This window comes from Streptomyces sp. NPDC005878 (assembly GCF_040629815.1).
Classification (GTDB): Bacteria; Actinomycetota; Actinomycetes; order Streptomycetales; family Streptomycetaceae; genus Streptomyces.
Window position 1 is genome coordinate 399,786 of record NZ_JBEXWK010000003.1, and the last position, 57,671, is coordinate 457,456.

At 72.1% G+C, this 57,671-nt stretch carries 48 protein-coding genes (2 of these 48 cut by a window edge); 29 read left to right on the top strand and 19 right to left on the bottom strand.

From position 1 onward, the window contains the following. A protein-coding gene (locus ABZ404_RS08035) for an AAA family ATPase (protein WP_358835185.1) crosses the window boundary here: on the top strand, window positions 1-176 show its final stretch. It extends 2,932 nt beyond the left edge of the window; the window shows 176 of its 3,108 coding nt (coding positions 2,933-3,108); its start codon lies off the left edge, out of view; it ends in the stop codon at window positions 174-176. 27 nt (window positions 177-203) lie between these two features. On the opposite strand, the gene ABZ404_RS08040 is transcribed toward ABZ404_RS08035, so the two are convergent. Continuing rightward, a complete protein-coding gene (locus ABZ404_RS08040; protein ID WP_358835186.1) occupies window positions 204-1,361 on the bottom strand; it encodes a PQQ-dependent sugar dehydrogenase in 1,158 nt (385 codons plus the stop codon). Window positions 1,362-1,453: 92 nt separating this feature from the next. Beyond that, the gene (locus tag ABZ404_RS08045; protein ID WP_358835187.1) at window positions 1,454-2,452 is read right to left on the bottom strand and encodes an aldo/keto reductase; all 999 of its coding nucleotides are present in this window, start codon (window positions 2,450-2,452) and stop codon (window positions 1,454-1,456) included. A gap of 84 nt (window positions 2,453-2,536) precedes the next feature. Between ABZ404_RS08045 and ABZ404_RS08050 the strand changes: the two genes are divergently transcribed. The 7 genes from ABZ404_RS08050 to ABZ404_RS08080 all read left to right on the top strand — a co-directional run bounded on the left by ABZ404_RS08050 (window position 2,537) and on the right by ABZ404_RS08080 (window position 13,046). Continuing rightward, complete coding sequence (locus ABZ404_RS08050) at window positions 2,537-3,475, top strand: 2-hydroxyacid dehydrogenase (protein WP_358835188.1); 939 nt, start codon at window positions 2,537-2,539, stop codon at window positions 3,473-3,475. A gap of 464 nt (window positions 3,476-3,939) precedes the next feature. Next, window positions 3,940-6,789, top strand: a complete 2,850-nt coding sequence (locus ABZ404_RS08055) for an EAL domain-containing protein (protein WP_358990254.1) — start codon at window positions 3,940-3,942, stop codon at window positions 6,787-6,789. Between the two features lie 230 nt (window positions 6,790-7,019). Continuing rightward, complete coding sequence (locus tag ABZ404_RS08060) at window positions 7,020-8,879, top strand: acetolactate synthase large subunit (RefSeq protein ID WP_358836663.1); 1,860 nt, start codon at window positions 7,020-7,022, stop codon at window positions 8,877-8,879. Window positions 8,880-8,902: 23 nt separating this feature from the next. Further along, window positions 8,903-9,430: an acetolactate synthase small subunit gene (gene ilvN / locus ABZ404_RS08065; protein ID WP_358836664.1), complete on the top strand. Its 528-nt coding sequence runs from the start codon at window positions 8,903-8,905 to the stop codon at window positions 9,428-9,430. Window positions 9,431-9,530: 100 nt separating this feature from the next. Then, window positions 9,531-10,532, top strand: a complete 1,002-nt coding sequence (gene ilvC / locus ABZ404_RS08070; protein WP_358836665.1) for a ketol-acid reductoisomerase — start codon at window positions 9,531-9,533, stop codon at window positions 10,530-10,532. Between the two features lie 227 nt (window positions 10,533-10,759). Then, window positions 10,760-12,349, top strand: coding sequence for a phosphoglycerate dehydrogenase (gene serA, locus ABZ404_RS08075; protein ID WP_358836666.1), 1,590 nt, complete (start codon window positions 10,760-10,762; stop codon window positions 12,347-12,349). 100 nt (window positions 12,350-12,449) lie between these two features. Continuing rightward, window positions 12,450-13,046, top strand: a complete 597-nt coding sequence (locus tag ABZ404_RS08080) for a TetR/AcrR family transcriptional regulator (protein ID WP_358836667.1) — start codon at window positions 12,450-12,452, stop codon at window positions 13,044-13,046. Here ABZ404_RS08080 and ABZ404_RS08085 read toward each other — a convergent pair. Next, on the bottom strand, window positions 13,035-14,204 hold the full coding sequence (locus ABZ404_RS08085; RefSeq protein WP_358990276.1) for a helix-turn-helix domain-containing protein: 1,170 nt from the start codon (window positions 14,202-14,204) through the stop codon (window positions 13,035-13,037). The genes ABZ404_RS08080 and ABZ404_RS08085 overlap by 12 nt on opposite strands. A gap of 184 nt (window positions 14,205-14,388) precedes the next feature. On the opposite strand from ABZ404_RS08085, the gene ABZ404_RS08090 reads away from it, so the two are divergent. Together ABZ404_RS08090 and pruA are read left to right on the top strand one after the other, a co-directional pair. After that, complete coding sequence (locus ABZ404_RS08090; protein WP_358836535.1) at window positions 14,389-15,315, top strand: proline dehydrogenase family protein; 927 nt, start codon at window positions 14,389-14,391, stop codon at window positions 15,313-15,315. Between the two features lie 34 nt (window positions 15,316-15,349). After that, window positions 15,350-16,981: an L-glutamate gamma-semialdehyde dehydrogenase gene (pruA, locus tag ABZ404_RS08095; RefSeq protein WP_358836536.1), complete on the top strand. Its 1,632-nt coding sequence runs from the start codon at window positions 15,350-15,352 to the stop codon at window positions 16,979-16,981. Between the two features lie 109 nt (window positions 16,982-17,090). On the opposite strand, the gene ABZ404_RS08100 is transcribed toward pruA, so the two are convergent. Next, window positions 17,091-17,795 carry a nitroreductase family protein gene (locus tag ABZ404_RS08100; RefSeq protein ID WP_358836537.1) on the bottom strand — a complete coding sequence of 235 codons (705 nt, stop codon included), beginning with the start codon at window positions 17,793-17,795 and terminating at the stop codon, window positions 17,091-17,093. 66 nt (window positions 17,796-17,861) lie between these two features. Between ABZ404_RS08100 and ABZ404_RS08105 the strand changes: the two genes are divergently transcribed. Next, window positions 17,862-18,404, top strand: coding sequence for a GNAT family N-acetyltransferase (locus ABZ404_RS08105; protein WP_358836538.1), 543 nt, complete (start codon window positions 17,862-17,864; stop codon window positions 18,402-18,404). Window positions 18,405-18,446: 42 nt separating this feature from the next. On the opposite strand, the gene ABZ404_RS08110 is transcribed toward ABZ404_RS08105, so the two are convergent. After that, window positions 18,447-19,295 carry an NAD(P)-dependent oxidoreductase gene (locus tag ABZ404_RS08110; protein WP_358836539.1) on the bottom strand — a complete coding sequence of 283 codons (849 nt, stop codon included), beginning with the start codon at window positions 19,293-19,295 and terminating at the stop codon, window positions 18,447-18,449. 124 nt (window positions 19,296-19,419) lie between these two features. Between ABZ404_RS08110 and ABZ404_RS08115 the strand changes: the two genes are divergently transcribed. Beyond that, complete coding sequence (locus ABZ404_RS08115) at window positions 19,420-20,253, top strand: helix-turn-helix transcriptional regulator (RefSeq protein WP_358836540.1); 834 nt, start codon at window positions 19,420-19,422, stop codon at window positions 20,251-20,253. A gap of 25 nt (window positions 20,254-20,278) precedes the next feature. Here ABZ404_RS08115 and ABZ404_RS08120 read toward each other — a convergent pair whose 3' ends face one another. Both ABZ404_RS08120 and ABZ404_RS08125 read right to left on the bottom strand, forming a co-directional pair. Then, window positions 20,279-21,028 (bottom strand): hypothetical protein, encoded by a 750-nt coding sequence (locus ABZ404_RS08120; protein ID WP_358836541.1) that lies wholly within the window; start codon window positions 21,026-21,028, stop codon window positions 20,279-20,281. After that, window positions 21,025-21,375, bottom strand: coding sequence for a PadR family transcriptional regulator (locus tag ABZ404_RS08125; RefSeq protein WP_358836542.1), 351 nt, complete (start codon window positions 21,373-21,375; stop codon window positions 21,025-21,027). The genes ABZ404_RS08120 and ABZ404_RS08125 overlap by 4 nt, the downstream gene beginning before the upstream one ends. 285 nt (window positions 21,376-21,660) lie before the next feature. Between ABZ404_RS08125 and ABZ404_RS08130 the strand changes: the two genes are divergently transcribed. Further along, window positions 21,661-21,792 (top strand): hypothetical protein, encoded by a 132-nt coding sequence (locus ABZ404_RS08130; protein WP_358836543.1) that lies wholly within the window; start codon window positions 21,661-21,663, stop codon window positions 21,790-21,792. Window positions 21,793-21,819: 27 nt separating this feature from the next. Here the strand turns inward: ABZ404_RS08130 and ABZ404_RS08135 are convergent, their stop codons facing one another. Next, entirely contained in the window at window positions 21,820-23,388 is a 1,569-nt protein-coding gene (locus ABZ404_RS08135; RefSeq protein ID WP_358990256.1) for a metallophosphoesterase family protein, read from the bottom strand. 211 nt (window positions 23,389-23,599) lie between these two features. Here ABZ404_RS08135 and ABZ404_RS08140 point away from each other — a divergent pair, with 211 nt between their 5' ends. Together ABZ404_RS08140 and ABZ404_RS08145 are read left to right on the top strand one after the other, a co-directional pair. Beyond that, window positions 23,600-24,640 carry a 3-isopropylmalate dehydrogenase gene (locus ABZ404_RS08140; protein WP_358837706.1) on the top strand — a complete coding sequence of 347 codons (1,041 nt, stop codon included), beginning with the start codon at window positions 23,600-23,602 and terminating at the stop codon, window positions 24,638-24,640. Between the two features lie 240 nt (window positions 24,641-24,880). Next, on the top strand, window positions 24,881-25,966 hold the full coding sequence (locus ABZ404_RS08145) for a branched-chain amino acid aminotransferase (protein WP_358837707.1): 1,086 nt from the start codon (window positions 24,881-24,883) through the stop codon (window positions 25,964-25,966). Window positions 25,967-26,552: 586 nt separating this feature from the next. On the opposite strand, the gene ABZ404_RS08150 is transcribed toward ABZ404_RS08145, so the two are convergent. Further along, on the bottom strand, window positions 26,553-27,980 hold the full coding sequence (locus ABZ404_RS08150) for a cytosine permease (protein ID WP_358835527.1): 1,428 nt from the start codon (window positions 27,978-27,980) through the stop codon (window positions 26,553-26,555). Between the two features lie 170 nt (window positions 27,981-28,150). Between ABZ404_RS08150 and ureA the strand changes: the two genes are divergently transcribed. The 7 genes from ureA (at window position 28,151) to ABZ404_RS08185 (ending at window position 37,081) form a co-directional block, all read left to right on the top strand. Beyond that, window positions 28,151-28,852 carry an urease subunit gamma gene (gene ureA, locus ABZ404_RS08155; RefSeq protein WP_358835526.1) on the top strand — a complete coding sequence of 234 codons (702 nt, stop codon included), beginning with the start codon at window positions 28,151-28,153 and terminating at the stop codon, window positions 28,850-28,852. Beyond that, entirely contained in the window at window positions 28,849-30,582 is a 1,734-nt protein-coding gene (locus ABZ404_RS08160) for an urease subunit alpha (RefSeq protein WP_358835525.1), read from the top strand. Before ureA ends, ABZ404_RS08160 begins: the two co-directional genes overlap by 4 nt. A gap of 10 nt (window positions 30,583-30,592) precedes the next feature. Continuing rightward, the gene (locus tag ABZ404_RS08165) at window positions 30,593-31,627 is read left to right on the top strand and encodes an agmatine deiminase family protein (protein WP_358835524.1); all 1,035 of its coding nucleotides are present in this window, start codon (window positions 30,593-30,595) and stop codon (window positions 31,625-31,627) included. Between the two features lie 25 nt (window positions 31,628-31,652). Continuing rightward, window positions 31,653-32,276: a TetR/AcrR family transcriptional regulator gene (locus ABZ404_RS08170; RefSeq protein WP_358835523.1), complete on the top strand. Its 624-nt coding sequence runs from the start codon at window positions 31,653-31,655 to the stop codon at window positions 32,274-32,276. Window positions 32,277-32,356: 80 nt separating this feature from the next. After that, entirely contained in the window at window positions 32,357-33,682 is a 1,326-nt protein-coding gene (locus ABZ404_RS08175) for an MFS transporter (protein WP_358835522.1), read from the top strand. Between the two features lie 283 nt (window positions 33,683-33,965). Further along, complete coding sequence (gene cimA, locus ABZ404_RS08180) at window positions 33,966-35,615, top strand: citramalate synthase (RefSeq protein ID WP_358835521.1); 1,650 nt, start codon at window positions 33,966-33,968, stop codon at window positions 35,613-35,615. Window positions 35,616-35,707: 92 nt separating this feature from the next. Beyond that, window positions 35,708-37,081: a hypothetical protein gene (locus tag ABZ404_RS08185; protein WP_358835520.1), complete on the top strand. Its 1,374-nt coding sequence runs from the start codon at window positions 35,708-35,710 to the stop codon at window positions 37,079-37,081. A gap of 8 nt (window positions 37,082-37,089) precedes the next feature. On the opposite strand, the gene ABZ404_RS08190 is transcribed toward ABZ404_RS08185, so the two are convergent. Next, window positions 37,090-37,698, bottom strand: coding sequence for a YceI family protein (locus ABZ404_RS08190; RefSeq protein WP_358835519.1), 609 nt, complete (start codon window positions 37,696-37,698; stop codon window positions 37,090-37,092). A gap of 150 nt (window positions 37,699-37,848) precedes the next feature. After that, entirely contained in the window at window positions 37,849-39,192 is a 1,344-nt protein-coding gene (locus ABZ404_RS08195; protein ID WP_358835518.1) for a tetratricopeptide repeat protein, read from the bottom strand. 112 nt (window positions 39,193-39,304) lie between these two features. Between ABZ404_RS08195 and ABZ404_RS08200 the strand changes: the two genes are divergently transcribed. The 4 genes from ABZ404_RS08200 (at window position 39,305) to ABZ404_RS08215 (ending at window position 45,061) form a co-directional block, all read left to right on the top strand. Beyond that, a complete protein-coding gene (locus tag ABZ404_RS08200) occupies window positions 39,305-40,657 on the top strand; it encodes a M64 family metallopeptidase (protein ID WP_358835517.1) in 1,353 nt (450 codons plus the stop codon). A 98-nt stretch (window positions 40,658-40,755) separates the two neighbouring features. After that, complete coding sequence (locus ABZ404_RS08205) at window positions 40,756-43,104, top strand: polysaccharide lyase 8 family protein (RefSeq protein ID WP_358990260.1); 2,349 nt, start codon at window positions 40,756-40,758, stop codon at window positions 43,102-43,104. A 154-nt stretch (window positions 43,105-43,258) separates the two neighbouring features. Then, entirely contained in the window at window positions 43,259-44,842 is a 1,584-nt protein-coding gene (locus tag ABZ404_RS08210; protein ID WP_358837540.1) for an acyl-CoA carboxylase subunit beta, read from the top strand. Window positions 44,843-44,854: 12 nt separating this feature from the next. Further along, window positions 44,855-45,061 carry an acyl-CoA carboxylase subunit epsilon gene (locus ABZ404_RS08215; RefSeq protein ID WP_358990263.1) on the top strand — a complete coding sequence of 69 codons (207 nt, stop codon included), beginning with the start codon at window positions 44,855-44,857 and terminating at the stop codon, window positions 45,059-45,061. Between the two features lie 275 nt (window positions 45,062-45,336). Here ABZ404_RS08215 and ABZ404_RS08220 read toward each other — a convergent pair whose 3' ends face one another. The 8 genes from ABZ404_RS08220 to ABZ404_RS08255 all read right to left on the bottom strand — a co-directional run bounded on the left by ABZ404_RS08220 (window position 45,337) and on the right by ABZ404_RS08255 (window position 55,890). Continuing rightward, the gene (locus ABZ404_RS08220) at window positions 45,337-45,918 is read right to left on the bottom strand and encodes an ATP/GTP-binding protein (protein ID WP_069978110.1); all 582 of its coding nucleotides are present in this window, start codon (window positions 45,916-45,918) and stop codon (window positions 45,337-45,339) included. Then, on the bottom strand, window positions 45,899-46,471 hold the full coding sequence (locus tag ABZ404_RS08225; protein WP_358837022.1) for a DUF742 domain-containing protein: 573 nt from the start codon (window positions 46,469-46,471) through the stop codon (window positions 45,899-45,901). The genes ABZ404_RS08220 and ABZ404_RS08225 overlap by 20 nt, the downstream gene beginning before the upstream one ends. Before the next feature lie 115 nt (window positions 46,472-46,586). Next, entirely contained in the window at window positions 46,587-47,000 is a 414-nt protein-coding gene (locus ABZ404_RS08230; protein WP_026057603.1) for a roadblock/LC7 domain-containing protein, read from the bottom strand. A gap of 10 nt (window positions 47,001-47,010) precedes the next feature. Next, window positions 47,011-50,352: a nitrate- and nitrite sensing domain-containing protein gene (locus tag ABZ404_RS08235; RefSeq protein ID WP_358837021.1), complete on the bottom strand. Its 3,342-nt coding sequence runs from the start codon at window positions 50,350-50,352 to the stop codon at window positions 47,011-47,013. A 340-nt stretch (window positions 50,353-50,692) separates the two neighbouring features. Further along, window positions 50,693-51,274 carry an ATP/GTP-binding protein gene (locus ABZ404_RS08240; protein WP_358837020.1) on the bottom strand — a complete coding sequence of 194 codons (582 nt, stop codon included), beginning with the start codon at window positions 51,272-51,274 and terminating at the stop codon, window positions 50,693-50,695. After that, window positions 51,255-51,662 carry a DUF742 domain-containing protein gene (locus ABZ404_RS08245; RefSeq protein WP_067164662.1) on the bottom strand — a complete coding sequence of 136 codons (408 nt, stop codon included), beginning with the start codon at window positions 51,660-51,662 and terminating at the stop codon, window positions 51,255-51,257. The genes ABZ404_RS08240 and ABZ404_RS08245 overlap by 20 nt, the downstream gene beginning before the upstream one ends. A gap of 109 nt (window positions 51,663-51,771) precedes the next feature. Further along, on the bottom strand, window positions 51,772-52,185 hold the full coding sequence (locus ABZ404_RS08250; protein WP_067164664.1) for a roadblock/LC7 domain-containing protein: 414 nt from the start codon (window positions 52,183-52,185) through the stop codon (window positions 51,772-51,774). A gap of 9 nt (window positions 52,186-52,194) precedes the next feature. Next, on the bottom strand, window positions 52,195-55,890 hold the full coding sequence (locus tag ABZ404_RS08255) for a nitrate- and nitrite sensing domain-containing protein (RefSeq protein ID WP_358990267.1): 3,696 nt from the start codon (window positions 55,888-55,890) through the stop codon (window positions 52,195-52,197). A gap of 582 nt (window positions 55,891-56,472) precedes the next feature. Between ABZ404_RS08255 and ABZ404_RS08260 the strand changes: the two genes are divergently transcribed. The 3 genes from ABZ404_RS08260 to gltX all read left to right on the top strand — a co-directional run. Then, complete coding sequence (locus tag ABZ404_RS08260; protein WP_358836812.1) at window positions 56,473-56,658, top strand: hypothetical protein; 186 nt, start codon at window positions 56,473-56,475, stop codon at window positions 56,656-56,658. Between the two features lie 148 nt (window positions 56,659-56,806). Next, window positions 56,807-57,598 (top strand): fumarylacetoacetate hydrolase family protein, encoded by a 792-nt coding sequence (locus tag ABZ404_RS08265; protein ID WP_358836813.1) that lies wholly within the window; start codon window positions 56,807-56,809, stop codon window positions 57,596-57,598. Then, on the top strand, window positions 57,591-57,671 hold the 5' end (the start) of the coding sequence (gene gltX, locus ABZ404_RS08270) for a glutamate--tRNA ligase (protein ID WP_358836814.1). It continues 1,398 nt past the right edge of the window; only the first 81 of its 1,479 coding nucleotides appear in the window; its start codon is at window positions 57,591-57,593; its stop codon lies off the right edge, out of view. Before ABZ404_RS08265 ends, gltX begins: the two co-directional genes overlap by 8 nt.

Consider the following 57,671-nt stretch of genomic DNA (forward strand, 5'->3'; position numbering starts at 1 on the left):
TGCGCCTGGTCGCCGCCGGGCACAGCAACCGCCAGATCGCCGAGGAGCTGTACATCTCGCCCAAGACGGCGAGCGTGCACGTCTCCAACATCCTGGCCAAGCTGGGCGTCTCGGGCCGGGGCGAGGCCGCGGCGCTGGCGCACCGGCTCAACCTCTTCACCCGCAGCGCCGCCTGAGCGGGGGCCGCGGCCCCCGCCCCGGCGTCACGTCACCTCCAGCTCCAGGATCCTGTCGTCACCCGGCTTCGGGGTGCCCCGGCCGTCGGTCTGGCTGGTCACCAGGAGCAGGGTGTGCGGCCCCGTCGCCACCACCGTGCGCAGCCGTCCGTACGTGGACGTCAGGAACGCCTGGGGCGCGGCCAGCGGCCTGGTGCCGTCCAGCGGGACGCGCCACAGCCGCTCGCCGCGCAGGGACGCCACCCAGACGCACCCCGCCGCGTACGCCACCCCGCTCGGGGAGGCGTCCGCGGTCCTCCACTGCTCCACCGGGTCCACGAACCCCGGCCTGCCCCCCTTGCCCTCGACCACCGGCCAGCCGTCGTTCTCGCCAGGCCCGATCAGATTGAGCTCGTCCCAGGTGTCCTGGCCGAACTCCGAGGCCCACAGCCGGTTCGCGCCGTCCCAGGCGAGGCCCTGCACATTGCGGTGGCCGTACGAATACACCACCGAGTCGGCCTCCGGGTTGCCGTGCACCGGCTGCCCGTCGGGCGTCATCCGCAGGATCTTGCCGCCCAGCGACTTCTTGTCCTGCGCCAGGCCGCGCTCGCCCGTCTCGCCCGTGCCCACGTACAGCATCTTGTCCGGGCCGAAGGCGATCCGGCCGCCGTTGTGGATGGTGCCCTTGGGGATGCCCCGCAGGATGGTGTCGGGCGCGCCCAGCTGCTCGCCCGCCGGGCGCTTCTCGTCGTAGATCATGCGGGCGACGCGGTTGTCGGACGCGGTGGTGAAGTACGCGTACACCTGGTGGTCCGAGGCGAACGCGGGGGAGAGGGCGAGGCCGAGCAGACCGCCCTCGCCGCCGGGCTGTACGCCCGGCACACTGCCGACCGCGGTCTGTCTGCCGTCCGGGCCGACCCGGCCGACCGTGCCGCCGTCGCGCGAGGCGACCAGCAGGCCGCCGTCGGGCAGCGGGGCCACGCCCCAGGGCGACTTCAGGCCCTGGGCCACGGTTCTGACGACCTTGACCGACCCCTTCGCGGGCGGGAGGCCGGCGGTGGACGCCGAGGGGGAGGTCCTGGGGGAGGCCGGGGCGGGCGAGGCGTGGGTGCCGCCGTCGGGCCGCGGCGCGGTCCCGGACGAGCACCCGGCCGCGAGCACCAGCACGACGGCGGCCAACAGGGCGGTCACAGCAGGACGTTGCACGGTTCGCTTCCTTTCGAGCGGCTGCGGCCCCTACCGTACTCAGAGCCCGCCCCCCGAACCCCCGCCCGCGCCCCGGTTCCGGGACCCGCTCCTCAGTCCCAGGAGCCGCGTGCCGGCGGCAGCCGTTCGATCTCCGCCTCGTCCCGGGCCGTCAGCACCAGCTCCGCCGCGGCGGCGTTCTCGCGGGCCCACTCCTCGCGCTTGGTGCCCGGCACCGGGATCACGTGCGGGCCCTGCCCCAGCAGCCAGGCCAGGGCGACCTGCGCCGGGGTCACCCCCTCCCCGTGGCGGGCGGCGACCCGGCGCAGCCCCGCCACCACGGGCTGGTTGGCCGCCATCATCTCGGCGGTGAAGCGGGGATGCCGGGCCCGGACGTCGTCCGGCTCGAAGCCCTGGCCCGGGGTGAGGGTGCCGGAGAGGAAGCCGCTGCCGAGCGGCATCGCGGCCAGGAAGCCCACGCCCCGCGCCGCGCACCACGGCAGCAGCGCGTCCAGCGCCTCGCGCGCCCACACCGACAGCTCGGCCTGGACGGCGCTGACCGGGAACACCTGCTGTACCCGCTCCAGTTGGCGAATCGTCCCTTCATGGGGGGCGCCCGCCCTCCGTGCGACCGGAGCGCCCGTGGCGCACACCCCCAGCGCCCGGACCTTGCCCGCCGACACCAGCTCCGCCATCGCGCCCCAGGTCTCCTCGACCGGCACCTCGGGGTCCGCCCGGTGCAGCTGGTAGAGGTCGATGACGTCCGTCTGGAGCCGCCGCAGCGAGGCGTCGCAGGCCCGCTTCACATAGCCGGGCCGGCCGTTGGCCACCACATGCGCGTCACCGCCCACCAGCAGCCCGCACTTGGTCGCGACGAAGGCGTCGCCCCGGCGCTCCTTCAGCGCCCGGCCCACCAGCAGCTCGTTGGTGAACGGCCCGTACATGTCCGCGGTGTCGAGCAGCGAGGTCCCGGCGTCCAGGGCCGCGTGCACCGCGCGCAGCGAGCGCTCCCCGCTCCGCTGCGACGCGGTGTATCCCCAGCTCATCGGCATGCAGCCGAGGCCGATCGCGCCCACCTCCAGGGCCGCCGCACCGATAGTCCTGCGCTCCAACTCCCCGTACCCCTCACGTACCGCCCTGGGTGTGCCCCCCAAACTAACCTCTGGCCCCCGCCGGTCCTGACATAGCCTCCGGGCATGACTGCTGACGTGTGGCTCCCCCTCCCGGCCGACGAGATCCCGGGCCTTCCCGACGGCCTCTCCTACCGCTTCTGGGACGGCGGCGCGGACTACCCCGCCGACCCCGCCGACTGCGCCTTCTACGTGGTCCCGTACATGAAGGGCGCGCCCGTCGCCGTGCGGCCGCTCGCCGCGATGACCGGCGTACGGGTCGTCCAGACGCTGTCGGCGGGCATCGACCACGTGCAGCCCGGACTCGGCGCGCTGGCCCCGGGCGTGCGCCTGTGCAACGCGCGCGGTGTGCACGAGGCGTCCACCGCCGAGCTCACCCTGGCGCTGATCCTGGCCTCGCTGCGGGGGATTGCCTCGTTCGTCGTGGGGCAGGAGAAGGAGGAGTGGCGGTCCGGGTTCTATCCGGCCCTCGCCGACAAGACCGTCCTGATCGTGGGGTACGGATCGATCGGCGCGGCCATCGAGGACCGGCTCGCGCCTTTTGAGTGCGCCCGGGTGGCGCGCGTGGCGCGCTCCTGGCGCACGACTGCGCGCGGCCCCGTGCATCCCCTCACCGAACTGCCCGCGCTCCTCCCGGAAGCCGACGTGGTGGTCCTCTCCACACCGCTCACCGAGCAGACGAAGCACCTCGTGGACGCAGACTTCCTGGGCCGCATGAAGGACGGAGCGCTGCTGGTGAATGTCGCCCGCGGCCCCGTCGTGGACACCGGAGCGCTCCTCGCGGAGCTGCGGAACGGCCGCCTCCACGCCGCCCTGGACGTCACCGATCCGGAGCCGCTGCCCGCCGGACACCCGCTGTGGCATGCGCCGAACGTGCTCATCAGCCCGCACGTCGGGGGCTCCACGTCGGCTTTCCTGCCGCGGGCCAAGTCGCTGCTCGCCCGTCAGCTGACCAAGTACGCGGCCGGGCAGCCGCTGGACAACGTGGTCATGACGATCGCGTAGGGCCGCCCCGCCTTCGATTGGCAACTCTGCGCAGTGGTCCGCGTGCGATCCGTGTCCCCAACTCCCTTGGTGGTCACGGAGCGTAGAGGAACTATGTCCCTGAGTGACGAGACTGGTGTATCGTCCCGACCGGGGGCTGCGCCGCGTGTCCGAGGCGCGGGGGAGCGGAAGTCACAGCGAGGGGGGCGACGGGCGATGCACGGCCAATGGACCAACGATCCGACGCGACGGAGCCGCCGACGGCTGCCCCGGGGCACCCGAGCGGGACTCCCGCGCCACCGCACCCGGCCCAGGGTCCGGGGCCGGGCCCGCACCAGGATGCCGGCCCGGCCCCGGCCTCCCGCCGGGGCGGCCCGCCCGCCCTCCCCGGCCGCCGGCCCGGTGGCCGCGAGGGCCCACCCGCCGGGCCGGGCGAGCGGCCCCGGGCCCCGCGTCCGTACCGCGTCCCGGCCCGGAGGGGCCCGGTGAGCGCCCCGGGTGCGGTGCTGCCCCACCGGCCGCTCCCCGACGAGGGGACGGGCCTGGTCTCCCAGCTCGTCCTCGCGGTGATCTGCGCGGGGTACGCGACGGGGGCGGCGTTCGGCTGGGGATCCCCGGAAGTCGCCGATGTGATGGGGGACTTCGGGCTCAGCGCCGCGGCGACCGCGGCCTCGGTCTCCTGCTTCCTCTACGCGCGCGGAGGCGCCGGGGAGGGGGAGAGCCGCTTTCGGCCCGCGTGGCTGCTGTTCTCGTTCTCCTCCGCCATGGCGGCGAGCGGCAACGGAATCTGGGGGTGGTACCAGGTGGTGCTGGAGCACCCGGTCCCCTCGCCCTCGCTGGCCGACCTGTTCTTCCTGCTCTTCGCGCCGCCCGCGATCGTCGGACTGCTCGTGCTGGCCAAGCGCCCGGTGACCCGGGCCGGCTGGGTCTGCCTGGCGCTGGACTCCTGGCTGATCGGCGGCTCGCTGCTCACCCTCTCGTGGAGCCTGGCCCTCGCGCACACCGCCCACTTCGAGGGCGAGAGCGTCGCGCGGGCCGCCCTGGCCCTGGCCTATCCGCTGCTCGACATCGTGCTGGTGAGCATGGTGCTCGCGCTGCACTTCCGGCGCTCCTCCGCCAACCGGTCGGCGATCAACACGGCCATCGCCGCGCTCGCCCTGACCGTGCTGTGCGACGCGCTGTACACCTCGCCGCTGCTGCGCGAGCACTACCGCTCCGGCCAGCTCCTGGACGCGGGCTGGTTCGCCGCCTCGCTGCTGCTGGCCTACGCGCCGTGGGGGGCCCGCAGGCTCGCCGCCGGCCGGGTGCCCACGCCGCCCCCGCCGCCCCGGCGGCCCGGCGCGCCCCCGGCGAGCCGGCCGATCGCCGGCTCCCTGGGAGCGCTCACGCCGTACCTCGCGGCCGCGGTGTGCACCCTGGGAATCCTGTACAACGTGATCGAGGGCCGCCGGGTGGACCGCGTCGTCGTCTTCACCGGGTGCACGGTCGTGCTGGCACTCGTGGTGCGCCAGGCGATCATGCTGGTGGACAACATCGCCCTGACGCACGAGCTGGCCCAGAAGGAGAACCACTTCCGCTCCCTGGTGCAGGGCTCCAGCGACGTCATCATGATCGCCGCACCCACCGGCATACTGCGCTACGTGAGCCCCGCCGCCGCGGGGGTCTACGGACGGGACGCGGAGGACCTGGTCGGCTCCGAGCTGGCCTCCCTCATCCACCCCGAGGACCTGGGGCGGGTGGTGCACGAGGTGCGGCGCTTCCTGGCCGCGCCCCCGCTGGAGGAGCCGACCACCCGGATCGAGTGCCGCTTCAAGTCGGGCACCGGCGAGTGGCTGAACGTGGAGTCGACCATCAACCGCCACCAGGGCGGCCTCATCCTCAACAGCCGGGACGTCACCGAACGGGTGCGCCTGCAGGCCCAGTTGCAGCACAACGCCGAGCACGACCCGCTCACCGACCTGCCCAACCGCGCGCTGTTCACCGAGCGGGTGCGCCAGGCCCTGAGCGGCCGCCGCGCCTCCGACCCCGGCACCGCGGTGCTCTTCATCGACCTCGACGGCTTCAAGCAGGTCAACGACACCATCGGCCACCAGGCCGGCGACGAACTGCTGATCCAGGCGGCCCGCCGTCTCCAGGACTCGGTCCGGGCCGGTGACACCGCCGCCCGCCTCGGCGGCGACGAGTTCGCCGCCCTGATCCTCGGCGACGGCGGCCGCGACCGCGCGGCCCGCCAGCGCCAGGTGTACGAGATCGCCGACCGGCTGCGCCTGACGCTCTCGCAGCCGTACCGGATCGACGGCAACGAGGTGCGGGTCGCCGCCTCCATCGGCGTCGCCTTCGCCGAGCGCGACGTCAGCGCCCGCGAGCTGATGCGCAACGCCGACCTCGCGATGTACCGCGCCAAGTCCGGCGGCAAGAACCGCGTCGAGATGTACGGGCCGCAGATGCAGGCCGAGGTGGTCCGCAAGACCGAGATCGCCGCCCGGCTGCGCACCGCGCTGCACGAGGGCGAGTTCGCGCTGCTGCACCAGCCCGTCGTCAACCTCACCACCGGGCGGGTGGCCGCCGTGGCCGCCCAGGCGCGCTGGAGATCGGCCCAGGGGATCCTGTTCACCCCGGCCGAATTCCTGCGGGTCGCCGACGACAGCGAACGCACCGCCGAGCTCGGCCGATGGCTCCTGGAGGAAGCCGTCGAGCAGGCCGCCGAGCGGCGCGCGGCCGGACACCACACCCCGGTCGCGGTCCGCCTCCCGGCCCGCCGCCTGCTCGACAAGTCGATGCCGCTCGGATCGGTGGAAGCCCTGCTGACCAGGTACGGACTGCCCTCGGGCGCCCTGGTGATCGAGCTGTCCGACAGCGACCCGAGGATCTCCTTCGACGAGCTGGAGCGCCGTCTGGTGAGCCTGCGCCGGCTGGGCGTGCGGATCGCCCTGGACGGCTTCGGCAGCGGCTACGCGGCGATCAACGCCCTGCGCCGCCTCCCCATCGACGTCCTGAAACTGGACAGGGGACTGGTCGAGGGCGTGGTCGAGTCCGCCCGGCTGCACAAGATCACCAGCGGGCTGCTGCGGATCGCCTGCGACCTCGGGATGCAGTCCGTCGCCGAGGGCGTGGACGTACCGGAGCAGGTGATGGCGCTGCGGGCCATGGGATGCACCCACGGGCAGGGCATGGCCTTCTCCGGGCCGCTGGACGAGTACCGGCTGCGCCGGGCGCTGATGCGGGGCACGTTCCCGGTGCCGGGCGGCGCCGCGCTGCCCGTGCTCAGCGGCCGGACGCTGCCCTCCGTCCGGGTCAACCACTCACATAGTGAGACACCCGTCCCACCTACTTGACACGTCCGGGGCGCCGGGGGGAGGGTCAATGCCATGCGCACCCGAATTCTCGTACTTGGAAAGCGCGTCGGCTGAAGCCGGGCCCCCCACGCGGGCCCAGTGGACCACACCCCGACGCGCTCCCCTCGCTTGCCTCACGGCACGAGGGGTTTTTTGTTGCACTGGCACCCCTGAAGCACGACAGCGATCCCGACCGAACCCCCGCACAAACCCTCAGCTTCGAGAAGAGAATGCCGATGACCGAGCAGGCCACCGGGGCCCACCATCCGCAGCCGCGGGCCCGTAACGGCGGACACCACTCCGCCACCGTTGAGCACGTCACGGGCGCGCAGTCCCTCATCCGCTCTCTCGAGGAAGTCGGGGCCGAGACCGTCTTCGGCATTCCGGGCGGCGCCATCCTCCCGGCGTACGACCCGATGATGGACTCCACCCGGGTCCGCCACGTCCTGGTCCGCCACGAGCAGGGCGCCGGCCACGCCGCCACCGGCTACGCGCAGGCCACCGGCAAGGTCGGCGTCTGCATGGCGACCTCCGGCCCCGGCGCCACCAACCTGGTCACGCCGATCGCCGACGCCCACATGGACTCGGTCCCGCTGGTCGCGATCACCGGTCAGGTCTCCTCCAAGGCGATCGGCACCGACGCCTTCCAGGAGGCGGACATCGTCGGCATCACGATGCCGATCACCAAGCACAACTTCCTGGTCACCAAGGCCGAGGACATCCCGCGCACCATCGCGGAGGCCTTCCACATCGCCTCCACCGGCCGCCCGGGCCCGGTCCTGGTCGACATCGCCAAGGACGCCCTCCAGGCGCGCACCACCTTCTCCTGGCCGCCGCACATGGACCTGCCGGGCTACCGCCCGGTGACCAAGCCGCACGCCAAGCAGATCCGCGAGGCCGCCAAGCTGATCGTCCAGGCGAAGCGCCCGGTGCTGTACGTCGGCGGCGGCGTCCTGAAGGCCGGCGCCACCGCCGAGCTGAAGGTCCTGGCGGAGCTGACCGGGGCGCCGGTCACCACCACCCTGATGGCGCTCGGCGCCTTCCCCGACAGCCACCCGCTGCACGTGGGGATGCCCGGGATGCACGGCGCGGTCACCGCCGTCACCGCGCTCCAGAAGTCCGACCTGCTGATCGCGCTCGGCACCCGCTTCGACGACCGGGTCACCGGCAAGCTGGACAGCTTCGCCCCGTACGCGAAGATCATCCACGCGGACATCGACCCGGCCGAGATCGGCAAGAACCGCGAGGTCGACGTGCCGATCGTGGGCGACGCCCGCGAGGTCATCGCCGACCTGGTCCAGGCGGTCCAGGCCGAGCACACCGAGGGCCACACGGGCGACTACACCGCCTGGTGGAACGACCTGAACCGGTGGCGCGAGACCTACCCGCTCGGCTACGAGCAGCCGGACGACGGCAGCCTCTCCCCGCAGCAGGTCATCCAGCGCATCGGCGAGCTCGCCCCCGCCGACACGATCTTCGCGGCCGGCGTCGGCCAGCACCAGATGTGGGCCGCCCACTTCATCAACTACGAGCGCCCCGCCACCTGGCTGAACTCCGGCGGCGCCGGAACGATGGGGTACGCGGTCCCGGCGGCCATGGGCGCCAAGGCCGGTATGCCGGACCGTCCGGTCTGGGCGATCGACGGCGACGGCTGCTTCCAGATGACCAACCAGGAGCTCACCACGTGTGCGCTCAACAACATCCCGATCAAGGTCGCCATCATCAACAACGGCGCCCTCGGGATGGTCCGCCAGTGGCAGACCCTCTTCTACAACCAGCGCTACTCCAACACCGTGCTGCACAGCGGCCCGGGGGCCACCGGCAAGGAGCCGAGCGCCGGCACCCGCGTCCCGGACTTCGTGAAGCTGTCGGAGGCGATGGGCTGTTACGCCATCCGCTGCGAGCGCCCCGAGGACCTGGACAAGGCGATCGAGGAGGCCAACTCGATCAACGACCGCCCGGTCGTCATCGACTTCATCGTCCACGAGGACGCCCAGGTGTGGCCGATGGTCGCCGCCGGCACCTCCAACGACGAGGTCATGGCCGCCCGGGGCGTCCGTCCCGACTTCGGCGACAACGAAGACGACTGAGAGAGCAGAGAGAGACCGCCACCATGTCCACCAAGCACACGCTCTCCGTCCTGGTCGAGAACACCCCCGGCATCCTCGCCCGGATCGCCGCGCTGTTCTCCCGCCGCGGCTTCAACATCGACTCGCTCGCCGTCGGTGTCACCGAACACCCCGACATCTCCCGCATCACCATCGTGGTCAATGTCGAGGACCTGCCGCTGGAGCAGGTGACGAAACAGCTCAACAAGCTGGTCAACGTCCTGAAGATCGTCGAACTCGAGCCCAGCGCCGCGATCCAGCGCGAACTCGTTCTGGTGAAGGTGCGCGCCGACAACGAGACGCGCTCCCAGATCGTCGAGATCGTCCAGCTGTTCCGCGCCAAGACCGTCGACGTCTCGCCCGAGGCGGTGACCATCGAGGCCACCGGCGGCGCCGACAAGCTGGAGGCGATGCTCAAGATGCTGGAGCAGTTCGGTATCAAGGAGCTCGTCCAGTCCGGGACGATCGCCATAGGGCGCGGCTCGCGGTCCATCACCGACCGCAGTCTGCGGGCCCTGGACCGCTCGGCCTGAACCCGCCCCTCGCGGTGTTCATATCGCGAGACTCAAAACTTCACCTGGCATCCCCGCCGTACGGTGGGACGCAACACCAGCACACCAAGGAGATATCCCAGTGGCCGAGCTGTTCTACGACGCCGACGCCGACCTGTCCATCATCCAGGGCCGCAAGGTCGCTGTGATCGGTTACGGCAGCCAGGGCCACGCCCACGCGCTGTCGCTCCGCGACTCGGGTGTCGACGTCCGCGTCGGTCTGCACGAGGGCTCCAAGTCCAAGGCCAAGGCCGAGGAGCAGGGCCTGCGCGTGGTCACGCCCGCCGAGGCCGCCGCCGAGGCCGACGTCATCATGATCCTCGTCCCGGACCCGATCCAGGCCCAGGTCTACGAGGAGTCCATCAAGGACAACCTCAAGGACGGCGACGCGCTGTTCTTCGGCCACGGCCTCAACGTCCGCTTCGGCTTCATCAAGGCCCCCGAGGGCGTCGACGTCTGCATGGTCGCCCCCAAGGGCCCGGGCCACCTCGTCCGCCGCCAGTACGAGGAGGGCCGCGGCGTCCCGTGCATCGCGGCCGTCGAGCAGGACGCGACCGGCAACGGCTTCGCGCTGGCGCTCTCGTACGCCAAGGGCATCGGCGGCACCCGCGCCGGCGTCATCAAGACGACCTTCACCGAGGAGACCGAGACCGACCTGTTCGGTGAGCAGGCCGTGCTCTGCGGCGGTACCTCCGCGCTGGTCAAGGCGGGCTTCGAGACCCTCGTCGAGGCGGGCTACCAGCCGGAGATCGCCTACTTCGAGTGCCTCCACGAGCTGAAGCTCATCGTCGACCTGATGTACGAGGGCGGCCTGGAGAAGATGCGCTGGTCGGTCTCCGAGACCGCCGAGTGGGGCGACTACGTCACCGGCCCCCGCATCATCACCGCCGACACCAAGGCCGAGATGAAGAAGGTCCTCACCGAGATCCAGGACGGCACCTTCGCCAAGAACTGGATGGACGAGTACCACGGCGGTCTGAAGAAGTACAACGAGTACAAGACCCAGGACGAGAACCACCTCCTGGAGACCACCGGCAAGGAGCTGCGCAAGCTCATGAGCTGGGTGAACGACGAGGAGGCGTAAGCCTTCGCGAGGGGCCGCAGCAGTGCGCCGCGGCCCCTTGTCCATCCCGTCCACACCCGGACGGGTGACATTCCTCCGTGGCGGAAAAGACCGCCTTGAGCACCACTACACTGCTGCTCAACACCTACGCGTCAGGCCCACAGCGTCGTGCGTCTTCCACGCGGCCAAGCGACACCGCCTGCGGCCGTCGGGACGGCAGTCCGCAGCACTGGAACTGTGAGGATCACGTGAGCTCGAAACCTGTCGTACTCATCGCTGAAGAGCTGTCGCCCGCCACCGTCGACGCCCTCGGCCCGGACTTCGAGATCCGGCACTGCAACGGAGCCGACCGCGCCGAACTGCTGCCCGCCATCGCCGACGTGGACGCGATCCTGATCCGCTCCGCGACCAAGGTCGACGCCGAGGCCGTCGCCGCCGCGAAGAAGCTGAGGGTCGTCGCCCGCGCGGGCGTCGGCCTGGACAACGTGGACGTCTCCGCCGCCACCAAGGCCGGCGTGATGGTCGTCAACGCCCCGACCTCCAACATCGTCACCGCCGCCGAGCTCGCCTGCGGTCTGCTGGTCGCCACCGCGCGCAACATCCCGCAGGCCAACACCGCGCTGAAGAACGGCGAGTGGAAGCGGAACAAGTACACCGGCGTCGAGCTGAGCGAGAAGACCCTCGGCGTCGTCGGCCTCGGCCGCATCGGCGTCCTGGTCGCCCAGCGCATGTCCGCCTTCGGGATGAAGATCGTCGCGTACGACCCCTACGTGCAGCCCGCGCGCGCCGCGCAGATGGGCGTCAAGCTCCTCACCCTCGACGAGCTGCTCCAGGTCGCGGACTTCATCACCGTGCACCTGCCCAAGACCCCCGAGACCCTCGGACTCATCGGCGACGAGGCGCTCCACAAGGTCCAGCCGCACGTGCGGATCGTGAACGCGGCGCGCGGCGGCATCGTCGACGAGGCCGCGCTGTACTCGGCGCTCAAGGAGGGCCGCGTCGCGGGCGCGGGCCTGGACGTGTACGCGAAGGAGCCCTGCACGGACTCCCCGCTCTTCGAGCTCGACCAGGTCGTCTGCACCCCGCACCTGGGCGCCTCCACCGACGAGGCCCAGGAGAAGGCGGGCATCGCGGTCGCCCGCTCGGTGCGCCTGGCGCTCGCCGGCGAGCTGGTGCCGGACGCGGTCAACGTCCAGGGCGGCGTCATCGCCGAGGACGTGAAGCCGGGTCTGCCGCTCGCCGAGCGCCTGGGCCGGATCTTCACCGCGCTCGCGGGCGAGGTGGCGGTCCGCCTCGACGTCGAGGTGTACGGCGAGATCACCCAGCACGATGTGAAGGTGCTCGAACTGAGCGCGCTCAAGGGCGTGTTCGAGGACGTGGTGGACGAGACCGTCTCCTATGTCAACGCGCCGCTGTTCGCGCAGGAGCGCGGTGTCGAGGTACGGCTGACGACCAGCTCGGAGTCCCCGGACCACCGCAACGTCGTCACCGTGCGCGGCACGCTCTCCGGCGGCGAGGAGGTCGCGGTCTCCGGCACGCTGGCGGGCCCCAAGCACCTCCAGAAGATCGTGGCCATCGGCGAGTTCGACGTGGACCTCGCGCTCGCGGACCACATGGTGGTGCTGCGCTACGAGGACCGCCCCGGCGTCGTCGGCACGGTCGGCCGGATCCTGGGCGAGGCCGGTCTGAACATCGCGGGCATGCAGGTCGCCCGCGCGGAGGAGGGCGGCGAGGCCCTCGCGGTCCTGACCGTGGACGACACGGTGCCGCAGCCGGTGCTGAACGAGCTGGCCGAGACCATCGGCGCGGCCTCGGCCCGCTCGGTGAACCTGGTCTGAGACGGGTTGCCCGCGCCCCGGTCCTCCCGGGGCGCGGGCGCTGCGCGCCTCGCCATACGCGCGTATTACACGTACGTATAAAACAGGGTAGGCTCCCCGCATGGGACACCGTGAGGATCTGCTCGAAGGCGCCAAGCGCTGCCTGCTGGAGAAGGGGTTCGCGCGGACGACCGCGCGGGACATCGTCAAGGAGTCGGGGACGAACCTCGCGTCCATCGGCTACCACTACGGTTCCAAGGACGCGCTGCTCGCGCAGGCGTACATCGCCCTGGTCGAAGGTGTCTCGGACGCCTTCGAGGCGCCCGAACAGGGCCCGGCCACCGCGCCCGGCTCACTGGAGCGCTTCCAGGAGGTGTGGTCGAACATCATCTCCACCATGGAGCAGCCCGGCTCGATGTGGCACCTCAGCATGGAGATCATCGTCATGGGTGATCAGCTCCCCGGGGTGCGCGACCATCTGGCGCGGGCTCAGCGCGAGGGTGCGCGCGGCATCATCCCCATGTTCATGGGGGGCGAGGAGGCCGAGGTCGGTGACGACGAGGTCGACACGCTCGGCAAGCTCTACATGACGCTGATGATGGGGCTCATCGCCCAGTGGACCTTCGACCCGGGGACGGCGGCGAGCGGCGCCGAGCTGACCGAGGGGATGCGGCGGCTCATCCGCGCCGTGGACACCGGCGGACCCTCACAGGCGTGACGCCTTCAGCGCCATGTGCAGCAGCAGCCGGTCCTCGCCGTCGGCGAGGTCGAGCCCGGTGAGCTGCTCGACCCGGGAGAGCCGGTAGTAGAGGGTCTGGCGGTGGATGCCGAGCGCCGCCGCCGTCCGTCCCGCCTGGCCCGCGTGGTCGAGGAACACCTCGGCGGTGCGGGCCAGTTCGGTGTGGGCCGGGGTGAGCAGGGAGGCGACCGCCGCGTCGTGGGCGGCGGTGCCGGGCAGCGCGGTCAGCAGCCGGTACGGGCCGATCCCCGCCCACTGGGCGACCGGTCCGAGCCCCGGTTCGGCGAGTGCGGCCCGGGCCGCGCCGGTCGCCTCGTGCCAGGAGACGGGCAGCTCGCCCAGGCCCCGGCGCGCCGGCGCGACCCCGGCCGCGGCGCCCGGCCCCGCCGTGGCGCGCAGCCGTTCGGCGGCGGTCAGCGCGGGCGCGAGCGCGTCGGCCGAGCGCAGCCGCACCAGTGCCCCGAGCACCTGAGCGGGAGCGGCGGTGTCGTCCGCGCCCTCCTCGCCGTGCGCCCCCCACGGCACCGCGCACACCGCCGCCGTCCCCGGCACGGTCCGCACCGACGGGGTCTCCCGGGGCCAGGGGCTGACGCAGACCACCGCGTGCAGGCCGTCCGCGTCCGGGCCGAGCGCCGCCCGCAGGGCCGTCGTCGCCATGTCGCGCTGCCAGCCCGTCCCTGCGGTCAGGGCCGCCCGGAACTCGCGGGACAGGTCGGTGCCCGCCCGCGCCTCGTCGGCGAGCAGCCCGCCGATCCGGGAGGCCACCTCCATCGCGGCGGCCAGCCGGTCCTCGGCCGGGCCGGGGTCGGCGTCCAGCAGCCACACGTATCCGAGCACCACGCCGCGGTGGCGCACCGGCAGACAGATCCGGTCGCGGAAGACGCCCGCCTCGGGGGCGGCCGGGATACGGACGGGGCCGGTCGCGCGGGTGATACCGAACCCCTCGAACCAGGCGCGGACCGCCGGGGTGGAGCGGCGGGTCAGGATCGAGCGGGTGCGCACCGGGTCCATGGCCGCGTCGTCCTCGGAGTCGTGCGCCCCGAACGCGATCAGCCCGAAGTCCCGGTCCTCCAGGGTCGCGGGGGCGCCGAGCAGCGCCGAGATCTCATCGACCAGGTCCTGGTAGTCGCCCTTCACAGCAGCCATTCTCGCGCACTCCGGCGCCGCCTTCAGACATCTGTCTGAGATGCGGGGCACGGATGCGTGACAGGTGTCGATGGCAGACGATCGGACGGATATCTAGGTTTCACGGTGGTTCTCCGTGCCGTTCCCCGATCGTCGGGTTCCGGCCTCCTGCTATCCCTTTCCATGGAGGTGCCCCGTGCTGGGTCCCGTGATCCTCGCCGCGTCGCGCAGCGACAAGATGCGCCGCTTCGTCTCGGCCGCCCCCGGCACGAAGCAGGTCGTCGACCGGTTCATCGCCGGGGAGACGGTCGACGAGGTCGTGCCGATCGTCGAGGACGCCGCCGCCAAGGGTCTGGAAGTCACCCTGGACGTGGTGGGCGAGGACATCACCACCGTGGAGCAGTCCCACGCCGCGCGGGACGCCTACCTCCAGCTGATCGAGCGCCTCAAGGCCCTGGACCTGGGCACCCGCGCCGAGATGTCGGTGAAGCTGTCGATGTTCGGCCAGGCGCTGGAGGGCGGTCACGAGCTGGCTCTGGCCAACGTCCGCCCGGTCGTCGAGGCCGCCGCCGCCATCGGCACCACGGTCACCCTGGACGCCGAGGACCACACCACCCTCGACTCGATGTTCGCCATCCACGAGGAGCTGCGGAAGGACTTTCCGCAGACCGGCTGCGTCATCCAGGCCTACCTCTTCCGCACCGAGGAGGACGCCCGCCGCCTGGCCGCCGCCGGCAGCCGCGTGCGGATCGTCAAGGGCGCCTACAAGGAGCCCGCCTCCGTCGCCTACCAGGACAAGGGCGAGATCGACAAGGCGTACGTCCGCGTCCTGAAGATCCTCATGGACGGCGAGGCGTACCCCATGATCGGGTCGCACGACCCGCGGCTGATCGCCATCACCCAGGAGCTCGCGCGGCGCGCCGGGCGCAAACTGGACGAGTACGAGTTCCAGATGCTGTACGGCATCCGCAGCGACGAGCACCTGAGGCTCGCGGCCGAGGGCCACCGGATGCGCGTCTACACGGCGTACGGCACCGACTGGTACGGCTACTTCATGCGCCGTCTCGCGGAGAAGCCGGCCAACCTGCTCTTCTTCGCCCGCTCCATCCTCACCAAGGGCTGAGCCCACCACCCCTCACCAAGGAGTTCAGAGACTCATGGACGCTGTAACCCAGGTCCCCGCTCCCGTCAACGAGCCGGTGCACGGCTACGCCCCGGGTTCGCCCGAGCGCGCGCGCCTGGAGGCCAAGCTCAAGGAGCTGGCCGAGAACCCGATCGACCTGCCGATGACCATCGGCGGCGAGAAGCGGATGGGCGGCGGCGAGCGCTTCGACGTCGTGCAGCCGCACAACCACAAGGCCGTCCTCGGCACCTTCGCCAACGCCACCACCCAGGACGCGCAGGACGCCGTCGACGCGGCCCTCGCCGCCGCCCCGGCGTGGCGTGCGATGTCCTTCGACGACCGCGCCGCGATCATCCTGCGCGCCGCCGAGCTGCTGGCCGGCCCCTGGCGCGAGACGCTGGCCGCCTCGACCATGCTCGGCCAGTCCAAGACCGCCCAGCAGGCCGAGATCGACACCCCCTGCGAGCTCGTCGACTTCTGGCGCTTCAACGTCCACTACGCCCGCCAGCTCCTCGCCGAGCAGCCCCCGGCGAACTCCCCGGGCGTGTGGAACCGCATGGACCACCGCCCGCTGGAGGGCTTCGTCTACGCGATCACGCCGTTCAACTTCACGGCCATCGCGGGCAACCTGCCGACCGCCCCGGCCCTGATGGGCAACGTGGTCGTGTGGAAGCCGTCCCCGACCCAGACTCACGCCGCCGTGCTGCTCATGCGGCTCCTGGAGGAGGCCGGTCTGCCCAAGGGCGTCATCAACCTCGTCACCGGCGACGGCCTGGCCGTCTCCGAGGTCGCCCTGAACCACCGCGACCTGGCCGGCATCCACTTCACCGGTTCCACCAAGACCTTCCAGCACCTGTGGAAGACGGTCGGCGCCAACATCGAGAAGTACCGCACCTACCCGCGCCTCGTCGGCGAGACCGGCGGCAAGGACTTCGTCGTCGCGCACCCCAGCGCCGACCGCGCGGTGCTGAAGACCGCGCTGACCCGCGGCTCCTTCGAGTACCAGGGCCAGAAGTGCTCGGCCTCCTCGCGCGCGTACGTCCCCGCGTCGATCTGGAACGACGGCTTCAAGGAGGAGTTCGCGGCCGAGGTCGACGCCATCACCATGGGTGACGTCACCGACCTGTCGAACTTCATCGGCGCCGTCATCGACGAGCGCTCGTTCGCCAAGAACAAGGCCGCGATCGACCGGGCCAAGGCCGACGCCTCGTGCACGATCGTCGCCGGTGGCACCTGTGACGACTCGGTCGGCTACTTCGTCCGCCCGACCGTCATCGAGTGCACGGACCCCGAGAACGAGGTCTTCACGACCGAGTACTTCGGCCCGATCCTCGCGGTCCACGTCTACGAGGACGACAAGTACGACGAGATGCTGACCCAGATGGAGTCGGTCTCGGACTACGCCCTCACCGGCTCGGTCATCGCGGGCGACCGCGCGGCGGCGGCGTACACGATGGACAAGCTTCGCTACGCGGCGGGCAACTTCTACATCAACGACAAGTCGACCGGCGCCGTCGTCGGCCAGCAGCCCTTCGGCGGCGGCCGTGCCTCGGGCACCAACGACAAGGCGGGCGCCCCGCAGAACCTGATGCGCTGGACGCTGACCCGCGCCATCAAGGAGACGCTGGTCCCGCCGACCGACTACACGTACCCGCACATGGGCTGAACGTACCCGCACATGGGCTGACCGCCGGTCGCCTCGCGAACCCCGCCCCCGTCCTTGGTCCCCCAACCGAGGACGGGGGCGGTTCGCGTTCCCGGCCGCGGGCCGGCGCTCAGACCTCTACCAGCACCTGGTCCAGGGACTTGCGTACGAGGTCGGGGACCTCGCAGCCCTCGGCGGGGTAGCCGACCGGGACCACCGCGAACGCCTTCTCGTTGACGGGACGGCCGAGCACCTCCCGCAGGAACCGCATCGGGCTGGGGGTGTGGACCAGCGCGGCCAGCCCGCTCTGGTGCAGGGCGCTCAGCAGCAGCCCGACCGCGATCCCCACCGACTCGTCCACGTAGTAGTGCTTGTGCCGGGTGCCGTCCCCGGCCAGCCAGTACCGCTGCTGGAAGACCACGATCAGCGCCGGGGCGTCGGTGAGGTGGCTCTTGACGGCGTCCGTGCCCAGCGGGCGCAGCGCCGCCAGCCACTCCTCGCCCAGCCGGCCGTCGTAGGAGACCCGCTCCTCGTGCTCGGCCGCCTCCCGTATCCGGCGCCGTACCTCCGGATCGCGGACGAGGACGAAGGTCCAGGGCTGCTGGTGCGCGCCCGAGGGGGCGGTCGCGGCGCACGCGACGGCGTCCCGGACCACCTGCTCGGGGACCGGGTCGGGGGAGAACTGCCGTACGGTCCTGCGCTCGTCCATCGTGGCGCGCAGGGCCGCCGCCCGCGCCAGGGACTCGGCGGCGGGCATCCGGGCGGGGCGGTAGGGGACCGGGCGGTAGGGCTCGCCGTGCGTGGGCGTCCACCGCTGCTGGGGGGAGGGTGACATGGGAGCGAGTCTGGCGCGGCCGTGCCCGGTACGTAAGGGCGCGAAGTGGCCTGTCACAGTGGTCCCATGACTGAGTCTCAGCACACCGCGCACACCTCGCAGCTCGGCCCGGACGGCCTGCCGAGGATCCGCGCCCTGCTCGACACCGCCTTCGACGGGGACTTCGACGACGAGGACTGGGACCACGGCCTCGGCGGCGTCCACTCCTTCCTCGACGACGAGCAGGGCCTCGCCGCGCACGGCAGCGTGATCATGCGCCGGGTGCTGCACGGCGGCCGGTCCTACCGCGTCGGCTATGTCGAGGCCGTCGCCGTGCGCGCGGACCGGCGCCGCCAGGGGCTCGGCGGGCGGGTCATGGCCGCCCTGGAGCACGTGATCGACGAGGCGTACGCGTTCGGCGCGCTCTCCGCCTCCGACGAGGGCGCCGCGCTCTACCGCGCCCGCGGCTGGCAGGTCTGGCCCGGCCGGATCGAGGTCCTGAGCCCGGACGGGGTGGTGCGCCTCCCCGACGAGGAGGGCACCACCTTCCTGCGCCCGGCCGCGGGCCGCCCGCTGCCCGACCCGGCCCAGCCGCTGGTCTTCGACTGGCGCGACGGCGACGTGCTGTGAGGCGCGGGCCCCGGAGCGCGGGCGGGCGGCGAGGCCAGGCCCTCAGAGCACGCCCGCGTCCCGGGCCGTCCACACCGACGGATACAGCGGGCGGAAGCCCAGTTCGTCCCGGAGCCGCAGCGTCGACATGATCGTGTAGAACGGGTCGGGGTCGGTGCGTTCCGCCAGCTCCGGCGGCACCTCCACCCCGTTGAGCTGGTGCAGCTCGACCGCCGTCACGGGGCAGTCGTCCGCGATGTTGTACTTGCGGCCCGCCACCCCCGGCGCGTACAGCAGCCGCATCAGCGCCTGTGCCACGTCCGCGTGGTGCACCATCGGCAGCCGCTGGTACGCGGCCCACCGGCCCGCCCAGTACACCGACTGCGCCAGGTGCGGGTCGCCCTCGCCGTAGACGAAGGCGAGCGCGCCCACCCGGACGTCGAGGCCGTGCTCGCGGTGGAGGGCGAACAGGCCCTGTTCGGCGGCGGCCTTGGACTCCGCGTACGTCCCCCACAGCGGACCGCCCGGCACCGGCTCGTCGTCCTCGGTCAGCGGACGCCCGCGACCCAGGCCGTACGCCAGGTTCGACGACACCTGGACGAACCGGCTCACCCCGGCCTCCAGCGCCAGCCGGCCCAGCGTCAGCGCCGCGTCGCGGTTGACCGCGCGGTTCTCCTCGTCCGTCACGTTCCGGTAGGACACCGCCAGGTTCACCACCGCGTCCACCTCCGTCAGCGCCTTGCGCACCGACTCCTCCTCGCGGACGTCGCCGACCGCGACCTCATGGGCGCCGAGGGCCGTGCCGCGGGCCTCGTCGCGCACCAGGACCCGCACCAGGTCGGCCCGCTGGACCAGCCTCGGCACGAACCTGCGGCCGACCTCGCCCGTCGCCCCCGTCACCAGGATCCGCATCTTCCGCTCCTCTCGATGGCCTGGCCCCAGCCTGGCGCGAGCCGGCCCGCGGCGGGAGGGACGTCCCCATCCAGGGAGCGGCACTCCCTGGATACGGACCCGTACGGACCGTCATGCTGGGGGCGTGGACAGAGAAGAACTCGCGGACTTCCTGCGGCACTGCCGGGCCCGGCTCGAACCCGCGGACGTGGGCCTGGCGGCCGGGCCCCGGCGGCGGACGGCCGGGCTGCGCAGGGAAGAGGTCGCCCAGCTCACCGGGATGTCGGCGGACTACTACACCCGTCTTGAGCAGGCCCGCGGCTCGCGCCCGTCCCGGCAGATGCTGACCGCGCTGGCGCGGGCGCTGCGGCTCAGCCGGGACGGGCGCGATCACCTCTTCCACCTGGCGGGCGAGGAGCCGCCGCGCGAGCGGCACGGCTCGGTCCACGTACGCCCGGGCCTGATGCTGATCCTCGACCGGCTGCACGACGCGCCCGCGCAGGTGATGAGCGACTGGGGCGAGGTGCTCGCCCAGAACGCGATGGCGGCCGCCCTGGTCGGCGAGGCCGCGCCCGGCCGGAACATCATCCGCGGCTACTTCACCGAGCCGTCCCTGCGCGCCCTCTTCCCGCCCGAGGACCGGGCCGGGCATGCCCGCAGCCATGTGGCCCAGCTGCGGGCGGTGCTCGCGGCCCGGCCAGCCGACCCGGAGCCGGCGGCGCTGGTGGCCGAACTGCGGGGGTGCAGCGAGGAGTTCGCCGCGCTGTGGGACGAGCACGAGGTGGAGACCCGGCACGCCAGGGCGAAGCGGTTCCTCCACCCGGTGGTGGGCCTGCTGGAGCTGGACTGCGAGATCCTGCTCAGCTCCGGCGAGGGCCAGTTCCTGGTGGTGCACTCGGCCCGCCCGGGCACCGAGGCCCACCAGCGGCTGGAGCTGCTGCGGGTGGTGGGCCTCCAGGACCTGACGGTCGGCGGCTGAGGGGCCGGGGTGTCCCGGGGCGGGGTCACGCGTCCTCGACGCCCTGTGCGATCTCGCGCTTGACGCGCCGCCAGCCCAGGGCGCAGCCCACCGGGACGGCGACGGCCGCGCCGATCAGCGCCGGGTACATCACCAGATCGCCTCCGTAGTGCACCGCGGCGGCGCTGGCCGTGCCCGAGACGACCGCGGCGGCGAGCATCTGCTTGAGCTTGCCCCGGTAGGTGGTGCTCAGCAGGAGCTTCCTGGCGGGCGGCGCCACCAGCTCGTCGAGCCCGGCCGCCGGGCCGGCGCTGGCCGCCTTGGGGCGCTTGAGGTACATGTACAGCAGCCAGTGCCCACACGGCTCCCAGCCGTCGGGGGCGAGCCGGGCCGTGACCGCCTCGCGCTCGGCGGCGTTGCCGGCGTTCTCGCGGCGGTACTCCCACCGCATCGCCGCCGCCGGGTCGCGCCGGCAGACGAACCGGCCGAGCCGGTCCAGGCCCTCGACCTCCCAGCCCTGGTCGCCGTAGTGGTTGAGGTGCTTGCGGTCGGTGTAGATGTCGGTGGCCCACTTCCAGGTCTCCGCCTCCGCCGCCGGCTCCTGGGCGGCCCGGCCGCCGGTGAGCCGGGCCGCGAAGTCCTCCGGGGCGCCGAACTCCTCGTACGGATCGGTGGACCCGGACTCCGCCAGATAGCCGGTGAGCTCCGCGACGGTCGCCGTCACCTCGCTCCGCGGCATCCCGGCCGCCCGCAGCCTCCCGGCGAGGGCCCCGAAGTAGTCGCTCTGCTCGCTCATGACGGTCGTCCCCCTGGTGTCGCGCTGGTCAGCATGGTCTTCACGGCGGTGTGGAACTCCAGCCAGGACGCGCCCTGCTCGGCGAGGGCCCGCCGGCCCTCCTCGGTCAGCCGGTAGTAGCGGCGGCCCGGCCCGCGCTCGGCGGCGCGGAACTCCCCGACGGCGAGCCCGGCCTCTTCGAGCCGGTTCAGGACGGGGTAGAGCGTTCCGCCCTTGATCTCCCCGAGCCCGGCCGCGGCCAGGGTCTTGGAGATCTCGTACCCGTAGCTCTCCCCTCCGGTGAGGCAGGTGAGGACGAGGAGGTCGAGGACGCCCTTGAGCCAACTGGATCTGCGGTCTGCGGCCATGGCTGTATTCCAGCACCACCTAGGTAGGAATGCAAACTAGATGGCACTGCCTGGCCCTGCCTGAACGGACGGCTGTGGAGGCAGCCGTCTCAGATAGTAGGAAGTCCGAGTAATCGTGGAGACAGAAGCGGAGTCCTCCCTTAGCTTGGGAGGAGCCGAACGTCTCGCTAGATCCAGCGAATGGCGGTCGCGAGCGCGGTGCCCCCAGGCAGGCAACCCCTGCGGCAGCGCTCCCCGCCCCTTCCGGCGCCTCGATATCCCCGTGATCTCAAGGAGTCGATCCTCATGTCCGAGACGACGACCGTCCGCCGTGTCCGCCATGTCGCCCGTACCAGCGACGCCGACCGCAAGAACGCCGCCGCGGCCCTCCAGCGCGCGCTCGACCGCAGGGACAACGGGGGCGCCACCGGGCACTAGCCCCCGGCCGCGTGCCGTGCGCGGCCGTCAGCCCCGGCGGATCTCGAAGTGGTCGATCCGCGCGCCCGACTCGGCCAGCGCCGAGACCGTCATCGACGGGTGGAGCCCCGCCCGCACCCGCACGGCGAGGAACGAGTAGCCCGTGTAGCGCACCCGGGACCACTCCACGGTCTCGGGTGCCTTCGCGCGGCCCTTGAGCCAGTGGTAGCTCGCCACGCTCTCCCGGTCCTCGACGTGGCCCTCGTAGCTGTCGGGGGCCGGGAAGCCGTAGAGCGCCCGGCCCGCGCCCCCGGCCGTGACGTAGACGATGCCGTCCCGTGTCGGGTCGGTGCGCTCACCGATCGCCACCCTGCGGCCCACGGCGCCGCGCAGGATTGCGTCGGTGCGCTCGTACACATGGTTGTGGCCGTTGATGACCAGGTCCACCCGGTGCTTCTCGAAGAGCGGCACCCAGGTGTCGCGCACCCCGCCGTCCGAGGCGTGGGCGCCGGTGGTCGAGAAGGCGCAGTGGTGGAAGAAGACCACGACGAAGTCGACGCGGCGGTCGGCGCGCAGTTCGCCCAGCCGCCGCTCCAGCCACCGCGTCTGCCCGCCGCCGCTGATCCCGAAGTTGGCGGGGATCTCGTACGAGACGTCGTTGGCGTCCAGCGCGACCACGCCCACGTTGCCGTGCACGAACGAGTACGCCCCGGGCAGCCGGACCGGGTCCGGGCCGTTGCACGGCAGCGACCAGCGGGCGTTCTGCCCGCCGTAGCCGTCCGGCGAGTACCAGGCCTCCATGTCGTGGTTGCCGGTGGTCACCATCCACGGCACGGTCTTGGCGACCGACTCGGTCTGGGCGAGGAACTGGTCCCAGACGCGCGCGTCGTAGGTGTCGCCGCTGGTGCCCGAGCCGGACGGGTCGGCGTAGCAGAGGTCGCCCGCGTGCAGGTGGAACGCCGGGTTCTGACCGAGGATCACCTGGTTGTTGCCGAGCGCGTGGTAGCTGACGCCCTGGTCGCCGAAGGCCGTGAAGGTGAACGCCTCGGCGCGCTCGGGCGCGGTGGTGAAGGTGCCCAGCGTGGCGAGGTTGCGCGGATCGGCCGGGTCGAAGCCGTCGTGGCCGACGCCGTAGTAGTACGTGGTGCCGGGCCGCAGCCGCTCCAGGCGCGCGTGCACGTAGTACTGCTCGGCCGCCGCGATCCTGCCCCCGTTGAGCACCGGCGTGGCGAGGTGGCGCACCTCGGCGCCGATCCGGTGGCCGAGCGCCCACGGCTCGAACCCGATCCGGATGAACGGCCGCCGCACCGCGAACGGCACCTGCCAGGCGACCGCCATCTGCGTCCTCGGGTCGGCGCCGTAGGCCAGATGCCGTCCGAACGGCGCCACCAGTGAACCGTCCACCTCGCAGGCCGAGCCCCGGGGGGCGAGGACGGCGGGCGCGGCGTGGGCGGGCGCGGCCGCGGTGCCGATACCGGCGCCGACGGCCGCGGCGGTCGCCACGGAGGTGCGCAGCACACCCCGCCGGGTCAGCCGCGTACGCAGGTACGCGTGCTGCTCGGCCATGTCCATACGGCCGGCGAGCTTGTCGGGGATGCCGAAACGAGGGATGTCCACGGCCGGAAACGTCCTCTCCTCACACGACGCGCGGCTCACCGACGGGTGAGCGGGGCGCGTACAGCTCCTCATGCAACTCCCCTCGATTCCCCGGCGCCTCACCCCCGCCAGCCATTCGGCGGCCCGCCCGAGGGGGGAGGCACCCCGGCGCGCCCTGTCCGTATCGTGGACTCGACATGTCAATGCATGGGACGCGGAGTACGGTGCCTTCATGTCTCGCAGCATCGATCTCGCAGTGATCCCCGGTGACGGCATCGGCCGGGAAGTGGTGGCCCAGGGCCTCAAGGTCCTGAGCGCCGTCCTTCCAGCGGATGTGAAGCTGGAGACCAAGGAGTACGACCTCGGCGCCCGGCGCTGGCACCGCACCGGCGAGACCCTGCCGGACACGGAGCTGGAGGCGCTGGCGACCCACGACGCGATCCTGCTCGGCGCCATCGGCGACCCGAGCGTGCCGTCCGGCGTCCTGGAGCGCGGGCTGCTGCTGAAGCTGCGCTTCGCCTTCGACCACTTCATCAACCTGCGGCCGTCGAAGCTGTTCCCGAACACGGCGACCCCGCTGGCCGGCCGCCCCGAGATCGACTTCGTGGTGGTCCGCGAGGGCACCGAGGGCCCCTACACGGGCAACGGCGGCTCGCTGCGCACCGGTACCCCGGCCGAGGTCGCCACCGAGGTCAGCGTGAACACGGCGTACGGCGTGGAGCGCGTGGTGCGCGACGCGTTCGCCCGCGCCCAGGCGCGCCCCCGCAAGAAGCTGACGCTGGTTCACAAGAACAACGTCCTGGTCTTCGCCGGGCACCTGTGGAAGAACATCTTCGACACGGTGGCGAAGGAGTACCCGGACGTCACCACGGACTATCTGCACGTCGACGCCGCGACGATCTTCTTCGTCACCCAGCCCGAGCGGTTCGACGTGATCGTCACCGACAACCTCTTCGGCGACATCCTCACCGACCTCGCCGCGGCCGTGACCGGCGGCATCGGCCTGGCCGCGTCCGGCAACATCAACCCGACCGGCGCGTTCCCCTCGATGTTCGAGCCGGTCCACGGCTCCGCGCCCGACATCGCGGGCCAGGGCAAGGCCGACCCCACGGCCACGGTCCTCTCCGTCGCCCTGCTCCTGCGCCACCTCGGTCACGAGTCCGAGGCCGCCAGGATCGAGGACGCCGTCCAGGCCGACCTGGCCGCGCGGGACGGCTCGGCCCGTACCACCGACGAGATCGGCGACGCGCTCGCCGTACGAGTATCGGGCTGACCCGAGCGCTCTCTCCCAGACAAGCCGCCGGGTCGCACCAGCACCCGGCGGCTTTTCCTGTACGGCCCCGGGGTGCCACCATCAGTCCCTGGGCCGCACTCACACCGTTTCAGTCATGGTCCCGCACGAGCGATAATCGAACGTGGGACCGCGGCATGCGGAAAAGCTCGGACGTCCTAGCAGCAGCGAAGACGGCGTGAGCGCGGTCCGACCCACACAACCGGTGAAGGACACGCAACCATGACGACGCCCACGATCGAGCTCAAGCCCTCCGCGAACCCGCTGTCGGACGCGGAGCGTGACGCGATCCTGGCAAGCCCCGGATTCGGCCGCCACTTCACCGACCACATGGTGACGGTCAAGTGGACCGAGGGCCGGGGCTGGCACGACGCGGAGCTCACCCCGTACGCGCCGCTGTCGATGGACCCCGCCAACATGACGCTGCACTACGCGCAGACGATCTTCGAGGGTCTGAAGGCCTACCGTCAGCCCGACGGCACGGTGGCGACCTTCCGCCCCGAGGCCAACGCGGAGCGCTTCCGCGCGTCGGCCCGCCGGATGGCGATGCCCGAGCTGCCGGACGAGCTGTTCATCGCCGCCTGCGACGCGCTGATCCAGCAGGACCGGGCGTGGGTCCCGTCCTCCGGCGAGGCCTCGCTCTACCTGCGGCCGTTCATGATCGCGAGCGAGGTGGGGCTGGGGGTGCGCCCGGCCAACGAGTACCTGTTCATCGTGATCGCGTCGCCGGCCGGGGCCTACTTCCCCGGGGGCGTGAAGCCGGTGTCGGTCTGGCTCTCCGAGGAGTACGTGCGCGCGGTCAAGGGGGGCACGGGCGCGGCCAAGACCGGCGGCAACTACGCCGCGTCCCTGGTCGCCCAGGCCGAGGCGGCGGGGCACGGGTGCGACCAGGTGGTCTGGCTGGACGCGGTGGAGCACCGGTGGATCGAGGAGATGGGGGGAATGAACCTGTACTTCGTGTACGGCGACCGCATCGTCACCCCGTCGCTGACCGGCTCGCTGCTGCCGGGCATCACCCGGGACTCGCTGCTGAAGATCGCGCGGGACCTGGGCTACACGGCCGAGGAGGGGCGGATCTCCACGGAGGACTGGAAGCGGGACACGGAGGCGGGGACGCTGACGGAGGTGTTCGCGTGCGGGACGGCGGCGGTGATCACGCCGGTGGGGTCGGTGAAGTCGGCTCGGGCTGGCTGGACGCAGGGGGATGGGGAGCCGGGGGAGGTCACGATGAGGCTGCGGAAGGCCCTCCTCGACCTCCAGACGGGGGCGACGCCGGACACGCACGGCTGGATGCACCGTCTGGGCTGAACGGTTTTGCCCCACCCCGCCCCTTCCCCAAACCCTCCGGGGGCGGCACAGCTCCCGGGCGGAGCCCCCGCCCCCTGCACCCCTGAAGGCACGGGGCCTGCGGCCCTCGCACCCCGCTGCGCGTCAACCTGCGGCCGGGTGGGGGCTGGTCGCGCAGTTCCCCGCGCCCCCAAGGGGCTCCGCCCCTCGGGCGCCGGAGGAGCCGGAGCACCCAGGGGCGCGGGGAACTGCGCGGGTGACCCTCCACCGGGCGGTAGACGAATCCCGGGCCGTTGAGGGGCGCGGGGAACTGCGCGGGCAACCCACCACCGGCCGGTAGATGAACTCCGGGCGGAACAGGGGCGCGGGGAACTGCGCGGGTAACCCTCCACCGGCCGGTGGACGAACTCCGGGCCGTTGAGGGGCGCGGGGAACTGCGCGGGTGATCCTCCACCGGGCGGTGGATGAACTCCGGGCCGATCAAGGGAGCGGGTGACCCTCCGCCGGGTCGTAGGCGAAGGGGTGTGGGCAACCCCCGCTCGTCCGCAGACGGACACCGGGGCCGGGGGGCCGGGGGCGCAGCCCCGGGGGGTAGGGCGAGGGGACCTCAGGCCGTCTCCGCCCCCGGAGGGTTCAGGGAAGGGGCGGGGTGGGGGAGAACCCCGCGGCTCAGCGTCGCGTACACCGCACCCCCCACCACCCCCGAAAGCAAAAAGCTGCAATCCACCCCACCGGTGAACCGCAGCAGCGGCCCCGCGTACCCGGGAAGCGACACCGCCAGCACCCCCACCCCCGCCCCCAGCCCCCACGCCACCGCGGCCCGCCAGTTCCAGCCGCCCCGGTACCAGTACGCCCCGCCCCGCGACCGCCGGTTGAAGACCTGGAGGGCGTCCGCGTCGTACACACCCCGGCAGCGGACGAAGCCGATGAGGGTGATGACCGCCCACGGCGTGCCGACCGCCGTCAGCAGCAGGACGAACGACGTCATCGCCGCCTGCGCGTCCCACGCGTAGTGCCCCGCGAACACGCACACCGTCGCCACCCCGGCCACCGCGAACGTCGCCCGCGTACGCGAGGCGCGCGGCAGGATCGCGTCGAGGTCGAGCCCCATCGAGTACAGCATCAGCCCCGCGTTGCCCACCGACCCCGCCGACGCCGCGAGGAGCAGCGGCGCCAGGTACCAGCCGGGCGCGGCCGCCACCAGCGGGCCCGCGTAGTCCGCCGCCGCCCCCGCCGCGTACGCCGTGAACGTGCCGAACAGCTGCGGCACCAGCAGTCCGGCGACCAGGCCGAGCCAGGTCGCGTGCAGCACCCGGCGCGGGGCGTGGCGGGTGGGGGAGATGTAGCGCGTGTAGTCGCCGAGCAGCGTGATGAACGCGATCGGGCCGCTCAGCCCCGCCGCCACCAGCGCCAGCAGCCACGTGGGCCAGAACGAGCCGAGCAGATAGCCGCCCGCGTCGGGGAGGGCGGCCGTGGTGAAGTGCGGGGCGTAGGCCGCGATCCCCAGGACCAGCAGCGCGGTCATGCCGAACGCCAGGACCCGGGACAGGCGCAGCAGCACCCGGTACCCGTACACCGCGCCGACCACCGTCGCCCCCGCGAGCACCGCGTACACGACCCCGTACGAGACACCGCCCGTGGGCAGGCCGACGAGCCGGTGCAGGACGCCCGCCATCGCGTCGCCGCCGATCCAGACCGTGAGGGCGGTGTAGCCGAGGGAGAGCAGCAGGCCGACCACCGAGCCGACCAGCCGGCCCCGCACCCCGAACTGCGCGCCCGACGACGTGGACAGGTTGGTCGCCGTGCGCAGGGACACCAGCGCCAGCGGGGCCGTCAGCACCGTGCCCACCAGCGTGCCCGCGACGACCGCGCTCACCGAGGCCCACCAGCCGAGGCCGAAGGAGACCGGGAGCCAGCCGAAGACGATCACGCCCAGGCAGAGGTTGGAGCCGAGCAGGATCGACACCAGGTCGCGTGGGCCGCTGGTGCGTTCCTCCTCCGGGATCGTGTCGACTCCGCGCTGTTCGATCTGCATGGGCTGCCCCTGACGCTCGATGGCCTTGACGCGCTGGCCTGATTTCGACGTTCCGGTTGTTTGAGTGGCGTTCAATGTGGGGGCTCCCACCTGTTCTCGTCAACCCCTTGTTCCTTCCTCTGTGGCGATTAGTGGGGTTAGAGTGGTGCTCTAAATCGGAGGTGTGGTGCGTGCGACTTACCCCTACAGAACGTGACCGGCTGCTGCTCTTCGGCGCCGCCGAGCTCGCCCGGGCCCGCCGGGCGCGCGGACTGCGGCTGAACGTCCCCGAGGCCACCGCGCTCATCGCGGACACCGTCTGCGAGGCGGCCCGCGACGGGCGCCGGCTCACCGACGCCATCGCCGCCGCCCGGAGCGTCCTCGGCCCCGACGACGTCCTGCCGGGCGTCGCGGACGTGGTCACCGAGGTGCACGTCGAAGCCGTCTTCGACGACGGCTCGCGGCTCGCCGTGGTCCCCGCACCCCTCGGCGGCGCCGCCGGACTCGGCGCGGACGCCCCCGGCGCCGTGCTGCCCGGCCCGCAGGGCCCGGACCCCGAGCCCGCCCTCCGGCTCACCGTGCGCAACACCGCGCCCGTCCCGGTCAGCGTCACCTCGCACTTCCACTTCTTCGAGGCCAACCCGCGCCTCGAATTCGACCGCGCCGCCGCGTACGGGATGCGCCTGTGCGTACCGGCCGGGTCCTCGGTCCGGTTCGACCCGGGCGGCGAGGCCGAGGTCGGGCTCGTCCCGATCGGCGGCGCCCGGATCGCCATCGGGTTCGCCGGACTGGTCGACGGGCCGCTGGACGCGCCCGGCGCCCGCCACGAGGCCCTGCGCCGGGCGGCCGCCTGCGGCTATCTGGGCGCGCGCCCGGAAGGAGCGGTTTCATGAGCAGGCCCAGCCGCCACAGCGACCACTGCGCGCCCGGCAGCCGCCACATCGACCCCGACGAGTACGCGGCGGTCTTCGGGCCCCGGGCCGGGGACCGGATCCGGCTCGGGGACAGCGGGCTCACCGTGCGGGTGGAGTCGGACTCCCAGCGGCCGGGCGAGGAGTTCCTCGCCGGGTTCGGCAAGACCGCCCGCGACGGACTGCATCTGAAGGCCGCCGCGGTCCGCGACACCTGCGACGTCGTGATCAGCAACGTCGTCGTCATCGACGCGGTGCTGGGCATCCGCAAGGTCTCCATCGGCATCCGCGAGGGCCGCATCCACGCCATCGGGCGCGCCGGGAACCCGGACACCCTCGACGGGGTGGACGTCGTCGTCGGCACCGGGACCAGCATCGTCTCCGGCGAGGGGCTGATCGCCACCGCCGGCGCGGTGGACACCCATGTCCATCTGCTCTCGCCGCGCATCATGGAGGCCTCCCTCTCCTCCGGTGTCACCACGCTCATCGGCCAGGAGTTCGGCCCCGTCTGGGGGGTCGGCGTCAACTCGCCCTGGGCGCTGCGGAACGCCTTCGCGGCCTTCGACGCCTGGCCCGTCAACATCGGCTTCCTGGGCCGGGGTTCGTCCTCCGACGGTGCCCCGCTGGTGGAGGCGCTCGCCGAGGGCGGTGCCTGCGGCTTCAAGGTCCACGAGGACATGGGCGCGCACACCCGCGCCCTGGACACGGCGCTGCGGGTGGCCGAGGAGCACGACGTGCAGGTCGCCCTGCACAGCGACGGCCTGAACGAGTGCCTGTCGGTGGAGGACACCCTCAAGGTCCTGGAGGGACGGACCATCCACGCCTTCCACATCGAGGGCTGCGGCGGCGGCCACGTCCCCAACGTGCTGAAGATGGCGGGCGTGCCCAATGTCATCGGCTCGTCCACCAATCCGACCCTGCCGTTCGGCCGGGACGCGGTCGCCGAGCACTACGGGATGATCGTCTCCGTCCACGGCCTCAAGCCGGACCTGCCCGGTGACGCGGCCATGGCCCGCGACCGCATCCGGGCCGGGACCATGGGCGCCGAGGACGTGCTGCACGATCTGGGCGCGATCGGCATCACCTCCTCCGACGCCCAGGGCATGGGCCGCGCGGGCGAGACCGTACGCCGCACCTTCGCCATGGCCGCGAAGATGAAGGCCGAACTCGGCCCCCTGGAGGGCGACGGCGAGGGCGACGACAACGCGCGCGTGCTGCGCTACATCGCCAAGCTCACCATCAACCCGGCGCTCGCCCACGGCCTCGCGCACGAGATCGGCTCCATCGAGGTCGGCAAGCTGGCCGACCTCGTGCTGTGGCGGCCCGCCTACTTCGGCGCCAAGCCGCAGATGGTGCTCAAGTCCGGCTTCCCCGCCTGGGGCGTCACGGGTGATCCGAACGCGGCGACCGAGACCTGCGAGCCGCTGGTCCTCGGCCCGCTCTTCGGCGCCCACGGCGCCACCCCCGCCGAGCTCTCCGTCGCCTTCGTGGCCCGCGCCGCCCTCGACCAGGGAGGCGATCTGATGCCGACCCGCCGGCGCCGGGTCGCCGTGCGCGGCACCCGGGGCATCGGCCCCGCCGACCTCGTCCTCAACTCCCGTACCGGAGCGGTGGACGTGGACGGACGCACCGGACTGGTCACCCTCGACGGCGACCCGCTGCGCTCGGAGCCCGCCGACTCCGTCTCCCTCAACCGCCTCTACTTCCTCTAAGGACCCGACGATGACCGCTGCCGCCGACGGCTTCCGCATGCCCGCCGAGTGGGCTCCGCACGAGCGCACCTGGATGGCGTGGCCCGGCCCCAACGTGACCTTCGCCAACCAGGACGAGCTCGCCGAAGCCCGCGCGGCCTGGGCGGCCGTGGCCCGGACCGTGCGCCGCTTCGAGCCCGTCACCGTCGTCTGCGGCCCCGGCCAGAGCGCCGATGCCGGCGCCCTGCTCGGCCCCGGCATCGATCTCGTGGAGCGCGAGCTCGACGACGCCTGGATGCGCGACATCGGCCCGACCTTCCTGACCAACGGCTCCGAACTCGCCGCCGTGGACTGGACGTTCAACGGCTGGGGCGCCCAGGGCTGGGCCCGCTGGGAGCACGACGCCAAGATCGGCGCGTACGTCGCGGACCTGGCCGGGGCGCGGACGTACACCTCGCGCCTGGTCAACGAGGGCGGCGCGATCCACGTCGACGGCGAGGGCACGGTCCTGCTCACCGAGTCCGTGCAGCTCGGCCCCGAGCGCAACCCCGGCTGGACGCGCGAGCAGGTCGAGGCGGAGATCCACGGCATGCTCGGCACCCGCAAGGCGATCTGGCTGCCGCGCGGCCTGACCGCCGACTACCCGCCGCACGGCTACGGCACCCTGGGCCACGTCGACATCGTCGCCGCGTTCGCCCGCCCCGGCGTGGTCGTCGCCCACACCCAGCCCGACCCGGCCCACCCCGACCACGAGGTGTGCAGGGAGAACGTGGCGCTGCTGCGGAGCCAGACCGACGCGCGGGGCCGGAGCATCGAGGTGGTGGAGGTCCCCGCCCCGACCGTCCTCACCGACGACCACGGCTGGGTCGACCACTCCTACATCAACCACTACCTCTGCAACGGCGGCGTCGTCCTGTGCGGCTTCGACGACCCGAGGGACGAGAACGCGGCGGGCGTCTTCCGCCGGCTCTTCCCCGATCGGACCGTGACCCTCGTCGACGCACGTACGATCTTCGCCGGGGGTGGTGGCATCCACTGCATCACCCAGCAGCAGCCCAGGGTGTGATCCCGGAGGAACCAGGAGGAGGGGCATGGCCGGTCCGGCCCGCGCGCGGAAGAACGCGCCGCCGCGCGAGGAGGTGCTGGCCGCCGCCATGGCCACCATCGCCGAGCGCGGTCTCGACGGCCTGACCATGGCCGGTCTCGGCCGCGAGGTCGGCATGTCCAGCGGCCATCTCCTCTACTACTTCCACAGCAAGGACGAACTGCTGCTCCAGACCCTGGAGTGGAGCGAGGGCCGGCTCGGCGCCGAGCGCCGGGCCCTGCTCTCCCGGCCGGGCGCGGTCCGCGAACGCCTCGACGCCTACGTCGACCTGTATGTGCCCGACGGCGTCCGCGACCCGCACTGGATCCTGTGGCTGGAGGTCTGGAACCGCTCGCAGAACGCCGCCACCGACGCCGCCGCCCGCGCCCGCCAGGCCGCCATCGAGGGCGCCTGGCACCGCGACCTGGTCGCGATCATCGCGGAGGGCGTCTCGCGCGGCGAGTTCCGCCCGGTCGACGCCGACCGCTTCGCGGCCCGGCTGCGGGCGCTGCTCGACGGCTTCAGCGTCCATGTGGCGGTCGGCATACCCGGCACCGGACGCCCCCAAGTCCTCGTCCACGTACGGGAGTTCGTGGACGAGTCACTCGTGCGACCCCCGACCGGGGGCTGAACACAACGTACGCAAGTACGCCTTATCGTTGCGTGCGTCACCCTTGTCGGCCGCACCGGGCTGGGCCACCGTGATCTTCCATGGGACGAGAGCAGTGGAAGAAGATCTGGGTCGGTTCGGCCGGCAACATGGTCGAGTGGTTCGACTGGTTCGTGTACGCCACCTTCGCGGTGTACTTCGCGGACGCGTTCTTCCCCAAGGGGAACGAGACCGCCAACCTCATGAACACCATGGGGATCTTCGCCGTCGGCTTCTTCATGCGGCCGGTGGGCGGCTGGCTGCTCGGCCGCATCGGCGACCGCCGGGGCCGCAAGGCCGCGCTGACCCTGACCGTCACCCTGATGTCCGCCTCCGCGATCCTGATCGCGGTGGCGCCGACGTACGGGGTGGCCGGATACGGGGGAGTGGCGGTCCTGCTGGTCGCGAGGCTGTTGCAGGGACTCTCGGTCGGCGGTGAGTACGCGGCGAGCGCGACCTACCTCACCGAGGCGTCCGACCCCCGCCGCCGGGGCTTCGCCTCCAGCTTCCAGTACGTGTCGATGACCGCGGGCCAGCTCGTCGGCCTCGGCCTGCAGATCGTCATGCAGCGCACCCTCTCCGAGGACGCGCTGCACAGCTGGGGCTGGCGCGTGCCCTTCATCGTGGGCGCGCTGGGCGCGGCCGTCGTCTTCTATCTGCGGCGCAACATGCTGGAGACCGAGGTCTACGAGGAGTCCGGCGCGGCCCGCGACGAGGAGCGGGGCACCCTGAAGGCGCTGTGGCGCCACCGCAGGGAGGCGTTCCTGGTCATGGCGCTGACGATGGGCGGCACGGTCGCCTACTACACGTACACGACCTATCTGACGAAGTTCCTCTCCAAGAGCGCGGGCATGCCCAAGCCCACGGCGTCACTGGTGTCGTTCTGCGCGCTGTTCGTCTTCATGTGCCTCCAGCCGCTCGCGGGCATGCTCTCGGACCGGATCGGCCGCCGTCCCCTGCTGATCACCTTCGCGGTCGGCTCGACGTTCCTGACCGTGCCGGTCATGACGATGCTCAAGCACGCGGGCACGTTCTGGCCGGCCTTCGGCCTGGCGCTGCTCGCCCTGGTGGTGGTGACGGGCTACACGTCCATCAACGCCTGCGTGAAGGCGGAGCTGTTCCCGACCGGCATCCGCGCCCTGGGCGTCGCGCTGCCGTACGCCATCGCCAACGCCCTGTTCGGCGGTACGGCGGAGTACGTGGCGCTGTGGTTCAAGCGGGGCGGGATCGAGTCCGGCTTCTACTGGTACGTGGCGGGGTGCGCCACGGTGAGCCTGGTGGTGTACCTGACGATGAGGGAGACGCGGGACATCGACCTGCACCGGGTCGCGCCCGCCCCCGCCACCGCCCCCCTGGCCGCGGGCACGGACGGGGTGCCCGCATCCTGAGACCCCGGTCCACGGCGTGGCGGCCGTGTGGCAGACTGCGACCGTGCTCGCTTTCCGGATGATTATGGACAGCAGCGCGCCGGTCCGCAGTGACCGCTGAACCCGCGGCACAACCCCCGCGGCAGCGGACATCGTGCCCCAGACCCGCGCGCAGACCCTTCGCACCCGCGAGGGGTCTTTTCGTTTCCCGGCCCCACCTCGGCCGGACGCGAACCGCACGCGATGATGGGGGCAGTGGAGCCAGCCAGTCCGGAGCCACTCACCCGACAGGAGTCACCCCAGCATGACGGCCAACGAGGCACCTGAAGACAGTCATCGCGCCGACCGTGTCGACCGCGTCGGCCGCGTCGAGGATGGATTCCACGTCTTCGACACCACGCTGCGCGACGGTGCCCAGCGCGAGGGCATCAACCTCACCGTCGCGGACAAGCTGACGATCGCCCGGCACCTGGACGACTTCGGGGTGGGCTTCATCGAGGGCGGCTGGCCCGGCGCGAACCCCCGCGACACGGAGTTCTTCGCCCGCGCCCAGCAGGAGATCACCTTCAGGAACGCCCAGCTGGTGGCGTTCGGCGCGACCCGCCGCCCCGGCGGCAGCGCGGCCACGGACCCGCAGGTCAAGGCGCTGCTGGCGTCCGGAGCCCCGGTGATCACGCTGGTCGCCAAGTCCCACGACCGCCATGTCGAGCTCGCCCTGCGCACCACGCTGGAGGAGAACCTGGAGATGGTCCGGGACACCGTCTCCCATCTGCGCGAACAGGGCCGGCGCGTCTTCGTCGACTGCGAGCACTTCTTCGACGGGTACCGGGCCAACCCCGAGTACGCCAAGTCGGTCGTCCGGGCCGCGAGCGAGTCCGGCGCGGACGTCGTCATCCTCTGCGACACCAACGGCGGCATGCTGCCCGCCCAGATCCAGGCCGTGGTCGCCACCGTCCTCGCCGACACCGGCGCCCGGCTCGGCATCCACGCCCAGGACGACACCGGCTGCGCCGTCGCCAACACCCTCGCGGCGGTCGACGCCGGCGCCACGCACGTGCAGTGCACGGCGAACGGCTACGGCGAGCGGGTCGGCAACGCCAACCTCTTCCCGGTGGTGGCGGCGCTGGAGCTCAAGTACGGCATGAAGGTCCTGCCCGAGGGCGCGCTCGCCGAGATGACGCGTATCTCGCACGCGATCGCCGAGGTGGTCAATCTGACCCCCTCCACGCACCAGCCGTACGTGGGCGTCTCCGCCTTCGCCCACAAGGCGGGCCTGCACGCCTCGGCGATCAAGGTCGACCCCGACCTCTACCAGCACATCGACCCCGGTCTGGTCGGCAACCGCATCCGGATGCTGGTCTCCGACATGGCCGGCCGCGCCTCCATCGAGCTCAAGGGCAAGGAGCTCGGCGTCGAGCTCGGGGACGACCGCGAGCTGGTCGGCCGGGTCGTGGCACGGGTGAAGGAGCGCGAGCTCAAGGGCTACACGTACGAGGCCGCCGACGCCTCCTTCGAACTGCTGCTGCGCGCCGAGGCCGAGGGCCGGGCCCGCAAGTACTTCCGCGTGGAGTCCTGGCGCGCCATCGTCGAGGACCGCCCCGATGGCACCCACGCCAACGAGGCGACGGTCAAGCTGTGGGCCAAGGGTGAGCGGATCGTGGCGACGGCGGAGGGCAACGGCCCCGTCAACGCCCTCGACCGCGCCCTGCGGGTGGGCCTGGAGCGCATCTACCCCCAGCTCGCCAAGCTGGAACTGGTCGACTACAAGGTCCGCATCCTGGAGGGCCGCCACGGCACGGACTCCACGACCCGGGTCCTGATCACGACCACGGACGGGGCGGGGGAGTGGGCCACGGTGGGAGTGGCGACGAACATCATCGGGGCGTCCTGGGGGGCGCTGGAGGACGCGTACACCTACGGGCTGCTCCGGGCGGGCGTGGAGCCGCCGGAGTAGCGGACCCCGCCCGGGCCCTTCGCGGACCCGCGGCCCCGCTCCGCGCCGGAGGTTTTGTCCGTTTCGAAAGCGACTCCGGTAGCGTCGGAAGCATGAGGCTCCGCGTTCTGCTCGCGTCCACCGCCGCCGCACTCCTCGCGCTGGCCCCCGTGGCCACGGCGACCGCCACCGCCGCGCCCGCCGCGTCCGGGGTCGGCGAGGTCGCCGCCGCGCTGAGGAAGGCGCCGGTCTACGTCGACCCGGGCGCCGCCGCGCAGCTCCCGGCCGCGCAGGCCGACGCCCTGGCCAAGAAGATCAAGGACGCCGACAAGCCGCTCTTCGTGGCCGTACTCCCGGCGACCTCCGCGTTCCCCAGGGACACGCTCCTGCGGAACCTCCGTACGGACACCGGCGTCACCGGCCTGTACGCGGTCCGTCTGGGCGACGCCTTCAACGCGGGCGCCGACCGGAAGGTCATGTCACCGCAGGCCGTGGAGAACCTGAAGACGGCGGTACGGGCCCCGGGCACCGCCTCGGACGCCGCCACCCAGCTGAACGCCTTCGTGGACCAGGCCCTGCCCACCCTGCGCGGGCACGCCCCCGCCTCCTGGGGCGGCGGCGCGGGGTCCGGCGACGACGGCGGCGGCTCCGCGACCGGGCTGATCGCCCTGGGCGCGGTCGCCGTGGCGGGCGGCGCCGGCGCGTACGCCCTGGTGCGGCGCAACCGGAAGAGGAAGGCCGAGGAGGAGCGGGCGGCGCTCCGGCGGCTCCAGGTGGTCGTGGACGAGGACATCACCGCGTTCGGCGAGGAGCTGGACCGGCTCGACTTCCATCCGGCCGAAGCGGGCGCCGACGACGCCATGCGCGCCGACTACGAGCGCGCCCTCGACGCGTACGAGACCGCGAAGACCCTGATGGCGGCGGCCCGGCACCCCGCCGACGTGCGCGGGGTCACCCAGGCCCTGGAGGACGGGCGGTTCTCCCTCGCCACCCTGGCCGCCCGCCGTGAGCGCCGGCCGCTGCCCGAGCGCCGCGCCCCCTGCTTCTTCGACCCGCGCCACGGCCCCTCGGTCGAGGACGCCACCTGGTCCCCGGCGGGCAGCGCCCCGCGCCAGGTCCCGGTCTGCCTCGCCGACGCGACGCGCCTGCGGGACGGGCAGGACCCGCTGGTACGGCAGGTCGACACGGACGGGGGACGCCGTCCGTACTACGACGCGGGTCCGGCGTACGGGCCCTGGGCGGGCGGGTACTTCGGCGGGGGCATGCTGCCCGGACTGCTGATGGGCACGATGCTCGGCTCCATGCTGGCCACCCCGGCGTACGCGGTGGACTACGGCGGCGCGGACTTCGCGGGGCCGGGGCAGGGCTTCGACGGGGGTGACGTCTCCGGGGCGGACTTCGACGCGTCCGACTTCGGCGGCGGGTGGGGCGACGGGGGCGGCGGGGACGGCGGTGGCGGCGGCTTCGACGGCGGCGGTGGCTGGTAGGGCCCGGCTCAGACCGACTTGATCGCCGAGATGTCGAAGGTCAGCCGGACCTTGTCGCTGACCACGACGCCACCGGTCTCCAGCGCGGCGTTCCAGGTCAGGCCCCAGTCGGAGCGCAGGATGTCGGCGCTGCCCTCGAAGCCGACGCGCTGGTTGCCGTAGGGGTCGGTGGCCGAGCCGTTGAACTCCAGGTCGATGGCGAGCGGCCGGGTGACGTCCTTGATGGTGAGGTCGCCGACGACGCGGTACTTGTCGCCGCCGAGCTGCTGGGCCTCGGTGGAGCGGAAGGTCATCAGCGGGAACCGCTCGGCGTCGAAGAAGTCGGCGCTGCGCAGATGGGCGTCGCGGTCGGCGATGCCGGTGTCCACGGACGCGATCCTCACCTCGATGACGGCGGAGGAGGCGGCGGGGTCGGTGCCGTCGAGGACGAGGGTGCCCTCGTGCTCGGCGAACGAGCCGCGGACGTTGGTGACCATGGCGTGGCGGACGGTGAATCCGATGCTGCTGTGGGCCGGGTCGATGGTGTAGGTGCCGGTGAGGGCGGCGAGGGCGGGGTCGACGGGGGCGGGGGCGGTGAGGGTGGTGGTGCCGGTGTTCTTGCGGGTGAAGATTCCCATGATGCTCGTGCTCCTTCGGCTGTTGGTTGAAGGTTCAACGAGATTGACTGTAGGCCTATTCCGTTCAAGTTTCAACAACTCTGCCGGCATGCCGCGCCGGGGCGGTGTCCGAGGGCGCCCGGAGGGCGCGGGGAGAGGGCTGGGCGGGGCCTAGTACCTGGGTGGCGCCGGCGCCGGCCCCAGCGTGGTGGTCCCCGGTGCGGCCCGGTGTCCCAGTCCCGTCCGGTACGCGTCGAGCGCCGCCTCCGTGCGCCCGGTCCGCCGCAGCAGATCGCCGAGGAGGCGGCACAGGTCCGCCAGGTCGCCCGAGGCCCCGCTGCGCTCCAGGAGGCCGAGGGCGGTGACGTAGTGCTCCTCGGCCGTGTCGAGCTCGCCGCGCTCCTCGTGGATCAGCCCGAGCAGGCGGTGCGCGCCGCCCGCGTGGACCGCGCCGTGCCGGTCGCCCAGCTCGGGCGCGGGGTCCACGAGCGGGGTGAGCAGCGAGGCCGCCTCCTCGTGGCGGCCCAGACGGCGCAGTACGTCGGCGAGTTCGACCTCGACCTGGCAGGTGAAGAGCGCGGCCCGCTTCGCGGCCAGCATGTCGCGTGCCGTCCGCAGCTCCCGCTCGGCCGCGTCCAGCTCGCCGCCCTGGGCGTGGACGTACCCCCGCATCCAGTGGCAGTGCGCGAGATCGGTGCGCAGCCGCAGCTGGCGGTAGACCGCCTGGGCCTTGGCGAGGGAGGCGTCGGCGTCGGCGGTACGGCCCTCGGCCAGGAAGGTGCGGGCGACCTGGCGGTGCATGCCCGCCACCAGCGCCGGATCGGAGACCTGCGGGGCGAGGGCGAGGGCCAGCTCGGCGGCGTGCGCGGCGCGGGCCTGGGCGCCCATGTCCAGATAGGGGCCGATGACCGCCGAGTAGAGGAGGACCAGGGACTCCGGGTCGTTGAGGCCCGAGGTGCCCAGCTCGTCGATGGTGGACTCCAGCAGGTAGCAGGCGTAGCGCAGCTCCCCGGCCAGGACGTGCGCGATGGCCCGGCCCCGGATCGCGCGCGCCCGGCGCGGCAGCGGCTCGTCCGCCTGATGGCGTTCGGCGGCCTCGAAATGGCGTATCGCGTCGGGCAGTTCGCCGGTCTCCAGGGCGCACTCGCCCAGGCCCAGGAGCGCTTCGGCCTGTTCGGGGAGCAGGTCGTGCAGCTCGGCCTCGGTCAGCAGCCGGCGGTAGCGCACGGCGGCCTCGTCCGCGTCCCCGGTGGCCAGGAGCCGCTGGGCGTCGGTGAGTTCCAGGCGCAGCGCGGTGGCGAGGTGCGCGGGGCGGCCGGTGGCGAGCTCCTCGTAGGTGGTGCCCAGGCGGTCGGCGAGGTGGCGCAGCGCGGCCTCGGACGGCCTGACCTTGCCGGATTCCAGGGTGGACACATAGGCCGGGGTGTAGGCGGGCTCGGCCAACTGCCGCTGGGTGAGTCCCCGTTCGGCACGCAGTCGCTGCACCCGGCGGCCGATCACGGCAGGTTCGTCCATCGCGTCTCCCTCGTCCCAGGGCATTGCGCATGCCCCGCGCGCCCCCTAACTTAAGCGGACCGTTCAACAGATTTATCCGACCGCTTAACTTCCGTCACCGGGGGAGGATTTCATGCGCCCAGCCTTTCTGCGCAGAACCATAGCGGCGACCGGGCTCACCGGATCCGTCGTGGCCGCGCTCCTGTCCGTGCCCACCGAGGCCGCCGAGGCCGCCGACACGCCCGCGCCCCGGCCGCGCGTGGAGGTGGAGATACCCGGGCCGGAGGACGGCGCGGTCGCCGGGTCCGGGCATGTGCGCGTTCCCGCGGCCGGTGGTGTGCGTTCCGGCGGCCGGCTCTCCGCGCGGGCCGCGGACGCCGACGGGCAGGTCGACGAGATCGTCGACAACGGGCCCGGTGCGGACCGGCTCGACGTGGTCATCGTGGGCGACGGCTACACCGTCGACCAGCAGGAGCAGTTCCACGCCGACGCCAAGGAGAAGTGGGGCGAGGTCACCGGCGTCGAGCCGTACACCACGTACCGGAACCTCTTCAACGTGTGGACCGTGGACGCCGTCTCCGCGCAGTCCGGTGTCTCCGGCGACCCCGCCAAGGGCGACGTGAAGAACACGGCGCTGGGCTCGTACTTCTGGTGCGACGGCATCGAGCGGCTGCTCTGCGTCGACCAGGACAAGGTGGACGCCTACGTCGCCAAGGCGCCGCAGGCCGACCTGGTGATCGTGCTCGCCAACAGCACGAAGTACGGCGGCGCCGGGTACAACGAGCCCAGCCAGAAGCTCGGTTACGAGGGCATCTCCACCGCGTCCGCCGGCAACGCCAAGTCCGGCCAGGTCGCCATCCACGAGACCGGGCACTCGCTGGGCAAGCTCGCCGACGAGTACTTCTACCCGGGCACGCCCGGCTATGAGCACTACTCCGGGCCCGAGGTCGCCGAGTCCAACATCTCCGTGCTCAGCGCCGAGCAGATGGCCGCGCAGCGGACCAAGTGGTACCGCTGGCTGGGCGAGACCTCGCCGGACGGCGGGACCGTGGGCACCTACGAGGGCGGCGGCTACTACGTCACCGGCCTCTCCCGGCCCACCGACAACTCGATCATGCGCATCCTCGGCAAGCCCTTCAGCCTGCCCGGCCGCGAGGCGATGATCGCCGGGTTCTACCGGCACGCCTCGATCGCCACGGCCGCGGTGCCGACCACACGGACCCTTCGCGTCCACGACAAGGCGCGGGTGACCGTGCCCCGGCTGGTGGGCGCCGCGCAGCCGAGGATCCGCTGGTACCTGGACGGGCGGGAGCTCACCCGGTTCGAGGGGCGCACCTGGCTCGGGGTCGCCCAGGCCGTCCTCTCCCCGTGGGACCGGCGCACCCACCAGCTGAAGGTGACCGTCACCGACGGGACCGCGTCGGTGCGCGATCCCCAGGTGCGTGCCGGGCTGAGCGACTCCGTGGTGTGGAACGTACGGCGGTAAGCGCTTTCCGATTGGTGCGTCCGGGGCATTGAGGCCCCGGGCGCACCGTGCTACACCAACGGCAGCGGTCTCCACCCCACCCCCCTCCGGGAGCCCCCGTGCCCTTGCTGCCGTCCCGACGCGCCTTCCTGACCGTGGTGGGCGCAAGCGCTCTCACCCTGGCCGCCGTCCCCGAGGCGTCCGCCACCGAGGCGTCCGCCGCCGACGAGTTCGCCGTCCTGCGCGGGCGCTGGCGCGACCTCTCGCTCGGCACCGGCTTCGACGCGGGCGCCGAGCCGTACGCCTCCCGGCTCAGGGAGACTGGCGACCGCGCCCGCGCCTTCCGGGCCTCGATGGCCCCGGGCGACCACGGGCTCTGGCCGGACAGCCCCTTCGACCCGCCCGCCGGGATCACCCGCAGCTACAGCCGGCTGTGGACCATGGCCGAGGCCTTCCTCCAGCCCGCCACCGGCCTGACCGGCGACCCCGCCCTGCTCGCCGACATCCTCGCCGGACTCGACCACGTGGGGGCGACGGTCTACAACCCGTCCACCACGCGGTACGGCAACTGGTGGGAGTGGCAGATCGGCAGCCCCCGGCTGCTCACCGACCTCGTCAACGCGCTCTACGCGCACGTGGGCGAGGCACGCGTCCAGGCCGCCTGCGCCGCCGTCGACCACTTCGTGCCCGACTCGGTGTTCGCCGACTACTCGGGCACCTCCACCGGCGCCAACCGCGTCGACCTCTGCCGCTCGGTCGCCGTGCGCGGGGCGGTCGGCCGGGCCCCCGCCAAGCTCGCGCTGGCCCGCGACGCCCTCTCGCCGGTCTTCCCGTACGTCACCCGGGGCGACGGCCTGTACGCCGACGGATCGTTCGTCCAGCACACCTCGATCGCCTACTCGGGTACATACGGACAGGTGATGCTCGACGGGCTCGGCCGGCTCTTCACGCTGCTCGCCGGGACGAGCTGGGCCGTCACCGACCCCGCACGCCAGATCATCCTCGACAGCGTGGAGCACGCCTACGCGCCGCTCATCCACAACGGGCTGGTCATGGACAGCGTCAGCGGGCGGGCCGTGAGCCGGGGGTATCTGCGCGCGGACGACACCCAGGTGATGCGGAGCGACCACTTCCACGGGGAGGGGCTCATGGCCGCCGTCGCCGTTCTCGCCCAGGGCGCCTCGCCGGCGGAACGGGCCCGGTGGCACGGGCTGATCAAGGGGTGGGCCGAGCGGGACCCCACGCACCCGGTGCTCGCCGCGCGGCAGTTCGGGGTCGCCGACCTCGCCCGGCTCCAGGCGGTGGTGGAGGGGCCCGTGGCCGCGGCCCCCGAACCGGTCGGGCACACCCTCTTCGCCGCCATGGACCGGGCCGTCCACCGGCGGCCCGGCTGGACCGCGAACATCGCGATGGCCTCGGACCGGATCTCGTACTACGAGTGCGGCAACGGCGAGAACCCGCGCGGCTGGCACACCGGTGCCGGAATGCTCTACTGGTGGCCCGGTGAGCAGGGCAACGACCAGTACACGGACTGGTTCTGGCCGACCGTGGACCCCTACCGGCTGCCGGGGACCACCGTGTCCACCCGGCGGCTCGCGGACCGCGAGGGCGGCGAGTGGGGCGCGTCCCGGCCCGGCGTGCGCTGGGTGGGCGGGGCGAACGACGGGGAGTTCGGGGCCGTCGGACAGCACCTGAAGGGCCTCGGCTCCACGCTCCAGGCGCGCAAGTCCTGGTTCTGCACGGCCGGGACGGTCATCTGCCTCGGCGCCGGGATCACCGCCACCGACGGCGTCCGGGTGGAGACGGTGGTCGACAACCGGAACCTGGGGGAGGGCGGGAGCGCCGTCTTCTCCCGGGACGGGGCCGCCCGGACCCGCTGGGCGCATCTGGAGGGGCACGGCGGCTGGGTCTTCCCCGGCGGCACCACCGCCCTGCACACCCTGCGCGAGGCCAGGACCGGGGCGTGGAGCGACATCAACACCACCAGCTCCACCGAGCGGCGCACCCGGACCTATCAGACGCTGTGGCTGGACCACGGGGTCGACCCGGCGGGCGCCTCCTACAACTACCAGCTGATGCCGGGCGCCTCACGGCAGACCGTGGCCGCCCGCGCCGCCGACACCGGCTGGTTCACCGTCCTGGCCAACACCGCCGCCTGCCAGGCCGTCTCCGTCCCCTCCCTCGGTCTCGGGTGCGCCAACTTCTGGCAGGCCGGGAGCGCGGGCCCGCTGTCGGCCACCGCCCCGGCGAGCGTGCTCGTACGGACCAGGGGGGCTGCGGCCACGCTCCGGGTCAGCGAGCCGCCGCGCACCGGAGAGCCCTTCGAGGTGGTGTGGAGGCATGCCGTACGAGGGGTGTCCGGTGCCGATCCCTCGGTCGAGGTCCTGGCCGCCGGGCAGGAGCTGCGGCTGCGGATCACCCCGGGCACGGCGGGCGCCTGCCATCGCTGTGATGTGACTCTCATCTGATCCGGTTGTTGGACCCCTACAACGCGGCACGGGTCTGAGCTGGCACTTCGCCTGCATCGCGGGATTGTTCTGTTCAGGGGTACCAGGAAAACGGTCCGGAGACTGTACAGAGTCGACGGCGGGAAATTCTTGGTCGGGTTCGTAGGGTCGATGCATGACCGTTGTGGACGAAACCCCGGGCGAGCCCAGTGACGCGCGTGGCCGTGTGGCCGAGCTGCTGGCCCTGCGCGAGCAGGCCCGGCGCGGGCCGAGCGAGCGCGCCACCGAGGCGCAGCACGCCAAGGGCAAGCTGACCGCGCGCGAGCGGATCGAGCTGCTGCTCGACCCGGGGTCGTTCAAGGAGGTCGAGCAGCTGCGCCGGCACCGGGCGACCGGCTTCGGCCTGGAGGCCAAGAAGCCGTACACGGACGGTGTCATCACCGGCTGGGGCACGGTCGAGGGCCGTACGGTCTTCGTCTACGCGCACGACTTCCGGATCTTCGGCGGCGCCCTCGGCGAGGCCCACGCCACCAAGATCCACAAGATCATGGACATGGCCATCGCGGCCGGTGCGCCCCTGGTCTCCCTCAACGACGGCGCCGGCGCCCGGATCCAGGAGGGCGTCTCGGCGCTCGCGGGCTACGGCGGCATCTTCCAGCGCAACACCCGGGCCTCGGGCGTCATCCCGCAGATCTCCGTGATGCTCGGCCCGTGCGCGGGCGGCGCCGCCTACAGCCCGGCCCTGACCGACTTCGTCTTCATGGTCCGCGAGACCTCGCAGATGTTCATCACCGGCCCGGACGTGGTCCGCGCGGTGACCGGCGAGGAGATCACCCAGAACGGCCTCGGCGGCGCGGACGTGCACGCCGAGACCTCGGGCGTGGCCCACTTCGCGTACGACGACGAGGAGACCTGCCTCGCCGAGGTCCGCTACCTGCTGTCGATGCTCCCGTCCAACAACCGGGAGAACCCGCCGTCGCACCCCAGCGAGGACCCGGCCGACCGGCGCGGCGACGTGCTGCTCGACCTGGTGCCCGCCGACGGCAACCGCCCGTACGACATGCACAAGGTGATCGAGGAGCTCGTCGACGACGGCGACTACCTGGAGATCCACGAGTGGTGGGCACGCAACATCATCTGCGCCCTGGCCCGGCTCGACGGCCAGGTCGTGGGCATCGTGGCCAACCAGCCGCAGACGCTCGCGGGCGTCCTGGACATCGAGGCCTCGGAGAAGGCCGCCCGTTTCGTTCAGATGTGCGATGCTTTCAATATCCCGATCGTCACCCTTCTGGACGTTCCCGGCTTCCTGCCGGGCGTCGACCAGGAGCACGGTGGAATCATCCGGCACGGTGCCAAGCTGCTGTACGCGTACTGCAACGCCACCGTGCCCCGGATCTCGCTGATCCTGCGCAAGGCCTATGGAGGGGCGTACATCGTGATGGACTCCCAGTCCATCGGTGCCGACCTCACCTACGCCTGGCCCACCAACGAGATCGCGGTGATGGGCGCCGAAGGCGCCGCCAACGTCATCTTCCGCAAGCAGATCGCGGAGGCCGAGGACCCCGAGGCGATGCGCGTACGCATGGTCAAGGAGTACAAGGCCGAGCTGATGCACCCGTACTACGCGGCCGAGCGCGGGCTGGTCGACGACGTCATCGACCCCGCCGAGACCCGCGAGGTGCTGATCGCCTCCCTGGCGATGCTGCGCACCAAGCACGCCGACCTGCCGTCCCGCAAGCACGGCAACCCGCCTCAGTAACGAGGAGCCCGAGTGAACACCCCGACTTCTTCCCCTTCCGTCCTCCGTGTGGAGAAGGGCGAGGCGGCGCCGGAGGAGCTGGCGGCCATCACGGCCGTCCTGCTCGCCCGCGCCGCCGCCCAGCCCGCCCCGGCCCCGTCCCGCGGCCGCGACACGGCCGGCTGGCGCCGCCTGGAGCGCACCCCGGGCTTCCGGACCGCGCACTCCTGGCAGGGATAGCGCTTCGCTGGGGGCGGTGACTTCGTCTGCGGGCCGGTGGGGGGCCGGTCGCGCAGTTCCCCGCGCCCCTCAAAAGCGAAAGGCCCCGGCCGCTCCTTACGGAGCGACCGGGGCCTTTCGCGCATGGCCGTGCGGTACGGGGCGACCACCAGGGGCGCGGGGAACTGCGCGACCAGCCCCCACCGGCCCGCAGACGAACGACTGCGCTTCCAGCGCGAAAGGCCCCGCCGCTCCTCTCGGAGTGGGGGGCCTTCCGCGTCGTACAGGGGCAGGGCCTACCGCAGGCGTGCCATCAGCGCGTGCTCGACCAGGGTGATCAGCGCGCTCTTCGCGTCCGCGCGGTGGCGGGCGTCGGTGGTGATGATCGGGGTGTCCGGGCCGATCTGGAGGGCCTCGCGGACCTCGTCGGGGGTGTACGGCTGGTGGCCGTCGAAGCCGTTGAGGGCGATGACGAACGGCAGGCCGCTGTTCTCGAAGTAGTCGACGGCCGGGAAGCAGTCGGCGAGACGGCGGGTGTCCACCAGCACCACGGCGCCGATGGCGCCGCGGACCAGGTCGTCCCACATGAACCAGAAGCGGTCCTGGCCCGGCGTACCGAACAGGTACAGGATCAGGTCCTGGTCGAGCGTGATGCGGCCGAAGTCCATCGCGACCGTGGTGGTCGTCTTGTCGCCCGTGTGCGTGAGGTCGTCGATGCCCGCGGAAGCGGACGTCATGACGGCCTCGGTACGCAGGGGGTTGATCTCCGAGACCGCGCCGACGAACGTGGTCTTGCCCACGCCGAAGCCGCCCGCCACCACGATCTTCGCGGACGTGGTGGAGCGGGCAGCACCGCCGCTAGAGCTTGCGAAGTCCACTGAGCACCCTTTCGAGCAGTGTCACATCTGGCTGGCCGCCGGCGGACTCGTCGCCGCCGGGCTGGTGGATGGCGACAAGTCCGGCCTCCGCCAGGTCGGCGACGAGGATTCGGGCAACGCCGAGGGGGATGGAGAGGAGTGCCGAGATCTCGGCGACCGACTTGATCTCACGGCACAGTTGGCAGATCCGCTGGTGCTCGGGCAACTGCCCTTGCAGCCGGGCGGGTTCCGCCGTGGTGTGCACCAGCGCCTCGATGGCGAGCTGGTAGCGCGGCCGGGTGCGGCCGCCGGTCATGGCGTACGGACGCACCAGGGGGTTGTGCGTGCCGCCCGCCGGGGAAGGCTGGGGGGTCTTCTGCCGCGGCTGCACCGGCTCGATGCGGGGCTGCGGCGGCTGGTCGTACGGGCCCGGCCGGCGGTGGGGCTGCTGGTACGTGTGCTGGCCCTGGCCGCTTCTGCTGGGGGCGGAGGGAAAGTTGAACCGGTTCTGCCCGTGCTCACCCTGAGACTGCTGTCCACCGTTGTATGGGTGTCCGCCTGGGGGTGTTGTCACGTTTCCTCCTCCGACTGCCGGTCGCCCGTTCCTGTGGGACCGCGCCACCGCACCTTATGGCGCGGTGGCGAGAAACGCACTGCCTGACTGGTAGTTGAGAACGGGAAGTTCACAACTAATTAAGGAGACTGCCCTGGAGTTCCGCGCGCAGGTCCGGGGTGAGGACGGTGCCCGCGCGGTCGACAAGGAGAGCCATCTCATAGCCCACGAGACCGATGTCGGCCTCGGGATGGGCGAGTACGGCGAGCGAGGACCCGTCCGAGATGGACATGATGAAGAGGAAGCCGCGTTCCATCTCCACGACCGTCTGGTTGACGGCGCCGCCCTCGAAGATCCGGGAGGCGCCCGCGGTCAGGGACGTCAGCCCGGAGGCGACAGCCGCCAGCTGATCGGCCCGGTCCCGGGGGAAGCCTTCGGACATCGCCAGCAGGAGTCCGTCGGCGGAGACCACCACCGTGTGGGACACCCCGGGGGTGTTGTCCACGAAGTTGGTGATCAACCAGTTCAGATTCTGCGCCGCCTGGCTCATCGGGCTCACACTAACGCTCCTGGTTGTAGGTGTTACTGGTGTCCGACCCCGCGCTGCGGCCCTGTTGGACACCGCGGCGCAGGTTGCTCAACCTGCCGCGGACGTCCTCCGGAGCGCGGGAGACCTGTGGGCCGCCCTGCGGGGTCTGCTCGGCCGCGCCCTCGACCAGATTGGCCTTGGGTACCCGCCGGGGAAGCCCGGAGGGGGTGACCCCGCCGGCCTTCGGCTCACGCAGCTTCTCGGCCCGCGTCCAGCGCTCGTCGTTGGTCGAACGCCAGTCGCCGGTGGGCTCGTCGGCGGTGGACGCGACGCCGTTCGCGGTTCCGGAACCGGTGCCGTTCACGGCCGCGTTCGCGGATCCGTTCACGGACGCGGGCCCGGTGCCGCTGTGGGCGTCGCCGCCGTCGGGACGCCGCTGCTCGGGCCGCTGCGGTTCGGACGTGTGCTGCGGCTCCTGGGCGGCGGGCTGCCAGTTCTGCTGGCCGCTGCCGCGCCTGGGCAGACCGGCGCCGGTCAGCTCGTGGGCGGAGGCCGGGGTGGGGCCCGGCCGGTCGAAGCCTACGCGGTCGCGGCCGTCGCCGGGAACGTCCGGAGCGGATTCCGCTTCCTCGTTCCCCTGCGGGTAGTCGGCCGTGTAGGAGTCCTGGTACGAGCCGTTCCGCTGCCACTCGCCCTGGTGGGGGGTGTCGCCGTAACCGCCGTCGTACTGCGGACCGTCGGCTGCGGGCGCCTGGTAGGCGGCCTCCGCATAGCCCTGGTCCCGGTAGTCGTTCCGCTGCTGTCCGTAGGACTCCTGCGGGTAGGCGCCGGGGTAGTCCTGCGCGTAACCCTGCTGTCCCTCGAACTGGTCGTCGTACGAGGTCTGCTGTCCGTTGTAGGACTCCTCGTACGGGGCCTCGTAGGACTGCCCGCCGCCGTAGTTCTCGTCGTACGCGGCGCCCTGCTGCACACCGTCGACCTCGTCGCGGTAGAGCGGACGGTCGCCGCCCTGCGCCTGGGCCTCCAGGGCCGCGCGGCGCTCCTCGCGCATCAGCGAGCGGTTGACCGGGTCGAGCTGGAGGCCCTCGCCCTGCTCGCCCGTCTCGTAGCGCGAGTCGTCGAAGCCGAGCTCGGCGGCGGTGCGCATGGCCGGGGCCGGGGCCTGGTACTCCTGCTGCTCCGGGATGATCTGCGAGACCGTGAAGTCGTCGCCGGGCGCCGTCTCGCCACCGCCACCGTGGGTGATCGCGTCCGGGAGCATGACCAGCGAGGTGGTGCCCGCCTGCTCGCCGGAGGGGCGCAGCTGGACGCGGATGCCGTGGCGGTCGGCGAGTCGGCCGACCACGAACAGGCCCATGCGCTGGGAGACGGCGGCGTCCACGGTCGGCGGGTTGGCCAGCTTGTGGTTGATGTCCGCGAAGTCCTCGGCGGTGAGGCCGATTCCCTTGTCGTGGATCTCGACCATGACGCGGCCGTCGGGGAGCCGGGTCGCGGTGACGCGGACCTTGGTCTGCGGCGAGGAGAACGTGGTGGCGTTCTCCAGGAGCTCGGCGAGCAGGTGCACGAGGTCGGTCACGGCCTGGCCGTGGATCTCGCTCTCCGGCACACCGGACAGCTCGATGCGCTCGTACGACTCCACCTCGGAGGAGGCGGCGCGCAGCACGTCGACCAGCGGGACCGGCTGGTTCCAGCGGCGGCCCGGCTCCTCGCCGGCGAGGACCAGGAGGTTCTCGCCGTTGCGGCGCATACGGGTCGCGAGGTGGTCCAGCTTGAAGAGGCTCTCCAGCTGGTCCGGGTCGGCCTCGTTGTTCTCCAGGTCCGTGATGAGGGTCAGCTGGCCCTCGATCAGGGACTGGTTGCGGCGCGACAGGTTGGTGAAGATCGCGTTGACGTTGCCCCGCAGGAGGGCCTGCTCGGCGGCGAGCCGGACGGCCTCGCGGTGGACCTGGTCGAAGGCGCGGGCGACCTCTCCGATCTCGTCCGTGGAGGTGATCGGGATGGGCTCGACGCGGGTGTCGACCCGGCCGGGCTCGGTCCGCGAGAGCTGGTCGACGAGCATCGGCAGTCGGGTTTCGGCCACCTCGAAGGCGGCGGAGCGCAGCCGGCGCATCGAGCGGCTCATCTGGCGGGCCACCATGCCGGCCAGGATGAAGGCGGCGAGCAGCGAGACCACGACGATCGCGCCGTTGAGGTACGCGGAGGTCTTGGCGTCGTCGGCGATCTGGCCGGCCTCGTCCACCGCCTTGGTGACCAGGTCCTGCTCGATCTCGGTGTAGCCGTCGAACTTGGCGGTGGAGGCGGCCATCCAGGCCTCGGCGTTGATGCCCTGGGCCTTGAGCTGCTTGGCGCTCTGGCCCTCGCCGATCGCGGCGGCCATGCTGTTGAAGGGCGAGCCGTCGCGGGCCGGGGCGGCGCCGATGCGCGGGCCGTCGTCGGCCTGCTGGCGCACCGCGGGAAGGTCCTTGGCGGCCTGGGCGGCCTTGGCGTCCATGACCTGCTTCAGGTGCGCGCTGTCCGCGTCCGTACCACCGGCGTCGAACTCGCCGAGGGCGATGAACTCCAGGTAGTTGTACGAGTTGAACGCCTTGACCTGCATCTGGAAGGTCTTGGTGTCCTCGCTCGGCCGGAGGATGAGGTGCAGACCGATGGAGCGCTGGAGCGACTCCGCGGCCTTGGCGAGGTCGACCGCGTAGACCATGCGGCCGTAGCTGGTGATGTTGCCGGTGCCCAGACCGAGCTCGTTGGAGAACGTGCTCAGGTAGTGGGGGATCTGGGTGTAGCCCTCTTCGGTCAGCACCGGGTTCTTCGCCTCGACGCCCTTGGCGTAGGCGGTCTTGCGCAGCGCGTCGAGGTTCTTCTCGGCGTCGCGGACCTTGGCCAGGCGGCGCTTGAGGCTCGCCGTGTCCGGCATGCCCTGCACTTCCTGGTCGAACTTGGCGCGGGCCGCGTCCGAGGTCGCGATGGCCTTGGCGATGACCTCGCTGTCGCGCTTGTTCTGGAGCAGGGGCTGCGCGGTGAGGTCACGCTCGTTGAGCAGGGCCTGGCCGTACTCCGAGGCGGCGCGCACGATCTGCGCCGTCTTCTCGGCGTCCCGCGCGTCGCGCCAGGTGGATATGGAGTTCTTGACCTCGAAGCCGCCCATGACGAGGCCGACGAGGGCGGGGATGAGGAGGATGGCGTTCAGTCGGGCGGCCACCCGCCAGTTGCGCGGCGAGAACTTGCTCCGGCTCCCCGTGTCGGGTCCGGCGGCCTGTCCCGCGCCCGTGCCCCCGGAGGGGGTCGGGCGCTCGTCCGGCGTCGCCGCACTGCGCTGCGGCGGGGTGAAGTTGCCCCGCGCCTGCTGCGTCGCGGAGCTCGTCGTGCTTCGCCTCACTCGACCAACAACCTCTCGGCGCCGGCACCTCTCGCGGTGTGCCTTTAAATGTTCTGAGCCGTACTACTCGGGAGTTCGTCGAATTCCAGCACGCCAGAGGGGTCCGTTCCAAACAGCTGGAATCCGGGGTTCCGAGTGGCACACGCCTCAGATAAAACGGGCATAAAGAGCGAGCCCCGCCAAAAGGCGGGGCCGATGTGAGCACAGTGACACCACGCGAACGCGGCGGGTGGCCGTGCCCGGGGAATTCTCTGTCGAAATGTTATGAACACAGGGGCGGATCGTGTCAAAGGACACAGTCCGCCCCCGTTCTCCTACGACAACTGCCGTATACGACTTCCTACTTGAGTCGTGCCATCAGTGCGTGCTCGACCAGCGTGATCAGCGCGCTCTTCGCGTCGCCGCGGTGGCGGGCGTCGGTGGTGATGATCGGGGTGTCCGGGCCGATCTGGAGGGCCTCGCGGACCTCGTCGGGGGTGTACGGCTGGTGGCCGTCGAAGCCGTTGAGGGCGATGACGAACGGCAGGCCGCTGTTCTCGAAGTAGTCGACGGCCGGGAAGCAGTCGGCGAGACGGCGGGTGTCGACGAGGACGACGGCGCCGATGGCGCCGCGGACCAGGTCGTCCCACATGAACCAGAAGCGGTCCTGGCCGGGCGTACCGAACAGGTACAGGATCAGGTCCTGGTCGAGCGTGATGCGGCCGAAGTCCATGGCCACCGTAGTGGTGGTCTTGTCCCCGGTGTGGGTCAGGTCGTCGATGCCCGCGGAAGCGGACGTCATGACGGCCTCGGTGCGCAGCGGGTTGATCTCCGAGACGGCCCCGACGAACGTGGTCTTGCCCACGCCGAAGCCGCCCGCCACCACGATCTTCGCGGACGTGGTGGAGCGGGCGGCACCGCCGCTAGAGCTTGCGAAGTCCACTGAGCACCCTTTCGAGCAGCGTCACATCCGGCGTGCCGCCGGCCTCTCCATTGCCCGGCTGGTGGATGGCCACCATGCCGGCCTCCGCCAGGTCGGCGACAAGAATCCGGGCCACACCGAGCGGCATCTGCAGCAGCGCCGAGACCTCCGCCACCGACTTGACCTCGCGGCACAGGTGGCAGATCCGCTGGTGCTCCGGCAGGAGCGTGGCCAGGTGGGCCGGGTCCGCGGTCGTGCTGACCAGCGCCTCGATGGCCAGCTGGTAGCGCGGCCGGGTCCGGCCGCCCGTCATGGCGTACGGGCGGACCAGCGGCTGGTCGCCTTCACTGTCGTAGTGCGCGTCGTGCAGAGCGCCGTACGAATCGTGTGAGGCGGGTGGCGGGGTCATTGATCCTCCGGGCGGGACAGCAGGGACAGCGAGTGTCTTCGAGCCGTCTGATGTGGCCGGTGGGGGGCGGGGCGCGGCCGGACGGTGGTTTCTGACTGAGTGGGGGGCCTCAGTGGAGCAGGCTCCCCTGGAGCTCCGCTCGCAGGTCCGGGGTGAGAACGGAGCCGGCGCGGTCGACCAGGAGGGCCATCTCGTAACCGACCAGGCCGATGTCGCACTCGGGGTGGGCGAGCACGGCCAGCGAGGAGCCGTCGGAGACGGACATGAGGAAGAGGAAGCCGCGCTCCATCTCCACCACGGTCTGGGCGACGGTGCCGCCCTCGAAGATCCGGGACGCACCCGCGGTCAGCGAGGTGAGGCCGGACGCCACGGCCGCGAGCTGGTCGGCCCGGTCCCGCGGGAATCCTTCGGACATGGCAAGCAGCAGGCCGTCGGCGGAGACCACCACCGTGTGGGACACCCCGGGGGTGTTGTCCACGAAGTTGGTGATCAACCAGTTCAGATTCTGCGCCGCCTGGCTCATCTGACTCAACTATCGCTCCTGCTGGTGAGTGGGGTCCATCGAGAAACTGCCGGTCGACGGGCCGTTGCCGGCCTGCCGCCCCTGCTGGATACCCCGGCGGAGATTGGTCAGCCGACCGCGCACATCGTCGGGCGCGCGCGAGACCTGGGGGCCTGCCTGGTTCTGCTGCTGCTGTGCGGTACCCGCGACCAGGTTGGCACGCGGTACCCGCTTGGGCAGACCGGAAGTGGTGACACCGCCGGCGGCGGGCTTGCGGGCCCGCTCGGCCTGGCGGACGAGTTCGTCGTTGGGCGAGGGCCGCCAGCTGCCGTTTCCGGCCGCGCCGCCCGCGTCCCGCTGCCCGGGCGCCGGACGGCGCTCGGGGTTCTGCGGTGCCGCGGCCGGGGGCTGCGCCGGACGCAGGCCCTGGGGCCCGCCCTGACCGGCCTGGCCCGGGTGACCCTGGCCCTGCTGGGGCGCGGGCTGACCCGGCTGCTGACCGTCCTGACCGCCCTGGCCGTGGAACCAGTTGGTCTCCAGGGTGTCATACAGCGGCGTACGTCCGTCACCGGCGTGGGGCGCCGGCGGCAGGGCCTCGGGCTGCGACGGCTGCGGCGGGGACCCGGCACCCGGACGCCGGTTGCCCTGGGGCTGCTGCGGCGCCTGGTACTGCTGGGGCTGCGGCTGCTGGGGACGGGGCGCGTCGAAGTCCGGCCGGGCGAACTCCGAGGTGGCCGCGGGCCCCTGGCGGTCGTCCATCGCCGGGCGGGCGTACTGGCCGGTGTTCTGGCCGGCGCCGGGAGCGCCGCCCTGACCCTGACCCTGGCCAGGGTTCTGGCCGTACGCGCCGGGGCGCTCGAACTGGCCGGTCGCCTGCGGCGGCAGGGACGCGGGGTCCTGGGAGCCCTGCGGGGCGCCGAAGACGTCCGGGCGCACGAACTGGCCGGTGGACTGCGGCGACGGGGGCCCGTCCTGGCGGCCGGGCGGCGGCCCGTCGAAGTCGGGGCGGGCGAACTCGGCCGTGGAGCCGGGGCCCTGGCGCTCGTCGAGCTGCGGCCGGGAGTACTGGCCGGTGTGCTGCTCGCTCTCCTCGTGGCCGCGCGGTCCGTCCTGCGCCGGCTGCTCGTTGCCCCAGCTCGCGGCCTGCGGGCGCTGCGGGGCGCCGCCGCCGGGCAGCTCGGCGCGCGGGGCGCCGCCCTGCGGGGGCTGCGGGCGGTCGCCGCGGCGCGGGGCCGGCGGCTGCTGGGCCGGGATGCCGGTGCCGAAGGCGCCGACCTGGCCGAAGCCGCCCTGGTTCTGGCCCTGGCGGGGCTGCGGGGCGCCGCCGTCGCGCGGGGGCAGAGCGGCACGGGGACCCGCGCCGCCGCCCACCGCGCCGCGCGGGGCGCCCGTGCCGAGCCGTCCGCCGCCACCGGGGCCGCCGGCCGGGCCGCTGCCGAGCGCACCGGCCAGACCCGCGCGGGCACCGGGGCCCGGGGTCACGCCGGGGCGGCCGGCACCGGGGCCCGAGGGCGCCTGGCCCTGGGGGCCGCCGGGCTTGCCGGGAGCCTTCTTGCCGCCCTGGGCGACGTCGACGGGCAGCATGACGAGCGCCGTCGTACCGCCGGAGTCGGAGGGGCGCAGCTGGATGCGGATGCCGTGACGCAGGGAGAGGCGGCCGACCACGAACAGACCCATGCGGCGCGAGACCGAGACGTCCACGGTGGGCGGCGAGGCGAGCCGCTCGTTGATCGCGGCGAGGTCCTCGGGGGAGAGGCCGATGCCGGTGTCGTGGATCTCGACGAGCACCCGGCCGTCGGGCAGGGCGTGACCGGTGACGCGGACCTTGGTCTGCGGCGAGGAGAACGAGGTGGCGTTCTCCAGCAGCTCGGCGAGCAGGTGCACGAGGTCGTTGACCACGCGGCCGGCGACGTCGGTCGCGGGCACGGCGGCCAGTTCGATGCGCTCGTACTGCTCCACCTCGGAGGCGGCGGCGCGGAGCACGTCGACCAGCGGGACCGGGCGGGTCCAGCGGCGGCCGGGCTCCTCACCGGCGAGGACGAGGAGGTTCTCGCCGTTCCGGCGCATACGGGTCGCGAGGTGGTCGAGCTTGAAGAGCGAGGAGAGCTGGTCCGGGTCCGCCTCGCGGGACTCCAGCTCGGAGATGAGCGAGAGCTGGCGCTGGATGAGGCCCTGGGAGCGGCGCGAGAGGTTGGTGAACATCGCGTTGACGTTGCCTCGCAGCAGCGCCTGCTCGGCGGCGAGGCGGACGGCCTCGCGGTGCACGTCGTCGAAGGCCGCGGCCACCTGGCCGATCTCGTCCCGGGAGTGCACGCCGACCGACTCCACGGACGTGTCGACGTCCTGCGGGTCGGACTCGGAGAGCTGCTTGACGAGCTCGGGCAGCCGGTCCTGGGCGACCCGGGTGGCGGTGTCCTGGAGCCGCCGCAGCGAGCGGATCATGGACCGGGCCACGACGAACGCGCCGACCAGCGAGACGCCGAGGACGATGAGGATCAGGGCACCGTTGAGGATCGCGTCCCGCTGCGACTGGTCGCGCAGCTCGCGGGCCTTCTGCTCCATCTCGCCGAGCAGGGTCTGCTCGATCGTCTTCATCTGGTTGATCTTGTTGGAGTCCTGGTCGTACCAGTCGAGGTACGAGCGCCTGGTCTCCGTGGCGAGGCCGCCCTTGAGGACGCGCTGGGAGTACGCGTTGGCCGCGGTGATCTCCGTGTTGCCCTTGTCGAGCGGAGCCATCAGCTCTTCGGGGTTGCCGTGGTTGCTCTCGTAGACGATCGAGAACGACGACAGCTCCTGGCGCTCGCCGTCCGCCGCGGACTTGGCGTAGAGGCGGTCGGACTCGGCGAGGGTGCCGGTCTTGTCCTTGGTCGCGGGGAGCGCGGCGGCGATGATCGCGCGCTGGATGGAGGCGTACTCCTTGGCGGAGGAGAACGCGGCCAGCGCACGGGTGCGCTTGATCATCTCCGGGTTGGAGGTGGCCTGGGCCATGTCCTGGGAGAGGCTGAGCAGACCGCGGATGAGGCGGCTGTAGCCCTCGACGGTCTGGGAGTCCGAGACGTCGCCGCGGTAGGCGCTCTTGCGGATGTTGTCGAGGTCCTGGAGCTGGATCGCGATGGCCGTGACGTTACGGCGGATCGACTCCAGGGCGTCGTCGTTGTCCGGGTTGTCGACGTCCTGGGTGGCCGTCATGAACGACTGCTTGACCCGGTCGGTGGTGGACTTGGCCGTCTGGACCATGTCCGCGCCGGTGCCGGTGGCCAGCGGGCCCGCCGACTTGTCGCGCTCCTCCTGGAGCGCGGCGGCCAGCTCGGTGGCCTGCTTGGTCATGTCGGTGAGCAGCTGCATGTGGTCCAGCTGCTTCATGTCGTTCATCGACTCGTTGATGCGCAGCCCGCCGAGGGTGGTCGCGGCGACCACGGGCAGGGTCAGCAGCGCGACCAGTCGGGTGGAGATGCGCCAGTTGCGCAGGGCTATTCGCGACCCGGTGTCCACGGCCGGCTTCGGCTTGGGCGCGGCCGAGGGCTTCTCGCCGCCCGCGGCGGAGCGGCCCGTGGGGCCGGAGGGGCCGGCCTTGTCGTCACCGCCCGGCGAAGGAGCCGACGGATTCTGGGTGGCCCGGGGGTTCTGGGCGTGCTGGGGCGAGGAACTGACTGATGTGGGGCCAGTCCCGCCGTGCGGCTCCTGCTCCGCCGCAGCGCTGCCATCCCTCTTGAAACGTCCCTGCACTAGCGTCGCAACCTCTGGACCAGGCGTCCCCCGCTCTGAACGGAAGGGACGGTGTCGGCGTCGTGGGGCAAGTGTGCGCCCCATGTGTTGGTCGTGAGTGACCGGCGCTTGTTGGTCTCCCCCTCCCCGCCGCCACTCGGCGCTGCGTTGCGCCCCTGCGCGCCGGTCAGTGACCCGCGGCGGTGCGTGGAATTCCAGCACAGTGCCGGATCTCCAACAAGGCCCGTGTACCGGGCTGTGACCTGAGTGACACATTGTGATGAACGAGTCACGAGCCGTAGAAACTGGGCACGGATGAATCGGACTTTTGCCCACGAGTCGCTTACGTGGGAGGTGCTACCCAGTCGCCATGATCAAGAGCGGAATGGAGGGTTCAGTGGTGCAATGTCCGATTGGTCGGGCCGAGTTGACGGGGCGTATTGTCCGGAATGGTTACCCACTCGTGAGCAAACTCACACGATGATCGTCGCCTCTACAGCCGTTTGCCGGGAATTCGAATGTTTAGCCTGACGCTTTACAGGGATGGCCAATCCGACAACCGGCGCCGCGCGCGCCCCGCAACCGACAGGGTCCGAACGGCAGATGAAGACGACGATGATGATCCGCACCATAGCCAACCCCCGCCGCACCACCCTCGCGCACCTCGCGGACGCCGAGGAGATGACGGCGGAGCTCCTGCCCGAGCACCCGGTCGACCTGCCCGCCCAGACGGCCAACCCGCGCCGCACCACCCTGATGGACGCCCCGGTCGTCGCCGCCGCCCCGTGAGCCGAGGGGGCACTCCCCCCTTCCCGTACGCCACCGGGCGCTCCCACCGGCCCGGACGGCGTCCTCGGGGCGCGGGTCGCCCCCTCACCCGCGTTAGCCTGGAGCGTCAGTCTCCAGCCAGCGACCAAGTGAGGGGCGACAGCATCCCGTGCGCATCGCCAGATTCTCCATCGACGGCAATGTCGCCTTCGGCGCGGTCGAGGACACCCCGCAGGGGCCCGTGCTCGACATCATCAAGGGCATTCCGTACGCCGACTTCGAGCTCTCGGGGACCAAGGTCCCGCTGAGCAAGGTCCGGCTGCTGCCGCCGGTGCTGCCGAACAAGGTCGTGGCCATCGGCCGCAACTACGCGGAGCACGTCAAGGAGCTCGGCAACGCCCTCGTCGACGATCAGGGGCGCCCCGAGGCGCCCGTCGCCTTCTTCAAGCCCACCACCTCGGTGATCGGCTCCGGCGACGCGATCGAGTACCCCTCCTTCTCCGACGAGCTGCACCACGAGGCCGAGCTGGCCGTGGTGATCGGCCGGATGTGCCGCGAGGTCCCGCGCGAGCGCGTCAAGGACGTCATCTTCGGCTACACCTGCGCCAACGACGTCACCGCCCGCGACGTCCAGCGGCGCGAGAAGCAGTGGGCCCGCGCCAAGGGCTTCGACACCTCGTGCCCCCTCGGCCCCTGGGTGGAGACCGACCTCGACCCCACCGATCTCACGATCCAGGCGACGGTCAACGGCGAACAGCGCCAGCTGGGCCGCACCAGCGACATGATCCGCTCCATCGAGGACCTGGTCGTCCACATCACCGAGGCCATGACGTTGCTCCCCGGCGACGTCATCCTCACCGGCACCCCCGCCGGGGTCGGCCCCCTCAACGCCGGCGACGAGGTCGCCGTCACCATCGAAGGCATCGGCACTCTCACCAACAAGGTGATCAAGCGTGGCTAACGCGACGAACGTCCGCGTACGTTTCTGTCCCTCCCCGACCGGCAACCCCCACGTGGGCCTGGTCAGGACCGCC

What these genes read in the sequence shown, in the direction of transcription:
- ABZ404_RS08050 (WP_358835188.1), top strand. Translation starts at nt 2,537, where the DNA reads ATGACTGCTGACGTGTGGCTCCCCCTCCCGGCCGACGAGATCCCGGGC.
- ABZ404_RS08060 (WP_358836663.1), top strand. Translation starts at nt 7,020, where the DNA reads ATGCCGATGACCGAGCAGGCCACCGGGGCCCACCATCCGCAGCCGCGG.
- ilvN (WP_358836664.1), top strand. Translation starts at nt 8,903, where the DNA reads ATGTCCACCAAGCACACGCTCTCCGTCCTGGTCGAGAACACCCCCGGC.
- ABZ404_RS08080 (WP_358836667.1), top strand. Translation starts at nt 12,450, where the DNA reads ATGGGACACCGTGAGGATCTGCTCGAAGGCGCCAAGCGCTGCCTGCTG.
- pruA (WP_358836536.1), top strand. Translation starts at nt 15,350, where the DNA reads ATGGACGCTGTAACCCAGGTCCCCGCTCCCGTCAACGAGCCGGTGCAC.
- ABZ404_RS08100 (WP_358836537.1), bottom strand. Translation starts at nt 17,795, where the DNA reads ATGTCACCCTCCCCCCAGCAGCGGTGGACGCCCACGCACGGCGAGCCC.
- ABZ404_RS08105 (WP_358836538.1), top strand. Translation starts at nt 17,862, where the DNA reads ATGACTGAGTCTCAGCACACCGCGCACACCTCGCAGCTCGGCCCGGAC.
- ABZ404_RS08110 (WP_358836539.1), bottom strand. Translation starts at nt 19,295, where the DNA reads ATGCGGATCCTGGTGACGGGGGCGACGGGCGAGGTCGGCCGCAGGTTC.
- ABZ404_RS08120 (WP_358836541.1), bottom strand. Translation starts at nt 21,028, where the DNA reads ATGAGCGAGCAGAGCGACTACTTCGGGGCCCTCGCCGGGAGGCTGCGG.
- ABZ404_RS08125 (WP_358836542.1), bottom strand. Translation starts at nt 21,375, where the DNA reads ATGGCCGCAGACCGCAGATCCAGTTGGCTCAAGGGCGTCCTCGACCTC.
- ABZ404_RS08130 (WP_358836543.1), top strand. Translation starts at nt 21,661, where the DNA reads ATGTCCGAGACGACGACCGTCCGCCGTGTCCGCCATGTCGCCCGTACC.
- ABZ404_RS08140 (WP_358837706.1), top strand. Translation starts at nt 23,600, where the DNA reads ATGTCTCGCAGCATCGATCTCGCAGTGATCCCCGGTGACGGCATCGGC.
- ABZ404_RS08145 (WP_358837707.1), top strand. Translation starts at nt 24,881, where the DNA reads ATGACGACGCCCACGATCGAGCTCAAGCCCTCCGCGAACCCGCTGTCG.
- ABZ404_RS08150 (WP_358835527.1), bottom strand. Translation starts at nt 27,980, where the DNA reads ATGCAGATCGAACAGCGCGGAGTCGACACGATCCCGGAGGAGGAACGC.
- ABZ404_RS08160 (WP_358835525.1), top strand. Translation starts at nt 28,849, where the DNA reads ATGAGCAGGCCCAGCCGCCACAGCGACCACTGCGCGCCCGGCAGCCGC.
- ABZ404_RS08165 (WP_358835524.1), top strand. Translation starts at nt 30,593, where the DNA reads ATGACCGCTGCCGCCGACGGCTTCCGCATGCCCGCCGAGTGGGCTCCG.
- ABZ404_RS08170 (WP_358835523.1), top strand. Translation starts at nt 31,653, where the DNA reads ATGGCCGGTCCGGCCCGCGCGCGGAAGAACGCGCCGCCGCGCGAGGAG.
- ABZ404_RS08175 (WP_358835522.1), top strand. Translation starts at nt 32,357, where the DNA reads ATGGGACGAGAGCAGTGGAAGAAGATCTGGGTCGGTTCGGCCGGCAAC.
- cimA (WP_358835521.1), top strand. Translation starts at nt 33,966, where the DNA reads ATGACGGCCAACGAGGCACCTGAAGACAGTCATCGCGCCGACCGTGTC.
- ABZ404_RS08185 (WP_358835520.1), top strand. Translation starts at nt 35,708, where the DNA reads ATGAGGCTCCGCGTTCTGCTCGCGTCCACCGCCGCCGCACTCCTCGCG.
- ABZ404_RS08190 (WP_358835519.1), bottom strand. Translation starts at nt 37,698, where the DNA reads ATGGGAATCTTCACCCGCAAGAACACCGGCACCACCACCCTCACCGCC.
- ABZ404_RS08195 (WP_358835518.1), bottom strand. Translation starts at nt 39,192, where the DNA reads ATGGACGAACCTGCCGTGATCGGCCGCCGGGTGCAGCGACTGCGTGCC.
- ABZ404_RS08200 (WP_358835517.1), top strand. Translation starts at nt 39,305, where the DNA reads ATGCGCCCAGCCTTTCTGCGCAGAACCATAGCGGCGACCGGGCTCACC.
- ABZ404_RS08210 (WP_358837540.1), top strand. Translation starts at nt 43,259, where the DNA reads ATGACCGTTGTGGACGAAACCCCGGGCGAGCCCAGTGACGCGCGTGGC.
- ABZ404_RS08230 (WP_026057603.1), bottom strand. Translation starts at nt 47,000, where the DNA reads ATGAGCCAGGCGGCGCAGAATCTGAACTGGTTGATCACCAACTTCGTG.
- ABZ404_RS08245 (WP_067164662.1), bottom strand. Translation starts at nt 51,662, where the DNA reads ATGACCCCGCCACCCGCCTCACACGATTCGTACGGCGCTCTGCACGAC.
- ABZ404_RS08250 (WP_067164664.1), bottom strand. Translation starts at nt 52,185, where the DNA reads ATGAGCCAGGCGGCGCAGAATCTGAACTGGTTGATCACCAACTTCGTG.
- ABZ404_RS08260 (WP_358836812.1), top strand. Translation starts at nt 56,473, where the DNA reads ATGAAGACGACGATGATGATCCGCACCATAGCCAACCCCCGCCGCACC.